The organism is Actinoplanes sp. NBC_00393, from assembly GCF_036053395.1.
Lineage (GTDB): Bacteria > Actinomycetota > Actinomycetes > Mycobacteriales > Micromonosporaceae > Actinoplanes.
This window is the reverse complement of record NZ_CP107942.1, coordinates 11,000,930-11,058,600: the sequence shown is the minus strand read 5'-3', so window position 1 is coordinate 11,058,600 and position 57,671 is coordinate 11,000,930. Positions and strand designations below refer to the sequence as shown.

Annotated in this window: 49 protein-coding genes (2 of these 49 running past the window's edge); 23 read left to right on the top strand and 26 right to left on the bottom strand. The window is 71.3% G+C overall.

Features of this window, described 5'->3' with window-relative positions; all coding sequences use genetic code 11:
- The 7 genes in view from OHA21_RS51125 to iolB are tightly spaced (at most 11 nt apart) and all read left to right on the top strand, a layout consistent with a single transcriptional unit that may run on beyond the window.
- Window positions 1-1,430, top strand: the 3' portion of a protein-coding gene (locus OHA21_RS51125) for a DUF2264 domain-containing protein (RefSeq protein WP_328468195.1). Its footprint begins 517 nt before the window's first position; 1,430 of the gene's 1,947 nt are visible here — the last part of the coding sequence; the start codon falls outside the window, past its left edge; its stop codon occupies window positions 1,428-1,430.
- Between the two features lie 2 nt (window positions 1,431-1,432).
- Window positions 1,433-2,719, top strand: coding sequence for an extracellular solute-binding protein (locus OHA21_RS51120; RefSeq protein WP_328468193.1), 1,287 nt, complete (start codon window positions 1,433-1,435; stop codon window positions 2,717-2,719).
- Complete coding sequence (locus tag OHA21_RS51115) at window positions 2,716-3,621, top strand: carbohydrate ABC transporter permease (RefSeq protein WP_328468191.1); 906 nt, start codon at window positions 2,716-2,718, stop codon at window positions 3,619-3,621. The genes OHA21_RS51120 and OHA21_RS51115 overlap by 4 nt, the downstream gene beginning before the upstream one ends.
- Window positions 3,621-4,433: a carbohydrate ABC transporter permease gene (locus tag OHA21_RS51110; protein WP_328468189.1), complete on the top strand. Its 813-nt coding sequence runs from the start codon at window positions 3,621-3,623 to the stop codon at window positions 4,431-4,433. Before OHA21_RS51115 ends, OHA21_RS51110 begins: the two co-directional genes overlap by 1 nt.
- Window position 4,434: 1 nt before the next feature.
- Complete coding sequence (locus tag OHA21_RS51105) at window positions 4,435-5,091, top strand: DUF624 domain-containing protein (protein WP_328468187.1); 657 nt, start codon at window positions 4,435-4,437, stop codon at window positions 5,089-5,091.
- On the top strand, window positions 5,088-6,212 hold the full coding sequence (locus tag OHA21_RS51100; RefSeq protein WP_328468185.1) for a glycoside hydrolase family 88 protein: 1,125 nt from the start codon (window positions 5,088-5,090) through the stop codon (window positions 6,210-6,212). Before OHA21_RS51105 ends, OHA21_RS51100 begins: the two co-directional genes overlap by 4 nt.
- A gap of 11 nt (window positions 6,213-6,223) precedes the next feature.
- Complete coding sequence (gene iolB / locus OHA21_RS51095) at window positions 6,224-7,051, top strand: 5-deoxy-glucuronate isomerase (RefSeq protein WP_328468183.1); 828 nt, start codon at window positions 6,224-6,226, stop codon at window positions 7,049-7,051.
- Between the two features lie 31 nt (window positions 7,052-7,082).
- On the opposite strand, the gene OHA21_RS51090 is transcribed toward iolB, so the two are convergent.
- The 5 genes from OHA21_RS51090 to wecB form a co-directional block, all read right to left on the bottom strand.
- Entirely contained in the window at window positions 7,083-7,379 is a 297-nt protein-coding gene (locus OHA21_RS51090; protein ID WP_328468182.1) for a helix-turn-helix domain-containing protein, read from the bottom strand.
- A 3-nt stretch (window positions 7,380-7,382) separates the two neighbouring features.
- Window positions 7,383-7,730 (bottom strand): type II toxin-antitoxin system RelE/ParE family toxin, encoded by a 348-nt coding sequence (locus OHA21_RS51085; RefSeq protein ID WP_328468181.1) that lies wholly within the window; start codon window positions 7,728-7,730, stop codon window positions 7,383-7,385.
- Between the two features lie 29 nt (window positions 7,731-7,759).
- Window positions 7,760-8,668, bottom strand: a complete 909-nt coding sequence (gene purU / locus OHA21_RS51080; protein WP_442875052.1) for a formyltetrahydrofolate deformylase — start codon at window positions 8,666-8,668, stop codon at window positions 7,760-7,762.
- A 133-nt stretch (window positions 8,669-8,801) separates the two neighbouring features.
- Window positions 8,802-9,173, bottom strand: a complete 372-nt coding sequence (locus tag OHA21_RS51075; protein WP_328468179.1) for an HPF/RaiA family ribosome-associated protein — start codon at window positions 9,171-9,173, stop codon at window positions 8,802-8,804.
- Between the two features lie 49 nt (window positions 9,174-9,222).
- Window positions 9,223-10,380, bottom strand: a complete 1,158-nt coding sequence (gene wecB / locus OHA21_RS51070) for a non-hydrolyzing UDP-N-acetylglucosamine 2-epimerase (protein ID WP_328468177.1) — start codon at window positions 10,378-10,380, stop codon at window positions 9,223-9,225.
- Window positions 10,381-10,583: 203 nt separating this feature from the next.
- On the opposite strand from wecB, the gene OHA21_RS51065 reads away from it, so the two are divergent.
- Both OHA21_RS51065 and OHA21_RS51060 read left to right on the top strand, forming a co-directional pair.
- Window positions 10,584-11,681, top strand: a complete 1,098-nt coding sequence (locus OHA21_RS51065) for a prenyltransferase/squalene oxidase repeat-containing protein (protein ID WP_328468175.1) — start codon at window positions 10,584-10,586, stop codon at window positions 11,679-11,681.
- Window positions 11,678-12,976, top strand: coding sequence for a hypothetical protein (locus tag OHA21_RS51060; RefSeq protein ID WP_328468173.1), 1,299 nt, complete (start codon window positions 11,678-11,680; stop codon window positions 12,974-12,976). Before OHA21_RS51065 ends, OHA21_RS51060 begins: the two co-directional genes overlap by 4 nt.
- A gap of 106 nt (window positions 12,977-13,082) precedes the next feature.
- Here the strand turns inward: OHA21_RS51060 and OHA21_RS51055 are convergent, their stop codons facing one another.
- From OHA21_RS51055 to OHA21_RS51035, 5 genes are all read right to left on the bottom strand, one after another.
- A complete protein-coding gene (locus OHA21_RS51055; protein WP_328468171.1) occupies window positions 13,083-14,012 on the bottom strand; it encodes a glycosyltransferase family 2 protein in 930 nt (309 codons plus the stop codon).
- On the bottom strand, window positions 14,009-14,794 hold the full coding sequence (locus tag OHA21_RS51050) for a glycosyltransferase family 2 protein (protein ID WP_328468169.1): 786 nt from the start codon (window positions 14,792-14,794) through the stop codon (window positions 14,009-14,011). The genes OHA21_RS51055 and OHA21_RS51050 overlap by 4 nt, the downstream gene beginning before the upstream one ends.
- A gap of 97 nt (window positions 14,795-14,891) precedes the next feature.
- Complete coding sequence (locus OHA21_RS51045) at window positions 14,892-16,322, bottom strand: pectate lyase family protein (protein WP_328468167.1); 1,431 nt, start codon at window positions 16,320-16,322, stop codon at window positions 14,892-14,894.
- Window positions 16,323-17,211: 889 nt separating this feature from the next.
- Window positions 17,212-19,017: a carbohydrate-binding module family 20 domain-containing protein gene (locus tag OHA21_RS51040; protein WP_328468165.1), complete on the bottom strand. Its 1,806-nt coding sequence runs from the start codon at window positions 19,015-19,017 to the stop codon at window positions 17,212-17,214.
- 158 nt (window positions 19,018-19,175) lie between these two features.
- Window positions 19,176-20,597 (bottom strand): WGR domain-containing protein, encoded by a 1,422-nt coding sequence (locus tag OHA21_RS51035; RefSeq protein WP_328468163.1) that lies wholly within the window; start codon window positions 20,595-20,597, stop codon window positions 19,176-19,178.
- Between the two features lie 116 nt (window positions 20,598-20,713).
- Here OHA21_RS51035 and OHA21_RS51030 point away from each other — a divergent pair, with 116 nt between their 5' ends.
- The 3 genes from OHA21_RS51030 to OHA21_RS51020 are packed head-to-tail and all read left to right on the top strand — an operon-like array spanning window position 20,714 to window position 25,119.
- A complete protein-coding gene (locus tag OHA21_RS51030; protein WP_328468161.1) occupies window positions 20,714-21,232 on the top strand; it encodes a flavin reductase family protein in 519 nt (172 codons plus the stop codon).
- 57 nt (window positions 21,233-21,289) lie between these two features.
- Window positions 21,290-23,578 carry a putative bifunctional diguanylate cyclase/phosphodiesterase gene (locus OHA21_RS51025; RefSeq protein WP_328468159.1) on the top strand — a complete coding sequence of 763 codons (2,289 nt, stop codon included), beginning with the start codon at window positions 21,290-21,292 and terminating at the stop codon, window positions 23,576-23,578.
- On the top strand, window positions 23,575-25,119 hold the full coding sequence (locus OHA21_RS51020) for a sensor histidine kinase (RefSeq protein ID WP_328468157.1): 1,545 nt from the start codon (window positions 23,575-23,577) through the stop codon (window positions 25,117-25,119). The genes OHA21_RS51025 and OHA21_RS51020 overlap by 4 nt, the downstream gene beginning before the upstream one ends.
- Window positions 25,120-25,945: 826 nt before the next feature.
- Here OHA21_RS51020 and OHA21_RS51015 read toward each other — a convergent pair.
- Window positions 25,946-27,313, bottom strand: a complete 1,368-nt coding sequence (locus OHA21_RS51015; RefSeq protein ID WP_328468155.1) for a sensor domain-containing phosphodiesterase — start codon at window positions 27,311-27,313, stop codon at window positions 25,946-25,948.
- A 25-nt stretch (window positions 27,314-27,338) separates the two neighbouring features.
- On the bottom strand, window positions 27,339-27,563 hold the full coding sequence (locus OHA21_RS51010; protein WP_328468153.1) for a CDGSH iron-sulfur domain-containing protein: 225 nt from the start codon (window positions 27,561-27,563) through the stop codon (window positions 27,339-27,341).
- A 75-nt stretch (window positions 27,564-27,638) separates the two neighbouring features.
- Here OHA21_RS51010 and OHA21_RS51005 point away from each other — a divergent pair, with 75 nt between their 5' ends.
- The 3 genes from OHA21_RS51005 to OHA21_RS50995 are packed head-to-tail and all read left to right on the top strand — an operon-like array spanning window position 27,639 to window position 30,666.
- Window positions 27,639-28,631 (top strand): iron-containing redox enzyme family protein, encoded by a 993-nt coding sequence (locus OHA21_RS51005; protein WP_328468151.1) that lies wholly within the window; start codon window positions 27,639-27,641, stop codon window positions 28,629-28,631.
- Window positions 28,628-29,575, top strand: coding sequence for a class I SAM-dependent methyltransferase (locus OHA21_RS51000; protein ID WP_328468149.1), 948 nt, complete (start codon window positions 28,628-28,630; stop codon window positions 29,573-29,575). The genes OHA21_RS51005 and OHA21_RS51000 overlap by 4 nt, the downstream gene beginning before the upstream one ends.
- On the top strand, window positions 29,572-30,666 hold the full coding sequence (locus tag OHA21_RS50995) for a carboxylate-amine ligase (RefSeq protein WP_328468147.1): 1,095 nt from the start codon (window positions 29,572-29,574) through the stop codon (window positions 30,664-30,666). The genes OHA21_RS51000 and OHA21_RS50995 overlap by 4 nt, the downstream gene beginning before the upstream one ends.
- Here OHA21_RS50995 and OHA21_RS50990 read toward each other — a convergent pair.
- Genes OHA21_RS50990 through OHA21_RS50980 form a run of 3 tightly spaced genes read right to left on the bottom strand, consistent with a single transcriptional unit; the run spans window position 30,635 to window position 33,293 of the window.
- Window positions 30,635-31,315 (bottom strand): cupin domain-containing protein, encoded by a 681-nt coding sequence (locus OHA21_RS50990; protein ID WP_328468145.1) that lies wholly within the window; start codon window positions 31,313-31,315, stop codon window positions 30,635-30,637. The genes OHA21_RS50995 and OHA21_RS50990 overlap by 32 nt on opposite strands.
- On the bottom strand, window positions 31,312-32,208 hold the full coding sequence (locus OHA21_RS50985; RefSeq protein ID WP_328468143.1) for a PmoA family protein: 897 nt from the start codon (window positions 32,206-32,208) through the stop codon (window positions 31,312-31,314). The genes OHA21_RS50990 and OHA21_RS50985 overlap by 4 nt, the downstream gene beginning before the upstream one ends.
- Complete coding sequence (locus tag OHA21_RS50980) at window positions 32,205-33,293, bottom strand: Gfo/Idh/MocA family protein (RefSeq protein WP_328468141.1); 1,089 nt, start codon at window positions 33,291-33,293, stop codon at window positions 32,205-32,207. The genes OHA21_RS50985 and OHA21_RS50980 overlap by 4 nt, the downstream gene beginning before the upstream one ends.
- Window positions 33,294-33,468: 175 nt before the next feature.
- On the opposite strand from OHA21_RS50980, the gene OHA21_RS50975 reads away from it, so the two are divergent.
- Window positions 33,469-34,164, top strand: coding sequence for a carbonic anhydrase (locus tag OHA21_RS50975; protein WP_328468139.1), 696 nt, complete (start codon window positions 33,469-33,471; stop codon window positions 34,162-34,164).
- Here OHA21_RS50975 and OHA21_RS50970 read toward each other — a convergent pair.
- The gene (locus tag OHA21_RS50970) at window positions 34,145-35,038 is read right to left on the bottom strand and encodes a DUF6910 family protein (RefSeq protein ID WP_328468137.1); all 894 of its coding nucleotides are present in this window, start codon (window positions 35,036-35,038) and stop codon (window positions 34,145-34,147) included. The two genes, OHA21_RS50975 and OHA21_RS50970, sit on opposite strands and share 20 nt — an antisense overlap.
- Before the next feature lie 12 nt (window positions 35,039-35,050).
- Entirely contained in the window at window positions 35,051-36,679 is a 1,629-nt protein-coding gene (locus OHA21_RS50965; protein WP_328468135.1) for a SulP family inorganic anion transporter, read from the bottom strand.
- A gap of 151 nt (window positions 36,680-36,830) precedes the next feature.
- Between OHA21_RS50965 and OHA21_RS50960 the strand changes: the two genes are divergently transcribed.
- Together OHA21_RS50960 and OHA21_RS50955 are read left to right on the top strand one after the other, a co-directional pair.
- Complete coding sequence (locus OHA21_RS50960; protein WP_328468133.1) at window positions 36,831-37,253, top strand: hypothetical protein; 423 nt, start codon at window positions 36,831-36,833, stop codon at window positions 37,251-37,253.
- A 4-nt stretch (window positions 37,254-37,257) separates the two neighbouring features.
- Window positions 37,258-37,635 (top strand): YccF domain-containing protein, encoded by a 378-nt coding sequence (locus tag OHA21_RS50955; protein WP_328479055.1) that lies wholly within the window; start codon window positions 37,258-37,260, stop codon window positions 37,633-37,635.
- On the opposite strand, the gene OHA21_RS50950 is transcribed toward OHA21_RS50955, so the two are convergent.
- Window positions 37,622-38,095, bottom strand: coding sequence for a MarR family winged helix-turn-helix transcriptional regulator (locus OHA21_RS50950; protein WP_328468131.1), 474 nt, complete (start codon window positions 38,093-38,095; stop codon window positions 37,622-37,624). The genes OHA21_RS50955 and OHA21_RS50950 overlap by 14 nt on opposite strands.
- An 18-nt stretch (window positions 38,096-38,113) precedes the next feature.
- Between OHA21_RS50950 and OHA21_RS50945 the strand changes: the two genes are divergently transcribed.
- From OHA21_RS50945 to OHA21_RS50935, 3 genes are all read left to right on the top strand, one after another.
- Entirely contained in the window at window positions 38,114-39,346 is a 1,233-nt protein-coding gene (locus tag OHA21_RS50945) for a glycosyltransferase (RefSeq protein WP_328468129.1), read from the top strand.
- A 71-nt stretch (window positions 39,347-39,417) separates the two neighbouring features.
- Window positions 39,418-40,158 carry an ABC transporter ATP-binding protein gene (locus tag OHA21_RS50940; RefSeq protein ID WP_328468127.1) on the top strand — a complete coding sequence of 247 codons (741 nt, stop codon included), beginning with the start codon at window positions 39,418-39,420 and terminating at the stop codon, window positions 40,156-40,158.
- Window position 40,159: 1 nt separating this feature from the next.
- Entirely contained in the window at window positions 40,160-42,178 is a 2,019-nt protein-coding gene (locus OHA21_RS50935; protein WP_328468125.1) for an ABC transporter permease, read from the top strand.
- 253 nt (window positions 42,179-42,431) lie between these two features.
- Here OHA21_RS50935 and OHA21_RS50930 read toward each other — a convergent pair whose 3' ends face one another.
- The gene (locus OHA21_RS50930) at window positions 42,432-42,605 is read right to left on the bottom strand and encodes a hypothetical protein (RefSeq protein ID WP_328468124.1); all 174 of its coding nucleotides are present in this window, start codon (window positions 42,603-42,605) and stop codon (window positions 42,432-42,434) included.
- A 474-nt stretch (window positions 42,606-43,079) separates the two neighbouring features.
- Here OHA21_RS50930 and OHA21_RS50925 point away from each other — a divergent pair, with 474 nt between their 5' ends.
- Window positions 43,080-44,381 (top strand): IS256 family transposase, encoded by a 1,302-nt coding sequence (locus OHA21_RS50925; RefSeq protein WP_328467659.1) that lies wholly within the window; start codon window positions 43,080-43,082, stop codon window positions 44,379-44,381.
- Between the two features lie 51 nt (window positions 44,382-44,432).
- Here the strand turns inward: OHA21_RS50925 and OHA21_RS50920 are convergent, their stop codons facing one another.
- From OHA21_RS50920 to OHA21_RS50890, 7 genes are all read right to left on the bottom strand, one after another.
- Complete coding sequence (locus OHA21_RS50920) at window positions 44,433-46,103, bottom strand: ISAzo13 family transposase (RefSeq protein ID WP_442874930.1); 1,671 nt, start codon at window positions 46,101-46,103, stop codon at window positions 44,433-44,435.
- Between the two features lie 805 nt (window positions 46,104-46,908).
- Window positions 46,909-48,927 carry a GGDEF domain-containing protein gene (locus OHA21_RS50915; RefSeq protein WP_328468122.1) on the bottom strand — a complete coding sequence of 673 codons (2,019 nt, stop codon included), beginning with the start codon at window positions 48,925-48,927 and terminating at the stop codon, window positions 46,909-46,911.
- A 30-nt stretch (window positions 48,928-48,957) separates the two neighbouring features.
- A complete protein-coding gene (locus OHA21_RS50910) occupies window positions 48,958-50,202 on the bottom strand; it encodes an SGNH/GDSL hydrolase family protein (protein WP_328468120.1) in 1,245 nt (414 codons plus the stop codon).
- Window positions 50,203-50,205: 3 nt separating this feature from the next.
- The gene (locus tag OHA21_RS50905) at window positions 50,206-53,217 is read right to left on the bottom strand and encodes a glycosyl hydrolase 115 family protein (protein WP_328468118.1); all 3,012 of its coding nucleotides are present in this window, start codon (window positions 53,215-53,217) and stop codon (window positions 50,206-50,208) included.
- 135 nt (window positions 53,218-53,352) lie between these two features.
- Complete coding sequence (locus tag OHA21_RS50900) at window positions 53,353-55,098, bottom strand: ABC transporter ATP-binding protein (RefSeq protein ID WP_328468116.1); 1,746 nt, start codon at window positions 55,096-55,098, stop codon at window positions 53,353-53,355.
- The gene (locus OHA21_RS50895) at window positions 55,095-56,693 is read right to left on the bottom strand and encodes an ABC transporter ATP-binding protein (protein ID WP_328479053.1); all 1,599 of its coding nucleotides are present in this window, start codon (window positions 56,691-56,693) and stop codon (window positions 55,095-55,097) included. The genes OHA21_RS50900 and OHA21_RS50895 overlap by 4 nt, the downstream gene beginning before the upstream one ends.
- A gap of 102 nt (window positions 56,694-56,795) precedes the next feature.
- A complete protein-coding gene (locus tag OHA21_RS50890; protein WP_328468114.1) occupies window positions 56,796-57,308 on the bottom strand; it encodes a hypothetical protein in 513 nt (170 codons plus the stop codon).
- A 76-nt stretch (window positions 57,309-57,384) separates the two neighbouring features.
- Between OHA21_RS50890 and OHA21_RS50885 the strand changes: the two genes are divergently transcribed.
- A protein-coding gene (locus OHA21_RS50885) for an arsenate reductase/protein-tyrosine-phosphatase family protein (RefSeq protein ID WP_328468112.1) crosses the window boundary here: on the top strand, window positions 57,385-57,671 show its 5' portion. 766 nt of this gene lie beyond the right edge of the window; 287 of the gene's 1,053 nt are visible here — the first part of the coding sequence; its start codon is at window positions 57,385-57,387; its stop codon lies beyond the right edge, outside the window.

Below are 57,671 nucleotides of genomic sequence, written 5' to 3'. Positions count from 1 at the left end.
AGATGGCCGAGGACCTGGCCACGCACGACACGTTCCGGCGGGCCGGCGGCTGGCTGGCCGACGGTCCCGAGCGCGCCTACGACCACTACGCCGGCTGGGCGCTGCACCTCTACCCCACGCTGTGGGCGCGGATGGCCGGCGCCGCCGACCTGGCTGCCGCCCGACGCGACCAGGACGTCGCCGAGCTCGACCGATACCTGCAGGACGCCGTGGCGCTGATCGGCGCGGACGGGTCACCGCTGATCCAGGGCCGCAGCCTGATCTACCGCTTCGCCGCCGCGGCCCCGTTCTGGATCGGCGCCCTGGCCGGGGTGCCGTCGGTGCGGCCCGGCCTGCTGCGGCACGCGGCCACCCGGGTCGTCGGCCACTTCACCAGGAACGGCGTGCCCGACCACGACGGTCTGCTCAACCTCGGCTGGCATCACCGCTGGCCGAAGCTCGCCCAGTCCTACTCGGGTCCCGGCTCGCCGTACTGGGCCGGCAAGGGTCTGCTCGGCATCGCCCTGCCGGCCGGCCATCCGGTCTGGACCGCGCAACCCGAACCCCTGCCGGTCGAGGCCGGCGACACCCTGCGCGCTCTGCGCGCCCCCGGCTGGATCCTTTCCGGTACGCGTGACGACGGCATAGTCCGCGTCCTGAACCACGGCACCGACCACGCCGTCGAAGGTTCCACCAGCGCGGACTCCCCGCTCTACGCCCGCCTCGGCTACTCCACAGCGACCGCGCCGGTGCTCACCGAGCAGGGCTGGACCGAGCCGGCCGACATGTCGGTGACCCTGGTCGACGCCGACGGCCGCCGCACCCATCGCACCGGGATGCGCACGCTCACCATCCGGACCGACGACGACGGGACACCGGTCGGCGTGGCCGGTTCGACCGGGCCGGCCCGCTGGGTCGAGCCCGGCCCGCCGCAGCCCGACCACGGCGGCGGCCGCACCGGCGAGTCCCGGCAGGCCGGTCACCTCACCGTCCTCTCGCTGGTCCGCGGCCCCTGGGAGGTGCGGCTGGCCCGCGCCGACCGGGTCGGCCCGGCCGCGGTGACGCTCCGGTTCAGCGGCTGGCCCGTCGCGGGGGCAGGCCCGTCCACCGTGCTGCCCGGCGCGGTGACCGTCACCGGCGGACGGCTCACCTCCCGGCTGGTCACCGCCGACCAGGCCGGTGACCCGGCCGCCGGGCTGGAGACGTACTCCGGCGCCGGCCCGCTCGGCGATCCGGTCCGGGTGCCGTGGCTCGATCAGCCGGTCCGCCCCGGCGTGTGGACGGCCGTGCTGGCCGAGCTCACCGGCGGCGCCACCGGTCCCGGGCCGTGCCGGGCCGAGTTCAACGGGCGCGACGCCCTGGTCACCTGGCCTGACGGCGTCCGCACCCGCACCCGCATCGACACACCGCAGCCCGGGCCCGTCCCCCGGGCACTGATAACCAAGGAGTAGGGATGAAACGTTCGACAGCCGCCGCGACAGCGCTCCTTCTCGCCCTGGCCGGATGCAGCGGCGGGGACTCCGGCGACGACTCCGGTCCGGTCACGCTCACCCTGGCCGGCTGGAGTCTGGCCACCACTCCCGAGTTCCAGACCCTGGCCGACGGCTTCCGTGCGGTGAACCCGGACGTGACCATCGAGCTCAAGGAGTACGACGCCACCAACTACGACACCCAGATGATCGCGGACCTGGCGGCCGGCAAGGCGCCGGACATCTACGTGCAGAAGAACCTGAAGAACTTCTACACGTACCAGAACGGCAAGCAGCTGCTCGACGTCTCCGATGTGGCGGGCAAGCTGGGCAGCGGGGTGGGCGGGCTGTCCGCCTATCAGGTGGACGGGAAGACGTACGCGATCCCGTACCGGCAGGACTCGTGGGTGCTGTATTACAACAAGGCGCTGTTCTCCGAGGCCGGCGTGGCTGCTCCGGACGGGTCGTGGACCTGGGACGACTACGCGACCGCGGCCGAGGACCTGACCGGCAAGCTGAAGGCGTCCGGGTCGAAGGCGCTCGGGGCGTACCAGCATGTCTGGCAGTCCACCGCGCAGGGCTTCGCGCTGGCCCAGACCGCCGGTGCCGACCTGACGAGCGGCGACTTCGGCTATCTCAAGCCGTACTACGAGCGGTCGCTGGACCTGCAGAACGCCGGGGCGCAGGTCAAGTTCGGGGACGCCACCACGAACAGCCTCACCTACCAGGCCCAGTTCGGTAAGCAGCAGGCCGCCATGATGGTGATGGGCACGTGGTACATGGCGACGCTGCGCAGCCAGCAGGAGAAGGGCGACGCCGACAAGTTCGAGTGGGGCATCGCCCCGGCGCCGCAGCTCACCGAGGCGACCACCGGCAAGTCGGCGACGCCGGTGACGTTCGCCGACCCGACCGGGCTGGGGATCAACCCGAAGATCGCCGAGGGTGAGGTCGAGGCGGCCAAGCAGTTCCTGGCGTACGCGGCCGGGGCGGACGGGGCCAAGGCGCTCGCCGGGATCGGGATCACCCCGGCCGACTCGGCGGCGGTCACCGAGACGTTCTTCCAGCTGTCCGGCGTACCGACCGACGAGCTGTCGAAGTTCACCTTCGCCACGCACGACACCAAGCCGGAGAACCCGGTGTCGAAGTACACCGCCCCGCTGCAGAACATCCTCAACGACATGCACAGCGCGGTGCTCTCCGGCAGCAAGCCGGTGGACGCCGCGATCGCCGAGGCGCAGGACCGCGCGAAGAACGAGGTCCTGAGCAAGTGACGACGACGCTTGCAGCGGGCCGGCGACGCGGCCGGCCCGCCCTGCGCAACATCGCGGTGGGATGGAGCTTCCTGCTGCCGAACTTCGCCGGCTTCGCGATCCTCACGCTGATCCCGGTCGTGCTGCTGTTCTACTACGCCTTCACCGAGTGGAACGTCTTCGGCGGCAGCACCTGGAGCGGCCTGGCCAACTTCCGCCAGATGTGGGACGACACCAGCTTCTGGACCGCGCTGCGCAACACCTTCTACTACACCGCCTTCCACATCCCGCTGACGCTCACCGTCTCGCTGGGCCTGGCACTACTGCTCAACCGGAAGCTGCGCGGGGTGGCGTTCTTCCGGACGGTCGCGTTCTTCCCATACATCACGTCGATCGTGGCCATCGCGCAGATCTGGAACATGCTGTTCAGCCCGAGCTACGGGCCGGTCAACCAGCTGCTGCGGGCGATCGGCGTGGCGAACCCGCCGGGCTGGACCACCTCGGCGGACTGGTCGATGCCGGCCGTCATCGTGGTCGGCACCTGGCGCGAGATGGGCTACTACATGCTGCTCTTCCTGGCCGGGCTGCAGACCATCCCGGCGCAGCTGCACGAGGCCGCCAAGGTCGACGGGGCGAACGCCTGGCAGCGGTTCCGCGCGGTCACCCTGCCCGGGCTGCGGCCGACCACCTTCTTCATCACGGTGATGCTGACCATCGGCAGCTTCAAGGTCTTCGACCTGATCCTGGTGATGACCGACGGCGGGCCTGGTCAGTCCACCCTGGTGCTGTCGCAGTACATCTATCAGAAGGGCTTCGAGGAAAATCAGTTCGGGTACGCGTCCGCGCTGTCCATCGTGCTGTTCGCGATCTGCTTCCTGGTGACGATCGTGCAGTTCCTGGTCAACAAGAGCAGGGACTCGTGATGGTCCGGCGCATCCTGGGCTACCTCGTGCTCGGCATCGCGGCGGTCGCCGTCCTGCTGCCGTTCTACTGGATGGTCGTGTCGTCGCTGAAGACGAACAACGACGTCTTCACCGTCCCGGTCCAGTGGCTGCCCGCCGACCCGGTCTGGAGCAACTACGCCGACATCTGGAGCAAGTCGGGGATGACCACGTGGCTGGGCAACACCGTGCTGCTCTCCGCGGTGGTCACCCTGCTCCAGGTCTTCACCGGCAGCTTCGCGGCGTACGGGTTCGCCAAGGTCCATTTCCCCGGCCGGGACGTCCTGTTCCTCGCCTACATCGGCACGCTGGCCGTGCCCTGGCAGTCGTACATGATCCCGCAGTTCATCATGATGTCGAAACTGCAGCTCACCGACAGCCTGTGGTCGATCATCGCGTTGCAGGCGTTCGGGCCGCTCGGCGTCTTCCTGATGAAGCAGTTCTACGAGTCGGTCCCGGACGAGCTGGTCGACGCGGCCCGGATCGACGGGATGAGCGAGTACGGCATCTACCGGCGGATCATGCTGCCGCTCTCGGTGCCGGCCCTGGCCAGCCTCACCCTGATCACGCTGGTCGCCACCTGGAACGACTACCTCGGCCCGCTGCTCTACCTGCGCAGCCCGGACCTGTGGACGATCCAGCTCGGTCTCAAGTCGTTCATCAACCAGTACAACGCCGAGTACGCGCTGATCATGACGGGCTCGGTGCTCTCCGTCCTCCCGATCGTCGTGATCTTCCTGGCCGGGCAGCGGTACTTCGTCGAGGGCATCGCGACCACCGGACTGAAGGGCTGACATGCGGATCCGGTACGAGACACTCAGCGCCGTACTCGACACGGCGTACGTCACCCTGATGACCAACCTGCTGCTGGCCGGCGCCTGCCTGCCGCCGCTCGCGCTGCTGCTGACCACCGACCCGGCCCGGTCCTGGCCGCTGCTCGCCCTGCTAGCGCCGATGGGCGGACCTGCGCTCTGCGCGGTGTTCGCCGTGCTCGCGGCCTGGACCGACGACCGCACCACGACCGTGATCGCCACCTTCACCCGCGCCTGGCGGGCGACGTGGCGGCGCGCCACCGGGGTGACCGCGGCCGCCACTGCGCTGACCATCGTGCTCGCCGTCGACATCGCTGCATTCTGGGGCCGTCCGGCCGGCGCGGTGGCGATCCCGGTGCTCGCCGTGGCGATCCTGCTGGTCGCGGTCACCACCCTGCTCACCCTGGCGCTGCTGGTGGAACGCCCGCGGGTGCGGCTGCGCGACGCCGCCCGGGCCTGCGCCTACCTGGCGATCCGCCGCTGGTACCTGACCGCGCTGTCGCTCGCAGTCCTGACCGTGCTGCAGGCGCTGCTGATCAGCCGGCCCGCCATCGCGGTCGGGCTGGCCGCCGCGCCACTGCTCTACGTGGTCTGGGCGAACAGCCGGAACACCCTCCGTGCGATGGAAGGAACCGCATGACGGCTACCGAAGTCCATCTCCGCGCGGCTGCTGTGGCCGCCGCCCTGCGCATCGTGGACGCCCACCTCGCCGAGTTCGATGACCGCTACCCCGGGGACACCACGGAGCAGGGCAGATACCGGTTGCGGCCGCCGGACGGTGGCAACCGGGGATGGACGACGAGTTTCTGGCCGGGCATGCTGTGGCTCGCCCACGACCTGACCGGGGACGACCGGTACCGGCAGGCGGCCGAGGGGCACGTGGCGAGCTTCGCCGATCGGATCCGGCGCGGCGTCGACCTCGACACGCATGATCTGGGCTTCCTCTACACGTTGTCGTGCGTCGTCCCGTACCGCCGCTCCGGAGATCATGAAGCGGGCCGGACCGCGCTGGCCGCGGCCGACCATCTGCTCGCTCGCGTGCTCGAACCAGCCGGGATCATCCAGGCCTGGGGTGATCTGAGCGATCCGCGGCAGCGGGGGCGCACCATCATCGACAGTCTGATGAACACGCCGCTGCTGTTCTGGGCGAGCGAGACCACCGGCGACCCGCGGTATGCGTCCGTGGCCCGCCGGCACACCGCCCAGCTGCGCGATCACATCCTGCGGCCGGACGGCACCACGTTCCACACGTTCTACTGGGATCCGGACACCGGCTCACCGCTGCGCGGCGAGACCGAGCAGGGCAACCACGACGACTCCTGCTGGGCCCGGGGTCAGGCCTGGGGGGTGTACGGGTTCGTCCGCAATTTCCGGCACACCGGTGACGAGTCGTTCCTGACGGCCGCGCGCCGCTGCGCCGACTACTTCCTCCGGCACCTGCCGCAGGATCGCGTCGCCTACTGGGACCTGGAGTTCACCGACGGCAGCGCCGAGGAGCGGGACAGCTCGGCGGCGGCCATCGCGGTGTGCGGGCTGCTCGAGCTCGCCGACCAGGTCGGATCCGAGCAGTACCGGACGGCGGCCGGCGACATCCTCGACTCGCTGATCGCCGGGTACACCGGCGAGCACGCGCTGCTGCTGCACGGCGTCTACGACAAGCCCAAAGGGGTCGGGGTGGATGAGGGGACGCTCTGGGGCGACTACTTCTACCTCGAAGCCCTCACCCGACTGACCGTTCCCGGCTGGATCTCCCCCTGGTGAAAGGCACTGCTATGGATTACCGCTACCACTGCTACATCCCGGCGCACGACGGCCGCAACGAGCTGCCGTTCAACCCGTGCACGCTGCTCGACTTCACGCTGCTGCGGCTCTCGGCCGGCGACTCCTGGTCGGGTTCGTCCGGCGACCGGGAGATCCTGGCGGTCGTGCTCGGCGGGACGGCGTCCTTCCAGGTCGGCGGGGAGAAGTTCGACGGTGTCGGCGGGCGGGCCGACGTGTTCTCCGGCAGACCGCACTCGGTCTACATCCCGGCCGGCGTCGACTTCTCGGTGCAGGCCACCGGCGGGCCGGTCGAGATCGCGCTGCCCAGCGCGCCGAGCGACTTGGCCACCGCGCCGTACGTGATCGCACCGGAGCGGGTGGCCACCGGGCGGTGGGGGGCGGCGAACTTCGGGCGTACCTATCACCAGATCCTCACCGAGATCGCCCAGCCGGACCTGCCCGCCCGGCGGCTGATCGTCGGCGAGACCTACACCCCGTCCGGCAACTGGAGCACCTATCCGCCGCACCGCCACAAGACCGACAACCTGCCGGCCGAGGCCGCCCACGAGGAGATGTACTACTTCCGGGTCGCGCCGGCCGGCGGCTTCGGCATCTGCCGGATGTACACCGACGAGGGCTACGAGGAGAACTTCACGGTCCGCGACCACGGCATGCACATGATGCCGTCGGGCTACCACACCGTGGTCAGCGCACCCGGCTACACCACGTACTACCTGTGGTTCCTGGCCGGCGAGCAGCGCACCCAGGGCGCCCACGAGGACACCGACCTGGCCTGGGTCGGCAAGAGCGTGCCAACGCTGCGCGGCCTCGGCCTGTGATCTTTGGACGACGGCTGACTGGCCCGCTGAATCACGCCGCTTGGCGGGGCTCGAAACCGACCTTCAGACTGACGCCCAGCGCCAACGCCAGACGCTCCAGAACTGCCAGGGTCGGCACCGTCCCACCAGCCTCGAAGCGGGCCACGGCCGACTGCGTCATTCCCGCCGCTTTCGCCAACTGTGTTTGGCTCCAGCCCTGGCGCTCGCGCAACTCCCGCACGGACCTGCCGAGCTCGAACGCAAGGCGGGCCGCCTCGTATGCCTCCTCGGCTCCCGGTTCCTCCATCCGGCGGTCCCGCATCTCGGCCCAGCGACTGCTGTCTCCCATGGCCTACTCCTCGTCCTCGACTCGATGTACCTCGTCGATGCACCGCGCCAACGCCCGACGTGCCCGGTCAATCTCGCGCTCGTCGTGCATCCGCGTCTTGCGAAAGACTGTCAACAGGATGATTCTCCTGTCCGGCCCGATCCAGTAGGTGACTCTGAAAGCCTGGCGGCCCAGGTAGAACCGCAACTCGCGAAGCTTCCGGTCGAGCTGCTTCGTATGGGGCTCACCGAGTAGGGGGCCCTGGTCGGCTAGCAGGTCGATGTAGAAGGCGGCACGAGCGAACAGCGCTGTCGGTAAGCTCTCCAGCCATTTCTCCACCTCCGGCTCAAGTTCCACCGTCCCCCAGGCCATAGCAAAGATGCTATACCCGCGACGCAGACCTATGGGAAGACGATGGTGTGGTTGCCGTGCCGGATGACGCGGTCCTCGGCGTGCCAGAGGACTGCGCGGGAGAGCACCGCGCGTTCCACGTCGGCGCCGCGTCGCTGCAGCTCGGTGACGGTGTGGGCGTGGCTCACGCGTACCACGTCCTGTTCGATGATCGGGCCCTCGTCCAGGTCCTCGGTGACGTAGTGGGCGGTGGCCCCGATCAGCTTGACGCCGCGCTGCTTGGCCTTGGCATAGGGCCCGGCGCCGATGAAGGCCGGCAGGAAGCTGTGGTGGATGTTGATGATCGGTACGCCCACCCGCTCGATGAAGTCCCCGCTCAGGATCTGCATGTACCGGGCCAGCACGATGAAGTCCACGTTGCCCGCCAGCAGCCGCAGGTGCTGCGCTTCGGCGGCGGACTTGTCCGGCCCGGCCGGCGACGGCACGTGGAAGAACGGGATGCCGAACGAGCGCACCTCGTCCGCGCTGTCCGCGTGGTTGGAGATCACCATGGCCACGTTGATCGGCAGCTCGCCGCGCCGGTGCCGCCACAGCAGGTCGAGCAGGCAGTGGTCGGCCTTCGAGGCGAAGATCGCCACCCGCTTCGGCACCGACAGATCGCGCAGCGTGTACTCCAGCTCGAACCCGTCGGCCAGCTGGTCCCGCAGGTCCTGCTCGATCTGCGGGAGCGCCGCCTTCAGACCGGGCTTGCCGAAGACCGTGCGCTGGAAGAACGCCCCGCCGTGCGGATTGTCCGAGTGCTGATCCAGCGACACGATGTTCGCCTCGTGCCGGCCGAGCACCGCGCTGACCGCCGCCACGATTCCGGTCCGGTCCCGGCCGTGCACGATGAGCACGGCCTGGTCGGTGCTGAGCTCGGCGGCGGCGCGGGGAGCAGGGGCCTGCTGGGTCAGGGTCACGTGCGGGCGTCCTTCCTGAAGTTCTCGCCGATGATCCTTACCGGCGAGCATGCAGGTTAGTCGGCCGGGCCGCCCCGTTCCCACAAGATTGATCATCACAGTGCCCCCGGGCAGCCCGGGGGCACTGTGATGATCACGACTCCTCGGGCTGCGGAACCTCGCGCAGGTGCCGGTTGTGCCGCGGCTCCTGCTTGGTCTTCGCGTCGTTCAGGCGGCGGCGCAGGTCGTCGCGGCAGTCCATCACGGCGGCGTGCAGGTCCTCCTCGCTGGAGGTGGTGACGACCTTGTCGCGGCCGCCGATCCAGCACTCGAGGGTGACCTTCTGACCGCGGGCGCCGCGGTCCTTCACCGAGATCTCCAACTCGGTGGCGTCAGCGTGGAACGCGGCGAGCCGGGCGTCCAGGGTGGCGCACTGCTCGGCGATCCAGGCACGGTCGCCCTGCGAGAAACCGGCGCCCACCCGCAGGCAGTCCTGGACGGTTGCGGGATTGGCGACAGCACTCATGAGACCTCCTCGATCCGGCGAACGGGACGACAGAGATGTACCCAGCAGATCATCTTCGAATCAGGTGAAGTCCGGCATCGTGCGGGGGCATCGGATCCGGCACGGGGGCCAGGCCGAGCAGGGCGGCGGCGGCCTGGGCGGTGCGCCAGGCCGCACGTCCGTCACCGTACGGGTTGACGCCGGCGACCATGGCATCCCGCCGGCTCCGGTCGTCGAGCAACGCGGAGGCCACCTTGACGATCGCCGCGGTGTCCGAGCCGACCAGTTCGGCGCAGCCGGCGTCCAGCGACTCGACGCGTTCGGTCACGTCCCGCAGGACCAGGACCGGCACCCCGTACGACGGGGCCTCCTCCTGGATCCCGCCGGAGTCGGTGAGCACCAGATAGGCCTCGGCGAGCAGGCGGGTCAGCTCCGGGTACGGCAGCGGGCCGGTGACCGTCACCCGTTCCACCCCGGCGAGGGCGGCGTCGACCTGGGCACGAACCGCCGGATTCGGGTGGCTCGGCAGGACCACCTCGACGTCCGGATACCGGGCGATCAACTGTTTGACCGCCGCGAGGATCCGGTCCAGCGGCTCACCCCACGACTCGCGCCGGTGGGCGGTCACCAGGATCAGGCGCCGGCCCCCGGTCCGCGGCGTCACTGTCCGGCGCGCGGCCATCGCCGCCGCGGCGTCCACCACGGTGTTCCCGGTGATCAGCACGTCGGCCGGGGCGACGTTGTCGCCGACCAGGTTCAGTGCGGCCAGCGGGGTCGGCGCCAGGTGCAGGGCGGCGAGCCGGGTGACCAGCCGCCGGTTGGCCTCCTCCGGGAACGGCGAGGCCGGGTCACCGGAGCGCAGGCCGGCCTCCAGGTGCACCACCGGGATGCGGCGCCAGAACGCGGCGAGCGCGCCGGCCAGGCTCGTGGTGGTGTCCCCCTGGACGATCACAGCGGCCGGGGCACGGGTCTCCCACAGCTCGTCGAGCCCGCGCACCATCTCGGCGAGCAGTTCCGCCTGCCGGCCGGTGCTCCGGTCGAAGTGGAGCGTACGGTCCGGCGCCAGGCCGAAGGCGGCGAGCGCCTGGGCGACCATGGCCGGGTGCTGACCGCTGGCCACCACGACCGGGGTGAGCAGCCGTTGCTCGCGCATCGCCAGCACGACGGGCGCCAGTTTGACGGCTTCGGGGCGGGTGCCTCCGATCAGGTGGACTTCGGGACGCGACACGTTCTCTTCTCCACAGCTCCGGGTGTCTCGGTGGCGAGAGAAGCGCACGGCTGTGCCCCACCGGCGCCGGGCCGGCGGTGGTTCCTCCCCCGTCGCGATCAAGCTACTGGCTGGTCGCAAGGCATTTAGGCTCGCGGAGGCCGTTCGATCAGCATTAAGACAGGAGACTTTCCGGATTCCGGTGATCGTGAAAAGCTCTCGCGATGCGCAAGATCGCCAACCGGATCGACGCGGGGGTCAGTTGGCTCGTCGAGTCGGGTGTGCAGCACCCCGACGGTGGCTTCGCCGCCTGGTACGACACCGAACGCCATGACCACCCGTACCTGTACGCCGAGATCACCGGCTACCTCACCACACTGTTCTGCCAGGTGTACGCCCGTACCGGCGACCCCCGGCACCGGGCCGCCGCGGTCGCCGCCGGTGACTGGCTGGAGCGGACCGCGGACGGGCCCACCGGAGCCTTCCGGTGCCTGGTCCCCCTGCACGACGGCCCCTTCGCCGCCAAGAAGGACCTGGTGTACGCCTTCGACACCGGCGTCATCGTGAACGGGCTCGCCAACCTCTACCGGATCACCGGTGACGATCGTCACCTCAAGACCGCGGTACGCGCCGCGGACTGGCTGACCGGCACGGCGCAGCGGCCCGACGGCGCGTTCCGCCCGATCTGGGACGCCGCGACCGGGACGTTCGCCCCGGAGGCCGACGACTGGTCGTGGCAGCCCGGCGGCTACCACACCAAGGTGGCCCTCGGCCTGGCCAACCTCGCCGAGCTGACCGGCCGGGCCGACTACCGGGACGCCGCGATCCGGGCCTGCGAGTACGCCTGCGCGATCCAGGCCGGCGACGGATCGATCGGGCACCCGGACGGGATCCACGTGCACCCGCACGAGTACGCCGCCGAAGGGCTCTGGGCCGTCGGCCTGCTCCTCGACCGGCCGGACTTCGTCGCCGCCTCCCGCCGCGCCACCGAGTGGCTGCTCAGCCTGCAACGTGAGGACGGCACGGTTCCCCGCTTCGTCCGGGCGGGCACACCGGTTCATGCGGAGCGGGTGGACGTACAGGCTCAGGCTCTTCGTCTGGCGAGCCTGCACGGCCTGCCGGGCCGGCTGGCCGAACTGACCGCGCACGTCGCCGGGCAGCAGGCCGAGACCGACGACGTGCGCAGCCGGGGCGGATGGTGGTTCGGGCGGCTCAGTGACGGCGAGCCGGTTCCGCACGTCAACGTGTGGGTGACCGCCTTCGCCGTCCAGGCCCTCGATCTCCGCGACGGCGGCACCCTCGAGCCGAGGTTCCTGGTATGAGCGACACGACTCTGCACGCGGTCTTCCTCGGCGCCGGGCCGGCCGGCACCGGGCCGCTGGTCAACGCGGAACAGCGGGGACTGCTGCCCCGCCTGCTGGACGCCGGTGTGGCCGTGGTCGACCAGGGCGACCGGATGGGACCCGGGACGATCGGCCGGCACCTGATCAACTCGGACACCGCCGGCGGCACGTTTCTGGAGTGCCTCGCCGCGGAAGGCGACCTGTTCGCGCCGGTCACCGACAGCGAGCCGTACCGGCGGCTCGAGCAGTACCGGCAGTCCGCGGCGCCGCTGCCGGTCGTCAGCGACTTCCTGGCCGAGATCGGCGCGGCCCTGCGCGGCGCGGTCGACGCCCATCCGGTCAGCCGGTTCCTCCCCCGGACCCGGGCCATGTCGATCCGCCGCACGGCCGACGGTGGTTTCGCGACCACGCTGGCCAGTGGGGACGACATCGTCGAGCTGCGGTCTCGGTACGTGATCAGCGCGCTCGGCGGTCATCAGGACGCCGAGCGGGCCCTGACCGATCCGATCGTTCCCGGGGTTCGCCTCGCCGACGGGTACGCGGAGCGCGTCGTGCGTACCGAGCAGGTGCTGACCGCCGGCGGCCCGGACCTGCTCGGTGACATGCTCACCGCGGCCGGCCACCACCGGGTGGTGATCGTCGGCGGCTCGCACAGCGCCTTCTCCGCGGCCTGGGTGCTGCTCAACCAGGTGGGCGGCGAGTTCGGTCCGGGCGACATCACCATCCTGCACCGCCGGCCGCCGCGGATCTTCTACCCGACCGCGGAGGACGCTCACGCCGAGGGCTACACCGAGTTCGGGCCCGACGACCTGTGCCCGCTCACCCAGCGGGTGTACCGGCTCGCCGGCCTGCGCTGGGACTCCCGGGACCTGCTGCGCGGGATCCGGTCGGGGGCCGAGGAGCGGGTCCGGCTCGTGCCGCTCGACCCGGCGGTCGACGACGGTGTCACGACCCTGCTCAAGGAGGCGGCGGTCATCATCCCGGCGTTCGGCTACCGGCCGGTGACCGTCCCGGTCTTCGACGAGGACGGTCGCCCGGTGCCACTGCACGGCACCGGGCCGGGAACGCCGCCGCTGGTCGACACCCGATGCCGGGTGCTCGACGCGGACGGCGAACCGGTGCCCGGGCTGTTCGGCATCGGCCTGGCGTCCGGGTTCATGCTGGACGGTCCGCTGGGGGGTGAGCCGAGTTTCCGCGGCCAGACCAACGGGCTCTGGCTCTACCAGAACGGCATCGGCGAGCGGATCCTGGACCAGCTTCTGGCCACGGCCTGACGCCTCGTCCAAGCGACTGCGGCCGCTTCCAGGCGGCCGCGGTCGGTTCTCAGTCGGCCGCGGTCGGTTTTGGCCGACCGCGGTCGCTATTGGGCGGCCGCGGTCGCTATTGGGCGGCCGCGCGTAAGCGTCGGAACGGGCGCGCGGCGGCCAGTTCGGTCGCCGCGCCCAGGCCGGCGAGCGTGACCCCGAACAGGATCGCGCCGGCCCGTCGCAGGTGGTCGCCGCCCCTCCCCCGGGCGGCGGCCGCCACCTCCCGGGCGAAAGCCCGCGGCAGCACCCGCCGCGCGTAGTCCCGTTCCGACGTGAGACCCTCACCCGACTTCAGGCCGGACATGGCGATCTTCCCGCGCCCCTCCTGCCAGCACCGCCGGACGAAATGCCGCAGATCGTCCCGCCCGGCCGGGACCGCATGCTCGATGACGGCCTCCGGCACGAACATCCACCGCCCGCCGGCCGCGGCCATCCGCAGGCACAGCTCGGTGTCCTCCGGCTTCATCCGGTCGCCCACCTTGCCGAACTCGGTGCGGAAGCCGCCGACCGTGAGGAACGCGTCGCGCCGCACCACCATGCCGGCCGACCAGACGTTGCGGACCGGCGCGGTGCTGGTCGGCAGCCCCGGATAGGAACCGCCGACCGCCCACAGGAACTCGTCCGGGAACCAGCGCGGCCGCGCCCGCAGCCAGTTCGGCCGGATGGCGCTGCCGGCGCCGACCACCCCCGGATCGTCGAACGCCGCGACGACCCGGTCCAGCCAGCCCGGCGCGGCGACGATGTCGTCGTCCAGGAAGGCGACCAGTTCGGTCCCCGCGTGCTCGGCTCCGGTGTTGCGTGTCCCGGAGACGCCGCGGGTGTAGCGGTTGGCGAGCACGGTCACTCCCACCGCGACCTGCAGCCGGTCGAGCAGCGCCGGGTTGTGGTCGACCACCACGATCACCTCGGCCGGCTGCTGGGCCTGAGCCGAGGCGATCGCACCGAGCAGCAGGTCCCAGCGGTCCGCGCTGTGGCAGGGAATGACGACGGCGACCGAGGTCACCGTTCGGCAGCCCGCTCCGCCAGCGCCGGCCGGACGCCGCCGGCACGCTTGCGGCGATGCCGCATGAATTCGATGGCGATCGTACGCAGAACGCGCGCGCCGTCCCGGAAGGTGTTCAGGTTGCTCTCCCCGTGCAGCCGCGGGTACTCGACGTTCGCCACCTCGGCCACCCGCGCCCCGGCCGCCGCGAGCCGGACGTTGATCAGGGTCTCCACCTCGAAGCCGTCGCCCCAGAGCTTGCCGCCGTCGGCCGGCGCGGGCAGATCCGGGTCGGGCAGGTCCATGAGCGGGACGATCCGCCGCCAGAACACGTTGTAGCCGTGGCACAGGTCGGTGTAGCGGGTGCCGTACAGCACGTTCACCAGGCCGGTGAGTCCCTTGTTGCCCAGATTGCGCAGGTGGGTGATGTCGGTGCTGTGCCCGCCGAGGGCGAACCGGGTGCCCTTCGCGTAGTCGGCGCCGGCGGTCAGCACCTTCACGAAGTTAGGGATCTCACCCGGGTCGGCCGAACCGTCCGCGTCGATCATCGCGATGACGTCGCCGGTGCACGCGGCGAAACCGCAGACGAGGGCGTTGCCCTTACCGGTACGCGTCTGCTGGATCACGGTCGCGTCCGGCCGGTGCTCGAGGGTCACCTTGATCGTGTCGTCGCTCGATCCACCGTCGACGAGCACCACCTGGGTCACCTCGGGACCCAGTTTGCCCAGTACGTGCGGAATGTTGCGGGCCTCGTTCAGCGCCGCGATCACCACACTCACCGTCGGCGAAGTGTTGTCACTCAAAGCCTTGCCCCCATGCGCGATCTTCCATACCAAAGGCGGGATCCTACGCCGGTCGCGCAAGAGCGGAAGGCCCGCCCGAGGGCGGGCCTTCCAACGGTCAGAGGCCGAGCTTGCCGGTGCCCGCGCCGGCGGTGACGACCGACTTCACCGTGCTGGCGGTGTCCAGCGTGTAGGCGTACGGAATAGCTTTGACCGTGCCGTTGGTCTGGGGTGTCCCCGAGTTGACGAAGTGGTTGTTGCGCTGCACCAGGTTGCCGTTCGGCGAGGTGCCCTGGGCCAGCGTCGTCGGCCGGGAGACGTTCTCGAAGTAGTTGCCCTCGACGAGCACGCCGGCCTCGGTCGTCGACGCGACGCCGTAGCTGGTCACGCCGTCGTAGTAGTTGTTGTAGACGTGCACCGGGTTGCCGAACCGGACCCGCGGGTGCCGCTGGTTGGTCCCGTCGAACCAGTTGTGGTGGTACGTGACGCGCAGCTTGCCGCGGTCACCGGTGTCGGTGTCGGCGGAACCGAGCAGCATGGTCTTGTCGTGGCTGCGCGTGATGTTCCACGAGACGGTCACGTAGTCGGAGCCGAGCCGCACGTCGACCAGGCCGTCCGCGGCGCTGGAGAAGGTGTTGTGGTCGATCCAGACGTTGCGCGAACCGTCCTGGACGTTGATCGCGTCGTCGCTCGAACCGGAGAAGTTCAGGTTCTGGATGATGACGTTGCTGACGCCGGAGAGGCTCAGGCCGCCGCCCTTGATGCCGGAGTTGGCCCCGACGCCCTGAATCGTCTTGTTCGAGGTCACCTTGTGCATGCCGGTCAGGGAGATCGTTCCGGAGACCTTGATGATCCGCGACCCGCTCGCCTGCAGCGCCGAGTCGAGGGCCGCCGCGGTGGTCACCGTGGTCGTCGACCCACCGGCGCCGCCGGTCACGCCGCCGTTCTGCGCGGCCCAGCCGACCACCCCGGCGGCCGGCGCCGGTGTGCTGCCGCCCCCGCCGCTGACCTGGGTGAACGCCCACTGCTTGTTCGAGTTGGCGGTGCAGGTCTCCTGGATGATCGCCGCGCCGGAAGAGGTCGAGGCGCCCTTGTCGCTGATGCACAGGCCGCTGTTCACGTTGATGATCTGGAACGTGCCGGTGCCGCTGGCGGCGAGCTTCCACTGCTGGTTGGTCTGCGCGGAGGCGCAACCCCACTGCTGGAGCTGCACGCCGGACGTCTTCGACCCGGCCGGCACGTCGATGCATTTGCCGCTGTTCGCGTTCTGCAGCAGGTAGTTCGAGCCGGCCGCGACCAGCTTGAACTGCTGCCAGGCCGCGCCGGACGTGCAGCCCCACTGCTGCAGCAGCGCGCCGTTGTCCTTGGAGGCGCTCGGCACGTCGATGCACATGCCGCTCTTGGTCACCTTGAGCTGATAGGTCGCGCCGGCCGCCGGCAGCGTCGCCGCGTTCGACGGCAGCATCGAGTAGCCCACCAGCGCGGTCGGCACAGCGAGCACCGCCGCCGCCCCGATCAGCCACCTCTTGCGGGCGTTCTTCCTGGTCACGTGCGGGTCCCTCTTTCTGCACGGGGATCCGGCCGGTGGGGTTGTGCCGGCCGCGGCGCCGCGGGCCAGAACAACCCGGGCGCTGTCCCGTAGATGCCGCAGCCCTCACGCGACAACAAAAACTTCCCCACCCCGCCCGCCCGGCCGCCGCCCGGCCGACACCGTTCCGCACGTCGACGGCCACCAGCCGCCGCCCAGCCCGGTAACCGCGCCCCCATAACCCACCCCACAGGCGGCTCGCCACACCCAGCCGCCACCCAGACACGTAACCTCGCCCTCGCAACCCGCCCCACAGGCGGCTCGCCGCATCCAGCCGCCGCCCAGACACGTAACCGCCCCCTCATAACCCGCCCCACAGGCGGCTCGCCGCATCCAGCCGCCGCCCAGACACGTAACCGCGCCCTCATAACCCGCCCCACAGGCGGCTCGCCGCACCCAGCCGCCACCCAGACACGTAACCGCCCCCTCATAACCCGCCCCACAGGCGGCTCGCCACACCCAGCCGCCACCCAGACACGTAACCGCCCCCTCGCAACCCGCCCCACAGGCGGCTCGCCACACCCCAGCCGCCGCCCAGACACGTCCCCCGGCGGTAGCCAGGGGCGGGATAACCCGCGTGGGCGACGACTCGGAGGGGAACGGAGGCCGTGGGCGTGCCGGGGCAGCGCAAAAGGCCGTTGCCGGACAGCCGAGGGGTGATGGCTGTCCGGCAACGGCCGATTACCTGTGGCGGGAGGCCGGCGACGGCCGGTTGCCCGTGCGGGAGGAGCTGGACACCCTCCGGGGTCAGGGTCCGCCAGTCCGCGATCTTGTGGACTTCACGATGGGGCACCGGAAATCAACAAGATCGCGAGTGGCCGGGCGGCAGACCCGTGACCGCGAAGCGTCTCTAGTTGCGCCAGGTGTCGCTCAGGGTGACTCTGCCGCTCGCCGGGACGGTCGCGGTGCGGTTGGCGCCGGACTCCCAGGTGACGCTGCCGTCGGTGTTCTTGCGGACGTACTTGTACTGGAAGGCGGTGCCGGCCGGCAGGTTGACCGTGCCGGTCCAGACCGGGTAGGTGGCCGCGGAGAGCGGCACCGCGTTCGCCGGGGCCCAGTTGCCGAGGGCGGCCTGGTTGCCGACGACGAAGATGTTCTGGCCGTAGCTGGTGGTGGCGTTGACCCCGAACGACGCGCCCGAGGTGGAGGCGGACGCGGACGGCGACGGGGACGCCGGCGGCGACGTGGTGGCCGAGGTGGTCGGGGCCGGGCCGCTGGCGCCGGCGTACAGGGCGATCGCGTCGCCGGCCGGGACCGTCGCGGTGAACTGGCCGGCCGCGTTGACCGCGTACGTCGTGCCCGTGCAGCCGCCACCGCTGGTCGGGTCACCGTGCTGCACGTCGCAGTAGTTGCCCGCTGGCAGCGACGTCTGGAAGGTCCGGGTCAGCGCGCTGCCCTCGTGGTTGATCGCCACGTAGCCCCGGTTGCCCCGGCCGAAGGCGATCTGGTCGGCGCCGTTGGTCCACCAGTTGGTGACCGCCGTGCCGGAGACCGCGTTGCGGAAGCCCACCATGTTGCCGATCTGCCGCCAGGCGTGCTGGCACTTCCAGCCGTCGGCGTAGCAGGCGTTCACCGTCCCGTTGTTCGGCGGACCCTGGTCGTGGCTGCTGAACTCGTAGCCGGAGTTGACGTCCGGCGCACCGTAGGGCCAGGCCAGCGTGAAGACCTGAGCGAGCGTGTACGCCGACCCGTTCTTGTAGTTGAGGGTGTCGCCGACGCGCTCGGTGTCGTGGTTGTCGACGAAGACCGCGGCCTGGTTGCTCGGCAGGTAACCCCACGAGGCCCCGAAGTTCGACAGGTACGCCAGGTTCTCGTTGAGGAACACCCGCTTCAGGTCGCGGGCGAAGCGGAACTCCTGCACATCGCCGCTACCCGTGTACTCGGTCGGCTGGACCGCCTCGCCGGCGCCGAAGATGACCTCGTGCTTCCAGTACGCCCCGGTGTTGCTCAGCTTCGACTTGATGCCCGCCAGATCGGCCGCGGACATGTGCTTGGCGGCGTCGATGCGGAACCCGTCCACGCCGAGCGAGGCCAGATCGTTCAGGTACCCGGCGATCTTGCCGCGGACGTAGTCGCTGCCGGTGTTCAGGTCGGAGAGGTTGACCAGCTCGCAGTCCTGCACGTTGGACCGGTTCGTGTAGTCGTTGATCGCCGAGCGGCAGGAGTGGAAGTCCTGGTCGGAGTAGAGGCCGGGGTAGTTGTATTTCGAGTACTGCGTGCCGGCGGTGCCGGTGCCCGAGCCGGCCGACATGTGGTTGATGACGGTGTCCACCACGACCTTCACACCGGCGGCGTGACACGTGTTCACCATGCTCGCGAACGCCGCCCGGTTACCGAGGCGGCCGCCGATCGTGTACGACACCGGCTGGTACGACGTCCACCACTGGCTGCCCTGGATGTGCTCCTGCGGCGGCGAGACCTGCACGAACCCGTACCCCAGCGGGCCGAGTTTGTTCGTGCACTCGCGGGCCACCGAGGCGAAGGTCCACTCGAACATCACGGCGGTGACGTCCTTGCTGCCGGGCGGGGCGGCGAAGGCGTCGGGCCCGGTCACGACCGAGGCGACGCCGAAGCCGCCGATGCCGACGGCGAGGGTGGTCGCCGCCAGCGCGGTCGCCAGACGGGAACGGCGTTTGGGGCGGGTGGGTTCGTCCACAACGATCTCCTGACGGGGAAGGGATCTGCGGGGCGCGGGGCCGCCATGGTGCGGGGAAGACGGCCCCGGAAATCTCTTGCTGCAACACCGATGAAACTTTCTGAAAATCTTTGCGACAAAGATAGGTACGCCCCCGTAGCCCGTCAAGAGTGTCGATGTCAAACGAGCCGGCGAATCTCCCCGTACGCCCGGTAGAAGCCGCCACGGCTCGCCTCGCGCAGCCCGGCCACCACATAGCGGGTGCCGGGCTGGCGGATGCCCTTCGGGAACTGGACCTGCCAGTCGTGGTGGTAGCCGGACGACACGACCCGGATCCGCAACCGGCCGCCGACCTCGACACACTCGACCACCACCCCGCCGGCGACGTCGTGGACGATCTCGACTGTGGTGGACGGGACCACGGCGGCCATCCGCGGCGGCGCCTTGACGTCGACCACCTCGGGGACCTCGCCGCCGACCGCCGACCGGATCGCCGCCTCGCTCGCGTCGATACAGGCCAGCGAGCCGTCCGTGGTGACGATGTAGAGGCGCTCGTCCCGGTACTGCATCGAGTAGGCCGAGCCGCAGCCGGTGGCCAGTTTCCACAGCCGGGTGCCGTTCGCGTCGAAGCAGTAGATCGACGACGCGCTGTCGCCGGCGAACACGTACCGCCCGTCCTCGGCGGTGGCGCAGGAGAACACCGGGCCGTCGCACTGATACGTCTGCCGCAGCGAGCCGTTCTTGCCCAGCTCGACGACCTGGCGGGTGGAGGTCCCCGCATACAGCGTGGCGCGCTCCTGCCAGCCGAACAGCACCGGGCCGGTCCGGGTGTGCCACAGCTCCTGCCCGGTCCGCCAGTCGTAGCTGGTGATGCCGGCCCGGTTGCCGTGGTGCACCGCGGAGGCGTCGCAGCGGACCATCCACGCGGCCGCGCCCCGGCCGGGCCGGCGCCACAGGAACTCGTCCTCGTGGTCGATCGCCGAGATCCCGCCGCTCGCGTCGGAGACACCCAGCACGCCGTCGTGGATGTCGAGCCAGTAGATGTCGATCTCGGGCGCGATCCGGTACGCCAGGCGCGGCACCTTGCCGGTCAAGTCGTACACATTCCCGTCGTCGCAGCCGGCGTAGAGCCAGTCGTCGTCGGCGACGATGCACTTGACCCCGTCCGGCAGCTGGAACTGCTGCAACACCTCGGCGCCATGGCTGAGTGTCGTGATCAGGCCGCTCTCGTTGCCGACCATGCACACGTCGTCGTCGATGAAGATGCCGAACGCCGGGCTGCCCGACGCATACCGCCAGAGGACCGGCGCGCGGGTCGCGGTCGAGCGGGTGCTCACGATCTGCCGCCGCGAGACCGACCGCTTCTGCCGCCCGCCGGGGACGGCCGGCGCGTACCCCTTGCGTACCTTCTCTCCGATCTTCTTTGCTGCCTCGCTCTTCGCCTTGTCGGCGGTGGTGAAGGAGGACTGCTTGACCTGGCCCCGATCGCCGATCCGTCCGTAGCGGACGGTCAGCTCCGTCCCGTCGACGGCCACCTCGTAGAACTTGTGGGCGCTCCCGCTGTCCTCGGAGAGCTCGAGATACGTGACGTCGGCCGGCATCGTGGCCACCTTTCCGCGTGGGGAATCGATGGCGAGGACCGTAGCGAGGGGGTCCGACATTTTCCCGGCGAAGATCATTTGACTTCAACTCAGGTTGAGGTTCTACCGTTCGGAGCGTGCTCAGCAGCGACATCGAGACCCAGATCGGCCAGCTGTTCCGGGCGGCCTTCCGCCGGTATCCGACCGGCGTCGCGATCATCTCCGCGGCGACGCCGGACGGCCCGGCCGGACTGACCGTCTCCAGCGTGGCCTCGGTGTCGGTGGCCCCGCCGGCGCTCTCCTTCTCGGTGCTGGGCAGCCGCTCGGCGCGGGCGATCCTCGCGGCGCCAAGCTTCGTGGTCAACCTCCTCGGACCCGGCCACGCCACGCTGGCGCACGACTTCGCCCGCCCCGGCCGGCCACGCTTCACCCCCGGCCAGGGGTGGGACCGGCTGCCGACGGGGGAGCCGGTCCTGGCCGGGGCCGCCGCCTCGCTGCGCGCCACCCCGCTGCACCTGCTTCCGGTCGGCGAGTCGACCGTCGTGGTGGCCGAGGTCGTCGAGGTCCTCCTCGGCCCGGACCGCGGGCGCCTCGTCTACCACGACCGGGAGTTCCACCCGACGAACGAAAAACCCGAAGATCCGAAGAAGGCCTGACATTTCTTGATTTCCGCGCGCTGGGTCCGATCTTCTGACTGGACCTAGGGAGGATGAGTGCGGAACTCGCAGCCGATGGCCCAGCTCCGGAACGATCCGGTGCTGCGCGCCCTCATCGGCCTCACCCTGCTCGGCTGCGTGCTGTTCTTCGTGCTCGCCGGGCAGCCGGAACACCAGGTGCGGGTCTTCTGGGCCGCGCAGGTGCCGCTGGACGCGGCGCTGGCGATCGGCGGGTGGCGGCTGCGGCGCATCGCGCACGTCCGCTACCGCCGGTTCTGGTCGATGATCGCCTTCGCCGGCTCGTCGTTCGTGGTCGGCGACACGTACCAGACGTTGCACACGATCTTCTCCCCCGGCGTGCCGTCGCTGAGCGGCGGCACGGTCCAGACGGTGTGCTTCGCCGTCGGGATGAGCAGCAACGTGATCGCCTGCCTGATCTTCCCGCAGGGGCTGCGTACCGCCCGGGAGAAGTTCGTCTTCTGGCTCGACGCCACCACCGTGCTGGTCGGTGGCGGCGTCGTGGCCTGGTGTTTCGCGTTCAACCCGGTGGACGGCGACCACACCGACCGGGTCAGTGCCGGCGTCACGGCGGCCCTGGTGCTGGTCGCCACCTTCTCCGCCACCAAGGTCGCGCTGATCAAGGCGCCGCCGATGGCCCGGATCGCCGCCTGGCCGATGGTCGGCGCGGCCATGGTGCAGGGCGTCACGACGGTTCTGCCCGGTGACTTCCAGGGCGTGGATCACGCGTACGTCTTCGCGATCCGCCTGTTCCCGTCGGTGCTGATCGCCGTCGGCCCGCGGATCCAGGAGGTGATCCTGCGCAACGGCGGCACCGGGCAGACCCGCAAGCGACGGCCGTACAGCCTGCTGCCGTACGGAATGATCGCCGTGACCTTCGTGGTGTTCTTCCTGATGCTGCCGGAGAAGTCCTCGTCGCAGCTGTGGGGCGCCGCCCTCGGCGTCGTGGTGATCACCTGTCTGGTGGCCGGGCGGCAGCTGGTCGCCTTCCACGACAACATGGTGCTGATCGGCCGGCTCGACGGGGCCATGGAGGAGCTGCGGGTCCGCGCCTCCTACGACAGCCTCACCGGCCTGGCCAACCGCTCGCACTTCAGCGAACTCATGCTGGCCCACCCGGGCGAGGCTGCCGTACTGCTGATCGACCTCGACGACTTCAAGACGGTCAACGACACGATGGGTCACGCGGCGGGCGACGCACTGCTGGTCACGGTGGCCGAGCGGTTGCGCGGCTCGGTCCGGGACACCGACGTGGTGGCCCGGCTCGGCGGCGACGAGTTCGCCGTGCTGTTGCCCGGCACCGACCCGGCCGGCGCCGGCCGAGTCGCCGAGCAGATGCTGCACCGGCTCGCCGATCCGATCGACGTGCAGCAGCACACCCTGGTCACCCGGGCCAGCATCGGTCTTACCGGCACCCGGACCGGCGACGACCCGTCGGTGCTGCTCAGCAACGCCGACATCGCGATGTACGAGGCGAAGCGCCGCGGCAAGGGGATGTGGGTCGCCTACACCGACGAGATGGGCGCCCGGATCAGCGCCGAGGCGGTGCTCATCCGGGAGATGACCCAGGCGCTCGAGAACGACGAGTTCTTCCTGGTCTACCAGCCGATCGTGTCGCTCGCCGACGACTCGCTGACCGGGGTGGAAGCGCTGATCCGGTGGAACCACCCGACCCGTGGGCTGGTCTCGCCGGTGGAGTTCATCCCGGTCGCCGAGCGTACCGGGCAGATCGTCGCGATCGGCCGCTGGGCGATGCGGGAGGCGTGCCGGCAGGCCGCCGACTGGCGGGCGAAGTACCCGGCTGCCGAGCGGATGACGGTCGGCGTCAACGTGGCCGGCCGCCAGCTGCGCGACCCGGCCCTGGTCGGCGAGGTCGCCGCGGTGCTGGCCGACACCGGGCTGCCCGCGTTCTGCCTCAGCGTCGAGGTCACCGAGACGGCTGTGCTCGACGACGAGGAGTCCAACGAGGCCATGCTGGCCCTGCGCGGGCTCGGCGTGAAGCTGGCCCTCGACGACTTCGGCACCGCGGCGTCCTCGCTGGGCCTGCTGCTGACCTGCCCGGTGACCACGCTGAAGCTGGACCGCTCGTTCGTCGAGTCGATCACCACGGTGGGCCGGCAGGCGGCGGTCGCCACCGCGGTCAGCCAGATGGCACGGGCGCTCGAGTTCGCCTCGGTGGCTGAGGGCATCGAGACCGAGGAGCAGCGCGATCTGATCCGCGAGCTGGGCTACCAGTACGGCCAGGGCTACCTCTGGTCACGTCCGGTGGCCGCCGACCGGGTCAGCGAGATGTGGGTCGATGCTGTCTCGCGTACCGTGCGCATGTGAGTTTGATCCTGACCGGCCGCTGGACCACGCAGCGGTGGTTCGCCTCCGTGCTGGTGGGCATGGCGGTGCTGATCGTGGGCGGTGCGGTGCTCGGCGCGCAGGCGCTGGCGCACACCACCGCGGTGTCCAACCGGCTCAGCGACCGCATCTCCCCGGCCCGCACCACCGTGGTGGAACTCGACGTGGCCCTGCTCGACCAGGCGTCCGGCGTCCGCGCGTACCTGCTCAGCGGACAGGACGAACTGCTGGAGGCGTACCCGCAGGGTGCCGCGGCGGAACGCGCGGCCGTCGACCGGCTGCGCCGCCTGCTCGCCGGCGAAGCCGCACTGCTCGCCGAGATCACCGAGGTCGAGCGCCTCGCCGCGCAGTGGCGGACCGGTAGCGCCGACCCGCTGATCGACGCCCGGCGGCGCACCGGGACAGCGCCGGCCACCAGTGACGACCAGGCCTTCGAGACGGTCCGCCGCCAGGTCGCCGCGCTGGACGACCGCCTGGTCACCGAACGCGAGGCGGGCCGGGCCGCGCTCGACCGCTCCCGGCAGATCCGCAACGCGGTCTTCCTCGGCCTGGCCGTGTTGCTGCTCGCCGCGGTCGCGTCGATCGCCGTGCTGCTGCGCGTCGTCGTGCTGCGCCCGCTCGCCCAGCTCGGCGCCGCGGTCCGCAAGGTCGCCGCCGGCGACTTCGAGCACCAGCTCTCCCCGCGCGGGCCCGCCGACGTCGCCGCACTCGGCCACGACGTCGAGGCGATGCGCGGCCGGCTGGTCGACGCGCTGGTCGAAAGCAGACAGGCACACGAGGAGCTGCGCCGTTCCAACGCCGACCTGGAGCAGTTCGCCTACGTCGCGTCGCACGACTTGCAGGAGCCACTGCGCAAGGTGGCGTCGTTCTGCCAGATGCTGCAGCGCCGCTACGCCGACGCCCTGGACGACCGCGCCCAGCAGTACATCGGCTTCGCCGTGGACGGCGCCACCCGGATGCAGCGCCTGATCAACGACCTGCTGGCGTTCTCCCGGATCGGCCGGGTCTACGACGGCAACCACCCGGTCGACCTGAACGACGTGCTCGACCAGGTCGAGCAGACCCTCGCGAACCGCATCGGGGAAACCGGCGCGCAGATCGTCCGCCCGCCGCTGCCCACCGTCCCCGGCGACGTCACGCTGCTCACCATGCTCTGGCAGAACCTGCTCGGCAACGCGATCAAATTCCGCCACCCGGACCGCCCGCCGCACGTGGAGATCACCGCCGCCGACAGCGACGGCATGTGGACGTTCACCGTCCAGGACAACGGCATCGGCATCGACCCGCAGTTCGCCGACAAGATCTTCGTGATCTTCCAGCGCCTGCACCCGCGCGACCAGTACACCGGCACCGGCATCGGCCTGGCCATCTGCAAGCGCGTCGTCGAACACCACGGCGGCACGATCTCGCTCGACGCCTCCCACACCGACGGCGCCCGCCTGACCTTCACCCTGCCGGGCCTGCCAGGCCTGCCCGCAACCGAGGCCGAAGCGCACCTCACCCGATCCGCCGCTCCAGCATGAGCCGCCGGGGTACGCCTACGCAGCTTTCCCCCACCGGCACGCGAGCCCCTGCCTGCTCCCGGCCCCAACGCGCCCGCCGGGCCCATGCAGCCGGTCCCGCTCCCACCCACCCCGCGCCCTCGTCACCCACGCCCGCCAGCCAGCCGCCACCCACGCACCCAACCCGGCCCGGATAACCCGCCCCAGCGGCGGCCCACACCCACCAGCCGCCACCCAGGCAGGTAACCCCGCCCGGAACACCGGCCTCAGCGGCGGCTCGCACCCACCAGCCGCCACCCACGCACCCAACCCCACCCCGATAACCCGCCTCAGCGGCGGCCCACACCCACCAGCCGCCACCCAGGCAGGTAACCCCGCCCGGAACACCGGCCTCAGCGGCGGCTCGCACCCACCAGCCGCCACCCACGCACCCAACCCCACCCCGATAACCCGCCCCAGCGGCGGCCCACACCCACCAGCCGCCACCCACGCACCCAACCCCACCCCGATAACCCGCCCCAGCGGCGGCTCGCTTCGGGTAGTCGGCGAGGCGGGCCCGGCAAGACGGCAAGGCCCGAGGCGGATCCGGCGGGGCGGCAAGGCCCGGGGCGGGCCCGGCGGGACGGCAGGGCCGAAAGGCGCGCTGCCCGCGGGTTGCGTCCCGCCCTCGGAACGGACGCATGGCGGCCCACTCAAGTTCGGCGGTCGGGGGCGCCGTCGACGATCCGCAGCTCGCGGGATGTCCTTGAGCAGGAACCCGCCGGCGCTTTGAGGGCTGGGCGTGGCAGGTGGTCGCTTGGTAGGCGAGGACGGGTCGGATTCGGCGGGACGGCGCGTGCCCGTACCCCTAAAGCAAGGCCGGGAGGTTGAGCGGGGCGAGGTGGTGCAGCAGCGACCGGGCCGCTTCGGCGGCCAGGCTGCGATCGTGGGTGAGGGCGAATTCGAAGCGCCGCTCGGAATCCGGGCCGGCGTCGCCGAGGTCGCGGGCCACCAGCGCGGCGGCTCGATGCGGGCCGACCACGATGACGTTCCATTCGCCGCGGAGGCGGTCGTCGCCCAGCTCGGCGCCACGAACGCCGGGCGCCGGCTCGGGTGGCAGGCCGACGCCGAGAGCGGCGACCAGCGGGCTGTGCGCGGCGACCCGGGCGAAGCGGACGGCGGTGCGGGCGGTGAAGTGCCGTGCCTCCTGGAAGCAGGCGAGCAGCACGGGTGGCTCCGGACCCGTCCCGGCCAGTGCTTCCAGGTGCCGGCTGAGCGGCATGAGCTGCGCCTTCGTGGCACGCGTGACCGGCCGCACCGCGCTGACCAGCTCGAACGGCGTCCGGTCGCCGCGGCCCGGCGGGGTGAGCAGTGGCACCGACGGACGCGCGACGGACATCGAGCCCGAGCGGGCGGCGGCCGACGCCTCCCAGCGCGAGAGCGCGGCGGTTTCCGGGCGCGAAGACGCAGCAGTCAGCGCGGCATCCCAGCGCGAAGGTGCGGCGGGTGGCAGCGGCGTGGCATCCCGGTACGGCAGTGGGGCGGGGCGGCCGAAATACCAGCCCTGGCCGATGGTCGCGCCCATCGTTCGGGCCAGCGCCAGGTGACGCTCGGTCTCGATGCCCTCGGCCAGGATCACGGCGCCGCTGGACTCCGCGTACGCCGAGACCGCCGCCACCACCCGCGCGGTGTCCGGATGGTCCGGGGCGTGCAGCAGCCCCATGTCGAGCTTCACCACGTCCGGGTGCACGAACGGCATCAACGCCAGCGACATCGGATCGGCGCCCACGTCGTCGAGCGCGACGCCCCAGCCCGCTTCCCGGCAGTTCTCGGCCGCCGACAGCAGCGCCGCCGGGTCTGCCGCGATGGCCCGCTCGGTCATCTCGGTGACCACCCGCAGCCGGCTGCGGGCCTGCTGGACGACCGGAACCAGGTCGGCCGGGCAGCCGGACCGCCACGCGGTCGGCTCCATGTTGACGAACAGCGTCAGCTCGGGCCCGAGGTTCGCCGCGAGCGCCGCCCGGTACGCGACCGCCCGGCAGATCCAGTCCAGTTCGGCTTCCCGCCCGGCGGCGCGGGCCTCGGCGAACAGCGCGAGCGGCGACTCCCAGGGTGTGCCGGCCGGGCCGCGGCTGAGCGCCTCGTATCCGACGACGTGGCCGCCGGCCAGGTCGATGAGCGGCTGGAACACCGGGGTGACCGCGCGCAGGTCGAGCAGGTCGTGAATGTGCTGCACGGCAGACCCTATCGGCAGCGAACGATCAGTCCTTACCCCGCGGGCTCGGCGTCTGGCGGCCGCTGGGCGCCTGGAAGCGGACCGCCTTGTGGGTACCGTCACAGAACGGCTTGATGGCGGAGCGGCCGCACCGGCACAGCGCGATCGTGCCGCGGCCGGGGTCGATCGGTTCGCCGTCGGGTGTGTGCAGCTCGAAGTCGCCCCGCACGATCAGCGGGCCGTCCTCGTACGGAACGATGGATGCGGTCACGGCCGTCCCAGTTCCCCCGATCACGGCTCGGAAACAGATCGTTTGCGGACCCGCGATCCGGGAAGCCAGTGCGCCATGAAGCTGCCTGCTGCCCGGGGGCCGGTGTCGGCCGCGTTGATCGACGTCCTCAGCGGGAAGAGCCGCGTTCTGCCGTCGCGCCTGGTCACGGTGGATGACGAGGACCTGCACCTGACCCTGTTCGTCTGCTACGAGCTCGCCTACCGCGGGTGGGACGGGGTGGACGACGACTGGGAGTGGGATCCCGGGGTGCTGCGCCTGCGCGCTGCCGCGGAACGGCACTTCGAGGCCATGTTGCACGAGCTGGCCGGCCCGCCGGAGCCGGTCGACCTGGAGACGGTGCCGGCCCGGCTGCGGGAGATCGCCGACGATGATGACGGGCCGTCGCTCTCCGGCTACCTGCGCGGCCGGGCCAGTCACCAGCAGTTCCGGGAGTTCGTCATGCACCGGTCCGTCTACCACCTGCGGGAGGCGGATCCGCACACCTGGGCGATCCCCCGGCTGGGCGGCGACGCGAAGGCCGCGCTCATCGAGATCCAGCTCGACGAGTACGGCAACGGCGTCACCGACCGCATGCACCAGGAGCTGTTCAAGCAGACCATGCGGTGGTTCGACCTGGATCTGACCTACGGCGCGTACGTGGATTCGGTCGGCGCGGCCACTCTCGCCACGAACAACCTGATGTCGCTGTTCGGCCTGCACCGCAGCCGCCGCGGCGCGATCATCGGCCACCTCGCCGCCTACGAGATGACCTCCACGCAGCCCAACCGCTCGTACGGCAACGGCCTGCGCCGGCTCGGCGGTGACGCCGACGCGACGGCGTTCTACGACGAGCACGTGGAGGCCGACGCGGTGCACGAGCAGATCGCCGCCCACGACCTGGCCGGGTCGTTCGCCCGCGCCGAGCCGCATCTCGCCGGCGACGTGCTGTTCGGCGCCCGGTGCGCGCTCGCCCTGGACGCCCGGTGGGCGCAGGGCCTGCTGGACGCCTGGTCGAGTGGCCGGTCGTCGCTGTACACCGAGCCGACCGTGGGGAGCCTCGCCGCATGACCGTCGACCAGACCACCACCGAAGCCGTCCTGATCGAACTCGGCCGTGAGCTGAAGGAGGCCGGCTACGCGTTCACCACGGTCACTCCGGCCACCCACGAGCGGGTCAACCGGCGGCCCGGCAACGCCCGGGCCCGCAATCTGCGCGACGTGCTGGGCTGGAGCCGCCCGTTCGGGCCGGGCGTGCTGCCGGAGCGGATCGTGACGCTGCTGGACGAGGCCGGTGTGCTGGACCGCGACGGTGACGTGTGGCGCAGCCGGGTGCGGTTCTCCAGCTACGACGGCGAGCTGTTCGTGCATTCGGCCTTCCCGACCGCCGCCGAGGACTCGGTCTTCTTCGGCCCGGACACCTACCGGATGGCGGATGCGGCCGCGGCGCACGTCGAGTCCCGGGAGCGGCCGATCCGCCGGGCGGTGGACATCGGCTGCGGCACCGGCGCCGGTGCGATCACGGTCGCCAAGCGGGCGCCGGGCGCCGAGGTGCTCGCCGTCGACATCAACCCGCAGGCACTGCGGTACGCCCGGGTCAACACCGCGCTGGCCGGGACGACCGGCGTACGGCCGTGCCACAGCGACCTGCTGTCCGGCGTCGACGGCGACTTCGACCTGATCATCTCCAACCCGCCCTTCATGATCGATCCGGCCGGGCGGGCGTACCGGCACGGCGGTTCGCAGGGCTTCGAGCTGTCCTGCGCGATCCTCGGGGCGGCCGGGCAGCGGCTGGCGCCGGGCGGTTCGCTGGTGCTGTTCAGCGGCACCGGCATCGTCGAGGGCCGGGACCCGCTGCGCGAGGCCGCCGCCGAATGCCTGGCCGGAACCGATCTGACCTGGTGGTACCGGGAGGTCGATCCGGACGTCTACGACGAGGAACTGGACGGGCCGGCGTACGCCCACGCCGAGCGGATCGCCGTGGTGGTGCTGACCGCCACCCGGCCGGCCCGGTGACCACGCCCCTGACCGTCGGTGTCGAGGAGGAGTTCCTGCTCCTCGACCCGGTCACCGGTGAGAACGTACCGGCCGGGCCCGCCGTGCTCGGCGCTCTGCCCGCGCACCTGCGTGAGCACAGCCGGGCCGAGTTCCGGCACAGCATGATCGAGATGGTCACGCCGGTCTGCACCACGCTGGCCGAGGTCGGCGAGCACCTCGGCCGGCATCGGCGGGCCGCCGCCGAGGCAGCCGAGGAGGCGGGTTGCCGCCTGGTCGCGGCCGGCGCCACCCCGGTCGGCGAACCGCGGCTGACGGTCAGCGACAATCCGCGCTACCGGGCCATCGCCGCCCATTACGGACCGATCGTGGCCGATCCCGCGGTCTGCGGCTGCCACATCCACGTCGGCGTCCCGGACCGGGAGACCGCCATCCAGGTGGGCAACCACCTGCGCGTCTGGCTTCCGGTCGTGCAGGCGCTGAGCGTCAACTCGCCGTTCGCCGCGGGCGCCGACACCGGCCACGCGAGCTGGCGGTCGATGCAGCTGGAGCGGTGGCCGACGCTGGGACCGCCGCCCCGGTTCGCCGGCAAGGAGGACTTCGATCAGATGGTCGGCCTGCTGGTCGGCTCGGGGGCGATGCTCGACGAGAGCCTGGTCCTGTGGCACTGCCGCCCGTCGTCCACGTACCCGACCGTGGAGGTACGTGTCACCGACGTCTGCCTGACCGCCGAGGACACCGTTCTGCTGACCGGCCTGGTCCGGGCGCTGGTCGCCACCGCCCTGGCCGACCTGGCCGCCGGCCTGCCCGCCCCGGACGTGCCCGGCACGGTCCTGCGGGCGGCGAGCTGGAACGCGGCCCACTCGGGACTCGACGGCACCCTGCTCGACCCGGTCGCGCTGCGTCCGCGCCCGGCCTGGGAACTGGTCGGCAACCTGCTCACGGCCGTCACCCCGGCGCTGGCACAACAGGGCGACCTCGACGCCGTCGAAACCGCGCTGGACCGGCTGCGTGCCGAGGGCACCGGCGCACGACGTCAGCGTGAGCTGTTCGCCCGCACCGGCTCCCTCCCAGGCGTGCTCACCGAGCTGGCTCACCGGACCCGCGGATGACCTCCGGACGCAGCACGTCATGCGTACGCAGCCGCCCGCACATCCCGGGACGGTCGGTGTCGCTCTGCGCTGACCCGTACAGCGCGGTTTCTCGCAGATGCCGGCCGTCGCCGCCGCTCAGGGCCGTGAGCACCGCGGCCGTGCGCCGGGTCTCGGCCTCGACCGTGGTGTGCCAGAGCTCGCGCCACCCGGCGACCGCGGGGCGGACCAGCGCCACCGCCTGGTCGTAGAACTCGTCGAGCAGCCGCGGATCGCCCGTCAGCCTCCGGAAGCCCTCGACCGCGAGGTCACGGCGCTGCGGCGCGGGCAGCGCGACCGCTTCCCGGTAGCGCTCCGGGTCGGCGAGCACCTCCGGCGGAAACGTCATGACCGCGTCCCCGGCCTCGGGCAGCCCGGCGTTCGACATCACCACGACGACGCGCAGCTCACCGTGGTTGACCGCGCGGTGGATGGTGCCCGGCCGGAACCAGACGGTGGAACCCTCCGCGAGCGGCGTCCGGTGCTCGCCGGAGACGTCCAGGGTGTGCAGTTCACCGCGCCCGCCGATGACCACGTAGGCCTCGGTCGAGGCCAGATGGACGTGCGGCGTTCCGCCGCCGTCCGGATAGACCGTCAGCCTGGTCACCGAGGTGCCACCGGGAAAGCTCACAACACACTTCTTCCAAGATCAGCGAGGGTACGCGTACCGAGCTCGCCATGATCACCGGAGGCGATCACGACCGCATACCGGAAAGCCAGACTCGCGTGCGCGTCCAACGCGAGTTCCGCACTGAAGAACGGCGCCGGGTTGAGACAGGCGAACTCCTCGCTGCGGGTGAACCACTGCGGCGGGTGCTGCGGGTTCGCGGTGTCGTCGATCATCACGACAGTCGACGCGCCGCCGGTCCCGTCGTGGCGCCCGCGGAACGCGAACCACTCGGCCCGCTTGCCGCGCAGGTCGTCGGCGCCGGTGCCGTCCGGCGACTGGACGACCCCGCCGGTGAACGAGCGCGGCCCGCGCCAGAACAGCCCGCCGTACCCGGCGTTCGCCCGGCCCTTGGTGGTCGGCGAACCGAAGTCGAGGACCCCGCCGGACACGTTCGTCATCCGGGTCGCGAAGACCAGCACCCAGCTCGTGTCGTCGATGACCCGTGCGGTGAGCGAGCGCTCTTCGGTGAGCACCGGGGCGCCCTGTTGCGAGGTCCAGTCCAGCTCGTGCGCCAGGGTGACCGCGTCACCGGAGACGGACAGGTCGGTCATCCGGCGGTGGGTGGCGCTGCCGTTGTTCTCCTTCTGCACATAGGAATGGCCGTGCACATAGGTCGGCCCGCCCCAGAAGTTGTGCTCGCCCACGTACGGCAACGACCAGGCGATGCCCTTGTGCCAGACATGGTCGTGCGGGCGGTACAGCGAGACGAGGTCGCCGGCCAGGGTCCGGATCGGGTGCAGGTACGGCTTCGGGGACTCCAGCTGTGGGGTCTGCGGGCGGTAGACGTACGTGCAGAGCTGCACGTCCCCCTCGGAGACCGTGACCGACCGGCCCAGCGCATGGTCTGCTCTCATCGGGCCCGGACCGCTTCCCAGGGCGCGCCGGTCCCGTTCATCCGGCGGGCGAACGGGCTGTCCGGGCCGATCTCGCCGGCGCGAACCGGTGCGCCGCTGAACGCCGAGGCGTAGACGGCGGCGATGAACTCCATGGTCCGTCTCGTCTCGTCGAGGGTGACCGGCGGCGCGCTGCCGGAGTCGAGGGCGTCGAGGACCGCGGCGAGCTGGCCGCCGTGGCCGCTCGACCCGGCCCCCACCGGCCAGCGGACCGTGTGGCCGGGCGCCGGGGTGACGGTCCAGTCCGCGTCGGTGTAGCCGTAGAGGTGGTCCAGCTCGACGGTGGCAAGCTCGAAGTCGAACCGCAGCCGGGACGTCTGCCGGGGCGAGACCACCGAGTTGACCACCGAGGCGACCGTGCCGTCCGCGAAGGTGACCAGGGCCATCGACACGTCCTCGGTGTCCACCCGGCGGCTGCGGCGGGCGGCGACCGCGGTGACCTGTTCCCACCGGCCGAGCACGGAGAGCAGCAGGTCGAACTGGTGGATGCCGTGTCCCATGGTCGGCCCACCGCCCTCGGTCTCCCACCGGCCGCGCCACGGCACCTCGAAGTAGGCGGCGTCGCGGTACCACTGGGTCTCGCAGGTGGCCAGCAGCGGCCGGCCGAGCTCGCCGGCCGCGGTCATCGCCCGCAACCGCACCGCCCCGGCGCCGAACCGGTGCTGGAAGACCGTGGCGACGTACGCACCGGTGGCCCGCGAGACGTCGGCGAGCTCGTCCAGCTCGGCCAGCGAGAGCGTGGGCGGCTTCTCGACCAGGACGTGCACGCCGGCCTCCAGGCACTGCCGGGCCAGCGGCGCGTGGGTCGCGGGCGGGGTGCACAGGTGCACGAGGTCGACGTCGCCGGCGGCCAGCAGGGCGGTCAGGTCCGGTGCGACGGCGGGCGCCGACCAGGCCTCGGCGAAGGTCCGGGCCCGCTCCTGGTCGAGGTCCACGACTGCGGTCAGGCGTACCCGATCGGGGTGTTCCCGGATCGCCTGAGCGTGCGCCGCGGCGATCGCGCCGGTGCCGACGACGGCCGCGCGATGTCGGGAATCCGGCCTCATCCGTCCATCCCTCCGCGTAGCGACAGGAAAGCGCTTTCCCGCATTCTGCAAGCCGTGGGCCACCCGGTCAATAGAACGATTCAACCGAGGCCGACTGTCTCGATCGCGATAGATGCCTGGGCGGGCCACGCGCGGAGGAGAAGGATTTCGCCATCAGTCGATGGTTGGAGATCCGATGCTGGAGTCCTCGCTACGCCGCCGCGCCCTGTTCGCCGCGGGCGGAGCCGTGGCCGGTTCAATCGCCCTCAGCGCCACCCCGGCCGCAGCGGCCGAGCAGCGGCCCGAGACGCCCTGGGCCGCGGTGCAGGCCCTGCTGAGGGGCAACCGCAGATTCGTCGCCGGCCACGCCCACCATCCCCGGCAGAGCCCGGAGCGGATCCGCGAGGTGGCCGCCGGCCAGGACCCGTTCGCGGTCATCCTCGGCTGCGCCGACTCGCGGGTGGCCCCCGAGCTGCTCTTCGACCAGGGCATCGGCGACCTGTTCGACAACCGGGTGGCCGGCAACCTGGTCGACGACATCCTGCTCGGCAGCATCGAGTACGCGGTGGAGGAGTTCGTGCCCCCACTGCTGGTCGTCCTCGGGCACGAACGCTGCGGCGCCGTCTCCGCCACCCTCGAGGCGATCCGCACCGGCACCACCGCGCCCGGCCACATCCAGGCGATCGTGGACGCGCTGCGCCCGATCGTCACGCCGTACGTGAACGCGCCGGACGGCGTCGAGCTGGCGGTCCGCGCCAACATCCGCGCCCAGGCCGAAGCCCTGATCGCACAGAGCGAGATCATCCGGGAGAAGGTCGAGCACGGCGAGACCGCGATCGTCGGCGCCCGCTACGACCTGGAGACCGGCGTGGTCACCGTGATTCCCACCTGACCCGCAGGTCCAGGCGGCGGGACGGGATCAGCGGGTCGTCCGCGTCGACCACGGCGAGCAGCTCGACGCCGCCGGTGGTGACGTCGCGGACGGCCAGGCCCTCGATCTTGTCGGCGGCGGGGAGTTCGGCGACGGCGAGGACCCGGGCGTCGTCGAGCAGGGCGATCGCCGCGCCCACCACCGGGCCGTCGTCGACCGCGTTCGGGGTGTCCTCGGCGGCGGCGCTGACCAGGATCCGGCCGTCGGGCAGCGCGACCGCGTCGGTGACGGCCAGGGCCACGCCGTCGATTACGCCGAGGTCGTATCCGCGTACGTCATCGGGTTTCATCTGATCGGCGCGGCCGTCGCCGCGGACCACGGCGAGCAACGCCGCGAGATCCACATCGACGCTCGCGGTGGGCACGCCGGCCGCCAGGTTGGCGCGCTGGAACCAGCGCAGCCGGTCGCCGACCAGGCACGCGCCCTCCAGGTTGAGCTGGTCCGGGCGCAGGCTCAGGGCACGGGCAACCGCGAGGTACGCCGGAGTCAGATCCGCCACCACGAAACCGGATTCAGGGGTTACCAGCGAGGCCCGCATCCGTGCCGGCGACGAACCGGAACCGAGCAGCAGCACCCCGGCCGGCGTCGGGCAGGCCGCCTCGAAGTCCGGCTTCAGTTGCTTCGTCCCGTCGGCCGAGCTGAACACCTCGTGCCCGCCGACCGGATCGACCACCCGCACCGGAGTCGTCGTGCCGGGCCGCAGCCAGGCCGCATGGGTGGCGTCGTCCTGCACCACCAGCCAGCCGTCGCCGAACGGCGCGACCGCCGAGGCCGCCCGCACCGGCGTGCCGTCGTCGAAGGTCAGGGACGCGCTGCTCGCCACTTCCACCCGCATGGGTCCACCCTGTCAGGAATCGAGCCACTGGCGGGCCGCGTGGTACGCCTTCAGGCTCGATTCGCCGACCACCTCGCCGGCCTCGAAGATCTGCACGCCGTCCACCCGTTCGACCGTACGGTTGCGCCGGATCTGCTGCACCATGGCCGGATCGACGCCGCTGAGATAGAGCCGGCCACCGGCGTCGAGCAGGCGTTCCGCGTAGTCGGCGAAGACCGCGAACGCGGTGGCGCCCAGCATCACCCGGCCGCGGAGCCGGAGCACCACGACGGGTCGTTCCGCCTGCACCGGATCGGGCAGCCGCGACTGCAGGGTGCGGGCGCCCGCGTAGAACAGGCTGCCGTAGACGTCGAGCAGCGTGACCCGGTTCGACTCCAGCCGGCGGCCGGCCGGGCGCTCGACGAAGCCGCCGCCCTCGTGCGGGACCAACTCGACCACCCGCAGGTCGAGCGCCTCCTGGTTGAGCTGCATCAGCAGGGACAGGATCAGGCCCAGCCCGACGGCCGCGGCGACCGGCAGGAACAGCGTCGCCACGAACGTCGAGATCATCGCGATCTGGGAGATCCGCCCGGTACGCAGGATGGCCCGCACCTCGCCGGGACGCAGAGACCCGATCGCCGCGTAGACGAGCACCGCGGCCAGCGTCGACATCACCACGGTCCCGACCAGGTCGGCGAAGAGCAGCAGGATCAGGCCCATCCAGATGCCGGAGAAGACGGCGGCCCACCGGCCCACCGCGCCGGCCGAGACGTTCAGGGCGGTCCGGCCGACCGAGCCGCCGACCGGCTGCCCGCGGAACAGCCCGGCGAGCAGGTTGCCGATGCCCTGGGCGATGAAGTCGCGGTTCGCGTCCGAGCGGGTGCGGTCCGGGTTCGGCGCCGACTCGCTGACCCCGGCGCCCTGCACCAGGACCACGGCGGCGACCGCGAACGCGCCGGTGAACAGGCTGAACGAGAAGTCCTCCAGACGTGGCAGGGCCGGGGTGGGCAGGCCGGTCGGGATGGCGCCGATGTCGCGGACGCGCGGCACCCCGTCGGCGTCCAGCAGGGCGACCGCGAGACTGGGCACGATCAGGGCGATCAGCGCCGAGTAGGCCGCGGCGCGGGTGCGGTGCAACGCCACGAGCAGCGCGAGGGCGGCGAACCCGGCCAGCGCGGCGGCCGGCTCGATCAGGTCCGGGTGCCGGATCAGGTCCACCGCCTTGGCCAGCGCGAACGGCCCGCTCACCTCGGCGCCGACCAGGTCCGGCAGCTGACCGAAGACGATGTTGGCGGCCACCCCGGACAGGAACCCGATCATGACCGAGTGCGGCACGAACCGCGTGTACCGCCCCAGCCGGGCGATCCCGGCCAGGACCATGAGCAGCCCGGCGATCACGGTCAGCAGGAACATCGCCCGGGGCCGGTCCGCCTCGGGCACCCCGGCCAGCGCCGAGCCGGCCGCCAGAGCGGCCGCACTGGTGGTCGTGATGACCATGAGCCGGGTGCTCGAGGTGAGACCGCCGCCGATCGGCCCGGCCATGCTCGCGTACAGGCCGTGCACCGGGTTCACTCCGGCCAGCACGCTCGCGGCCATCCCGTCCGGGACGCCACTGATCGCCCCGGGCAGCCCGGCGACGAGGTCCTTGCGGATCGACGGCATCGGGTCAGTGTGCGAACGCCCGGGTCAGGCGGCCTCATCCCGGCCAGATGACTCCCGGGCGCGCTCGGGAAGCTCATCCTGCGCGGGTGAGGCCACGCCGGCCGGGATGGCAGAGGCTGGGCGGAACCGATTTCAGGGGTGGTGGAGGATCATGTCCCGAGCAAGGTACGAAATCGATCCGAAGGTCGCCGTCATCAAAACGCGGGACGCCGTGGTGTCGGCCGGGCGGTATTCGGGCCGTAACCTCTCGGCACTGGGCACCCGGGTGGGCCGGCAAGCCGTGGTCATCGGTGCGGAGGGCGCCCGCCGCGGCGGTGGCGCCTGGACAGTGCTGCGCTACGGGCCTCCGCCGTCGCGGCGGCGCAGGCGCTCGATCCTGATCGGCGCCATCCTGCTCGCCGGGGCGGCCGGGGCGGCGACGGCACTGGCCGTGCAGCGCGGGCTCACCGCCTGGCAGCTCTCCGACCCGGATGCCAAGGTGACCGGGCGCGCCCACGTGGCGCCGGATCTGAACAGCGTGGCGCCGACGCCGGAGGCCAACGATCTGAACACTGGCGCACGTACGTCACCCTGAGATGGTGTTACGCCTCATTCTCAACGTCCTCTGGTTCATCTTCTTCGGCTGGACGCTCGGTCTCGCGTACGGGATCGCCGCGCTGATCTGCTTCATCCTGATCGTGACGATCCCGTTCGGCGTCGCCTCGCTGCGGCTGGCGGTCTATGCGATCTGGCCGTTCGGCCGGACCATCGAGAGCCGCCCGGGCGTCCACATCGCCTCCGGCATCGCCAACATCCTGTGGCTGGTGCTGGCCGGCTGGTGGATCGCCCTGGTCCACATCCTGGCCGGGATCGCCCAGTGCGTGACGATCATCGGCATCCCGTTCGGCATCGCGAACTTCAAGCTGGTCCCGGCCGCGCTCTGGCCGCTGGGCCGGGAGATCGTCACGCTGCCCTGAGCCCGGCCAGGACCCGCTCGGCCAGCCCGGCGAAGACCGCCACCTCGTCCGGGGTGAGCGCCGCGAACCAGGCCGCCACCGCCTCCTCGTCGCCCGCGTCCCGCTCGGTCCAGTACCGTGCGCCCTCCGCGGTCGCGGCGAGGAGGCGGCGGCGTTTGTCGGCCGGATCCGGCTCGGTGCGCAGCATGCCCTTGCGTTCCAGCGCGGCGACCAGCTGGGCCGCGTTCTGATGTGAGGTGCCGAGCGCCGCGGCCGCCTCGGACAGGGCCGGCCTCTCCAGCGCCCGGACCACCGTGAGCAGCGCGGCCTGCTGGGTGGTCAGACCGTCGGCGCGCAGCCGGTCGTCCATCAGATAGCGCAGCCGCTGCGCCAGCACCAGGCTGGCCCGGAAGGCCCGCACCGACGGCGTGAGCTGGGAATTCTCGCCGAGATCGAAGAGGGTCTTTTCCAGGTCCGACATCCGCAATATATTACACGTATGGTCCGCAATATATTACCTAACTCGATCTGCCTCCTGCCGCACTGCGCCTACCTGTCCCAGGTCTCCCGGATGATCGAGATCTACCGGGCCCTGCAGGCACGCGGCGTCACCCCGCGCGTCGCCACCTACGGCGGCACCTTCGAGACCGCGCTGCGCGCGGCCGGCATCGACTACGACCTGATCGGGCCGCGGATGGACGACGCGCGCTGCGCACGCTTCCTGCGCGAGCAGCCGAGCAGCGGGCCGGTCGGGCAGAGCGCCTACAGCGACGAGGAGCTGCGGGCGTACGTCACCGCAGAGGCCGATTACTTCACCCGGCACGGCATCGACACCGTCATCACCGGGTTCTCCCTGACCGCCACGCTGTCCAGCCGGCTCGCCGGGGTGCGCCTGGTCACCGAGCACTCGGCCAGCTGGGTGCCACCGGTCTTCGGGAGCCGCCCTCTCCCGCCGGCCGTCCGGCTCACCGGCGCCCTGCTGAGCCGGGTGAAGTTCTACTGCGCCGGCTTCAACCGGGTCGCCGCCAAGCTGGGCGTGCCCGGGCTGCCCAGCACCGCCGCCCTGCTGCAGGGCGACCTCACCCTGGTCACCGAGGCGCCGGACGTGCTCGGCCGGCCCGCCGAGCGGATCGAGGGGTGGCGGCCCGGCCGCGGCTACCGCCCGGAGACCCGGCTGCGGGTCACCGGCCCGCTCTTCGCCCACCTGCCGATCCCGCTCCCCGACCGAGTCGAGCAGTTCCTGGCGCGGCCCGGCCCGATCGTCTACGTGACCCTCTCCTCCAGCTCCCCCGCCCTGGTCCGCGCGACGGTCGGCGCCCTGCGCCCGCTCGGCGCCCGCATCCTGGTCGCCAGCACCGTCCACGACCTCGCCGACCTGGCCGGCGACCGGGTGCTGGTCGGCGGGGTGCTGCCCAGCCACCTGGTGATGCCCTGGGTGGATCTGGCGGTGACCACCGGCGGGCAGGGCAGTGTGCAGACCGCGATGGCCGCCGGCGTCCCGCTGCTCGGCATCCCGCTCCAGCTCGAACAGCGGCTCAACATCGCCCTGGTGCAACGCCGCGGCGCCGGGCTCGAGGTGCGGCCGCGCGACGCGGGCGGCCGGCATCTCACCGCGAGGGCGCAGGAGTTGCTCGCCGGCGACCGTTACCGCCAGGCCGCCGAGGAGATCCGCAAGATCTACGCCGACATCGACGGTCCCGGCAACGCGGCCGCGGCGATCCTCGGGCGGTAGGGTTTTCTCCCCCTCCAACCGGGGTGCAGGCATCAGCGCTTACCAGCTGATTCGTCCCTAGCGTCGAACCCATGACGACGACAGTGGAAACCAGCACCGCGGTCTCGCTGAGCGGGGTGACCCGTACCTACGGGCGCGGCGCCGCAGCGATCCGCGCGGTCGACGACGTCCACCTGGACCTGCCGCGTGGCGCCTGGACCGCGGTGATGGGCCCGTCCGGCTCGGGCAAGTCCACGTTGCTGCACCTCGCGGCCGGACTGGAACGGGCCGACTCCGGCCGGATCGTGGTGGCCGGCACCGACATCACCGCCGCCGGCGACCAGCAGCTCACCGACCTGCGGCGGACCCGGATCGGCTTCGTCTTCCAGAGCTTCAACCTGATCGGATCGCTGACCGCCGAACAGAACGTGGCCCTGCCGCTGCGCCTGGCCGGCCGTGGGCCACGCCGTTCCGAGGTGCGCGCGGTGCTCGCCTCGGTGGGACTCGCCGACCGGGTCCGGCACCGGCCGCGGGAGCTCTCCGGCGGGCAGCAGCAGCGGGTCGCGATCGCCCGGGCCATGGTGACCCGGCCGGAGGTCCTCTTCGCCGACGAACCGACCGGCGCGCTGGATTCCACGGCCGCGCGTACCGTGCTGGATCTGCTCCGTGCCATGGCCGACGCCGGCCAGAGCATCGTGATGGTGACCCACGATCCGGGCGCGGCAGCCCGCGCCGACGCGGTGGTCTTCCTCCGCGACGGACGAGTGGTCGACCGGCTGACCGGCGCGGACACGCACGCGGTCGCCGAGCGGCTCGCGGCCTGGGAGCGCTGAGATGATGCTGCGGCTGAGCCGGGCCGGGATGGCCGAGCGGTGGACTTTGTTCGTCGGCGCCGCCCTGTCGGTGTGCCTGGGTGTCGCGCTGGTGCAGTCGTCGCTGCTCCTGCTGATCACCGCGGCCACCATGGACACGCCGCCGGGCCTGTCCGCCACCGAGGAGCTGCGCTTCGACGACGGGCGTACGGCCGCGGTGTCGATGCTGGGCGTGGTGATGGGCGGCGCGGCCTTCCTGGCGATCTTCATCATCAGCTCGACCTTCGCGTTCACCGTGGACCAGCGCCGCCGGGACCTCGCGCTGCTGCGCCTGGTCGGTGGCAGCCGGGGACAGCTGCGCAGGTTGCTGCTGGGCGAGGCGGTGCTGCTCGGGACGCTCGGCGCCGGTCTGGGCATCCCGGCCGGACTCGGTGTGATGGCGGTGCACGCCTGGCTGATGCGCCGGATGGGTTTCGTGCCGGACGGATTCCACGGCGAATGGCGTACCTGGATCATCGGCGCCTCGATCGGCACCGGCCTGCTGCTGGCCGTCGCCGGCGCGATGACCGCCGCCCACCGGGCCGCGCGGGTACGCCCACTCGACGCCCTGCGCGACTCCGGCGAAGCGGCCCGGGTGATGACCGCCGGCCGGTGGATCTTCGGGCTGCTCTTCCTGGGCGGCGCGCTCGCCCTGACCATCGTGGCCCCGCACGGCGGCCCCGACGGCGGCGCGGCGATGGCAATGAACGTGCCGCTCTGCGCGGCGGTGGCGGCGGCCGCCTTCGGCCCGCTGCTGGTCCCGGCGGTGGCCCGCCTCATCCCCACCGGCATGGGCGGCCCGCTCAGCTCGCTGGCCCGCGCCAACCTGCGCGACGGCCGCCGCCGCAGCGCCGCGGTCGCCGCGCCGGTGACGGTCCTGGTCGCCCTGGTCGTCGGCCAGACCGGCGCGTCGGCCTCCTTCACCGCCTCCGGCGTCGACCAGATGCGCCGATCCACCGCGGCCGACCTGGTGGTCTCCTCACCCGGGCAAGCCACCCCCGCTCGATCCGACGCCTCGGCCGGCCCTCCTCAATCGGCCGGACCGACCAGCTCACCTCGATCCGACGGGTTGGCCGGGCCGGAAGCCTCGCCTTCATCTGATGCCTCATCCGCGCCGGTTGGTGCGCGGATCGCCGCCATGCCGGGCGTTGCGGCCGTGTCGACCGAGATCGAACTGCCCGGCCGGGCCACCACCGGGGACGCCGAGGACCGCGAGACCGACACGGTGACTGTGCTGGTGGTGGACTTCTCGGCGTACGCCCGAATGCATCCGGGCAGCGAGGCCCTGCTCGGCCTGAGCCATCGCACGGCCGCGACCGGTCCGGGTGGCGACCTCTCCGCCGGCACCGCGCGCCTCGAGCTGCCCGGTCTCGACCTGGGCGAGATTCCGGTCGCCGCCGGCGTGCCGGCCGCCGTGAGCGGCGGCGCGGATCTGCTGCTTCCGCCGGGCATGCTGCCGCCGGCTCAGCTCGCCTCGGCGCCGACCGCCACTTTCGTACGCCTCAAGCCCGGCGCCACCCCTCCCGACCTCAGCGCCTACGGGTCGGTCGCCACGGTGGACGAGTGGCTCGCCGCCGACGCGGAGAACCGCAACTCCACCAGCAGCAAGATCATGATCGTGGTGCTCGGCCTCGGCGCCCTCTACGCACTGGTCGGCGTGATCAACTCAGTGGTGATCGGCGCGGCCGCCCGGCGCCGCGAGTTCGCCGAAGCCCGCGTGACCGGCCTGTCCCGCGGCCAGGTAATCCGCACCGCGCTCGCCGAGTCCGCAGCGGTCACCCTCGCCGGCATCCTGCTCGGCCTCGTAGCCGCCGGCACCGCCTTCATCGCGGCCCTGACCACCACCGAGGCCGTCACCGGCACCGCCACCCTCGATCCACCGTGGCTGCTGCTGCTCGCCATCACCGCGTTGGTTCTGCTAGCGACCGGCGTGACCAGCGCACTCACGTCCTGGTCAGCGACCCGCGAACGGCCGGTGGCCCTGCTCGGCGCTCGAGAGTAGACGGTCACCCACCGTTAATTAACCTTGCGTTGGGTGACAGGTAACGCTGTGGTCGCCTAGGTTAACTCTCGGTTGCCGCGCGCCACCGTCCGGTGTCGCGTGTGGACGGCCCGCGCGGCCGACGGCTTCTGAGAGGGGGGCATCACCATGGCGAAGAAGTCGAAGAAGGACAAGAAGAAGGACAAGAAGAGCAAGAAGAAGTGACTCGCGAACCGGTGGCGGCCGCCTCTGCCGCCGCCACCGGTGTCCGCTGTCAGTCGGGCGCCTCGGTGGCACCGGCCTTCTCCGTCACGTCGTCGGCGCCCTGGGGCACCTCACGGTCGTCACGGTCAGGCAGCGGCAGATCCGGCACCACAAGATCCTCCTGTCCCGGCGGGGCCGGCGGATCCGGGCTGAGCGGCGGGCGCACTTCAGCTTCGTCGGTCATACCCTGTTCACTTCCCCGTTTCCGGGCCGGACAACCGTGGCGCCCCGTCCCTCGACTCCCTGCGGCCGGTTGCCCGCTTGCGGCCCCAGCGCGCCCAGGTAGGTGCTCGCGCCACCCCGCCCAGCCACAGCCGTCACTAAAGATCACCGCGGGCAGCCCATTACCTGCCCCAGCGACGGCCGGTCCCGCTCAGCCGCCGCCCACGCATGCAATCCCCGCCCCATTACCTGCCCCAGCGACGGCCGGCCCGGCTCAGCCGCCGCCCACGCATGCAATCCCCGCCCGAATACCTGCCCCAGCGACGGCCGGTCCCGCTCAGCCGCCGCCCACGCATGCAATCCCCGCCCCATTACCTGCCCCAGCGACGGCCGGCCCGGCTCAGCCGCCGCCCACGCATGCAATCCCCGCCCCATTAGGGCTCGTCGAGGGACTGTAAAAAGAACGGTGTAACTCCTGATCAAGGAGACGCACCTGATGACCATGATGACGGAGGCCGTGGATACTTCCGCGGTGGCCAAGAAGAAGGACCCGGCAGCCTTGTCTGGGAGTGTCGATGCCGAACTGGTCGGCCGGCTCGTGGAGCAGGCTCGTGCCGCGGGCCTGCAGCTGACCGGTGAGGGTGGTCTGCTGCAGCAGCTGACCAAGCGGGTGATCGAGGCGGCGATGGACGGTGAGATCACCGACCACCTCGGCTATGAGAAGCACGATCCGGCCGGCAAGGACGGCGGGAACTCCCGCAACGGGTCGAGGGCGAAGACGGTGCTCACTGATGTCGGCCCGGTCGAGATCGTCGTGCCGCGGGACCGGGACGGCTCGTTCGAGCCGCAGATCGTCAAGAAGCGGCAGCGCCGGCTGACCGGGGTCGAGGACATGGTCCTGTCGCTGTCGGCGAAGGGCCTGACCACCGGGGAGATCAGCGCTCACCTGGCCGAAGTCTATGGCGCCGAGGTGTCGCGGCAGACGATCTCCACGATCACCGACAAGGTGATGGACGGCATGGCTGAGTGGCAGAACCGGCCCCTGGACCGTGTCTATCCGGTCGTGTTCCTCGACGCGATCAACGTCAAGATCCGCGACGGGAAGGTCGCCAACCGGCCGATCTACGTCGCTTTGGCGGTCACCGCCGAGGGCACCCGCGACATCCTCGGGCTGTGGGCCGGCGACGGCGGCGAGGGCGCCAAGTTCTGGTTCAGCGTGTGCACCGAGCTCAAGAACCGCGGCGTCGAGGACGTGCTGATGGCCGTCTGCGACGGCCTCACCGGCCTGCCTGACGCGATCAACACCGTGTGGCCGCAGACGGTGGTCCAGACGTGTGTGGTTCACCTTCTGCGCAACTCGTTCAAATACGCCGGCCGGCAGCACTGGGACGCCATCGCGAAGGCGTTGAAGCCGGTCTACACCGCACCGACCGAGCAAGCCGCCGAGCAGCGGTTCCTGGAGTTCGCCGAGGTCTGGGGCGAGCGATACCCGGCGATCGTCCGGCTCTGGGAGAACGCCTGGGCCGAGTTCGTGCCGTTCCTGGCCTTCGACGCCGAGATCCGCAAGGTCGTCTGCTCGACCAACGCGATCGAGAGCGTGAACGCCCGGATCCGCCGGGCCGTGCGGGCCCGCGGGCACTTCCCGAACGAGCAGGCTGCCCTGAAATGCGTCTACCTCGCCGTGATGGCCCTGGACCCGACCGGCACCGGCCAGCGCCGCTGGACTATGCGCTGGAAACCCGCCCTCAACGCCTTCGACCTCGCCTTCGAAGGACGCCTCACCGCAGGCCGTAACTGACCTTCAACAAATCGAGTTACACCGTTTTCTTGACACTCCCCTCGTCGATTTTTAACTCGCTGTTTTGATCAAGGCGGGTGCGGTGAATCCGGCGGCGCGGGTGTGAGCGGCGAGGTCGGTGTGGTTGGTGAGGCGGATGTTGCTGGGTTCGATGGGGTGCTGGATTTGGGTGAGCAGGGTGCGGGTGTTGCGGATGGCGACGTTGATGGTGGTGCCGGCGACGCCGAACAGATCGGCGATGACCTTGCGGGGCAGTTGGTAGCGGTCGTGGAGCAAGGTGGCCAGTAGTTGGTGGCTGAGGGTGACGCGGATCTTGCGGCCGCCGCCGCGGGGCCGGGCGTGGCCGCGCAGGTTGTGCAGGAACGCTTCGTGTTGGGCTTGATGGGGAACGGTGAGCCGGCTGATCAGGTCGTTCCATGCGCTGTCGGGCATGCCGGTGATGGCCGGGTGCACCAGCGCGGCCAGGTGATGCAGCGGTGGTAGGGCTGTCGCGGGTTCGCCGGCGGGTGTGGCCGGGTCGGGGCGCAGGGTGTAGTTCCAGTCGCCGTGCCAGTCGTGACGGTCGATGGCCAGGGTGCTCATCTGCTCGTCGGTGATGACGACGCCGGTCGGGTAGTGGCCGGTGTCGAGTTCGGCGTGCACGCGCAGCCCGCTGCTGGTGGTGGTCGCGGCGATCGTGTGGACGATGGTCTCGTGGCTGGTCAGGGGTCGTGCCCGCCAGTTCATCGAGATGTGGGCGAACAAGCGATGCTCGATACGGTTCCATTTACTGGTGCCGGGCGGGAAGTGGCAGACGGTGATCGGTAGCCCGATTTCGGCGGCGAGAGCGGCCAGATCCGTTTTCCAGGCGCGAGTGCGGTAGCCGTTGGATCCGCCGGCGTCCGCGGTGATCAAGAGCCGTCCGGCGTTCGGGTAGCGGTCACGGCCGTAGCCGTCCCACCAGCGGCGCAGAGTGGCGACGGCGAACGCGGCGGTGTTGTGGTCGGTGCCGACGGCGACCCAGCCGGTGTCGGCGGCCAAGTCGTAGACCCCGTAGGGGATCACCTGTCCCAGCTGCGGATCGGCGAAGTCGTGGGTGCGGACTACGGCCGGCTCACCGGCAGGCCGCCACTCGCGGCCCTTGTTCGCGAACGCGCCGACGAGTTCCTTCTTCTTCGTATCGACGCTGACGACCGGGTCACCGCTGGACAGATAATCCTTGACCTGCTCGTTGATGTAGCCGAACTGGGCGTCGCGGTCGGGATGGCGTCTGCCTTCCAGAGTCTTGGCATTGCCCTGAAGGCTGAATCCCTCACCGTGCAGCAGAGCAGCGATCGTGTCCGGCCCGGCCTTATGACCCCGCCCGGCCAGTTCCTGCGCAAGGTGGCGCAACGACTTCGTCGTCCATCGCAGCGGCGACATCGGGTCCCCCCGCTCGTCCGGCTCGACCAGCCCCAACAACGCCGGCATCAGAGCGGGATCATGTTCGGTCACCGGCTTCCGGCCGCCACCGGCACGGCGGACCCGGCCCAGCGGCGCCACCCCGGCCTCCAACTCATCGACGCCCGCAGCCACCGTGCCCTCCCGGACCCCGGCAGCTCGCGCTACCGCCCGGATCCCGCCATGCCCCAGCACCCGAGCCTCAGCACCCAGCAGCAACCGGCGTTGCCGCTCATCCAGATGCGGCAAGATCACCTCAAACTTCGCTGCCAGCCTGCCCCGTTCCTCCTCCGATACCGCCATAACAGATCAACGCATCGAAATCCGCCAAGCAACGGCTTGTTCTTCGACGAGCCCTTACCTGCCCCAGCGACGGCCGGCCCGGCTCAGCCGCCGCCCACGCATGCAATCCCCGCCCGAATACCTGCCCCAGCGACGGCCGGCCCGGCTCAGCCGCCGCCCACGCATGCAATCCCCGCCCGAATACCTGCCCCAGCGACGGCCGGCCCCGCACAGCCGCCACCCACGCACGCGATCCGGCGGAGGAAAGTTGGCGGCCAGGTGGCGGGCGGCAGCCGCAGGTGGGCGTAGCTCGGCCAGGACCGCGCGGTAGGACGCGGCCGGCACGTGCGGGACGTTGAACCCGGCCGCCCGGGTGCGGCTGGACCGGGAGGCGAGCCCGCCAGGCGAGACCGGAAGGCGAGCCCGCCAGGCGAGACCGGAAGGCGAGCCCGCCAGGCGAGACCGGAAGGCGAGCCCGCCAGGCGAGACCGGAAGGCGAGCCCGCCAGGCGAGACCGGAAGGCGAGCCCGCCAGGCGAGACCGGAAGGCGAGCCCGCCAGGCGAGACCGGAAGGCGAGCCCGCCAGGCGAGACCGGAAGGCGAGCCCGCCAGGCGAGACCGGGAGCCGAGACCGGGAGCCGAGCCCGGCAGGCGGGACCGCGGTCGGCGAGCGGGAGGCAACGCTCGGCGTCAGCCGGTCCGTTGGGCTGACTCGCAAGTAAGTTGGGCTGACCTGCAAGTAGATAGTCCGGAACACCGAGCAACAGCCAAGCGAACCCGGCTGACGCACAGCGTCCCCGCAAGGCGGCCGAAGCAGCATCGGCCGTCAGCTGGCGGTGAGGGCGGGCGGCTGAACCGCCTTGCGGGCAGCCTTCTGCTGATAGAGGCGGGCGTCCGCAGCCGCATACAGGCTGTCGAAGTCAGCACCGTCGACGTCCAGCACCGCCACCCCGATGCTCACCCCCGTGCGCTCGGACAACGCCGCCCGGTATCGCGCCGCAGCCTCCACCGGGTCGGCATCGCAGACCAGCACCACGAACTCGTCCCCGCCCAGCCGCCCCACCACGTCCCGCCCCCGCGCCCCGGCCCGCAGCGTCGCCGCCACCCATCGCAGCAGCTCGTCCCCGGCCGCATGCCCGTACGAGTCGTTGAGCTGTTTGAACCCGTCGAGGTCGGCAACGAGCAGAGCCGCGCGGAGACGCCCGGCCGACGACACCTCGGCGGTGAAGCGTTCGGCGAATCCGCGCCGGTTCAGTACGTCGGTGAGCACGTCGACCCGGGCCAGCCGGGTCAGCATCCGGCGCTGCGCGGCCGCGGTCCGCCCTTGAAGCGCGCAGGCGATCGAGGTCGTGGCCGTACCGAGCAGGTTGGTCACCACGAACCAGTTGCTGGACGCGCCCTCGACCACGGCGAGCACCGCGTAGATCGCGCCGGCGGCCAGCGCGACCGGCGCCGCCACCCGCGTACGCATGCCGAGCATCAATAGCGGGATCGGCAACAGCATGCCCACGCCCAGCGTGCTGCTCACCCCGCCGTCGAGGGCGGCGATCACGGCGAGGCTGACGAACGAGCTCGCCGAGAACGCCAGCATCAGCGGCCGGGCGGTACGCGAGCGGCTGAGCCAGTCCGCGCCGAGCACCACCGCCAGCCCGGCAGCGAATCCCCACGCGCAGATCGCCCACATCACCCCCCGGTACGCGTGCCCGTCGGTGTAGAACGCCAGGTAGATCATCGCCACGCAGGTCTGGGCGATCGACATCCAGCCCGGGTCGGCGATCGAGTGCCGCCGGCGTTCCCGCGTGCCGACCGTGACGTCGGCGCCGGAGAGGACACCGCGGGTACGCACCCACGCCACCTCGTCCGCGGTGGGGGCACGCCGTTCCCGGGCCGCCTTGTCCGCGTAGAGCCGCCGGTCGGCGACACTGGCCAGACCGTCCGCATCCCGGGCGTCCTGCGGATAGGTCGCGTACCCGAGGCTCGACGGCGCACCGGCCCGAAGCCGTTCCCGGATGACTTCGACGATCACGGCCGCGCCCTGGTCGCAGGTGCCGGGCAGCAGCAGCGCGAACTCGTCCCCGCCGAGCCGCCCGGCGACCGCTCCGGCGGGCAGCGAGGCGCGCAGGGAGCCGCCGACCCAGGCCAGCAGTTCGTCGCCGGCGCGGTGGCCGTACGCATCGTTGACCTGCTTGAAGTGGTCCAGATCGAGGAGCACCAGGGTGACCGGCCCACCGGCCGCCAGGGCCGCCGCGGTCCGGTCGTCGAAGCCGCGGCGGTTGAGGCAGCCGGTGAGCGGGTCGATCCGTGAGCTGGCCGCCAGCCGCCGGCGCATCGAGTCCAGGGCCGCCGAGTGGCGCAGGCACAGCACCGCGGCGGCGCCGAAGCCGAGCGTGTGGACCAGCCAGTAGCCGGGTGGGGCCGGGTCGCCGTACGCGACGACCAGCCCGTACCCGATCGCGTTGAGCGTCACCACGGTCAGGAAGGCGCGGGGCAGCAGAACCGTGGCCAGCAGCACCGTCGACGTCGGGATGAACGCGCCGAGCGGCGACGCGATGCCCCCGTCGAGCAGACCGAGGGCCACGTAGCCGGCCAGGTTGACCATCGCCCCGGCGTGCTGGGGCAGCATCCACCAGCGGGATTCGACGATCCGGCTCGCCACCGCACCGGCCAGACCGGAGGCGAGCAGGATCGTCAGTACCACCGCGAGCATCGCGCCGCGGCCGGGCGCGCCCCAGGTGGCCGCCGTGTAGACGCCGGCCAGGAGCGCGGGCGAGCAGCAGTAGAGCGCTCCGGCACGGATCGCCCGTCTCCGCTGTTGGTGCAGGGCACCCGGCGTGGCACTGCTCATTCCCCGTCCATCGGCCCGGTGCCCTGCCACTTAAGAGTTTCGCTCCAGCAACCGGCGGGGCACGGCTGCGGCGAGAGCGGCGTACCCGGCCGGGTTGAGGTGCAGGTGGTCGCCGACGTTGTACGCGTCCGCGATCCGCCGTGGCTCGGCCGGATCCCGCACCGCGGCGTCGAAGTCGACGTACGCGTCGAACATCCCGCCCCGGATCGCCTGGTTGACGGTCTGCCGGGCCTGTTCACGCAGGCCCGCCGGGTCGTCGTAGATGTTCCCGCCGAACGGGGTGAGCGTCGCCCCGTACACCAGCAGGTCCTGCGCGTGCGCGCGCAGCACGATCTGCCGGTACGCGTTCAGCAGCTCGGCCACCACCTGGTTCTGCCCGGCCGTGCTCGCCTCGGCCGTGCCGATGTCGTTCACCCCCTCGAAGACCAGCAGCCAGACCGCCCCGGTGACAGCGAGCACGTCGCGGTCGAGCCGGGCCAGGGCGTTCGGCCCCAGCCCGTCGCGCAGCACCCGGTTGCCACCGGCCGCCTGGTTGAGCACCGCCACGTCGCGGCCGCGGAGCCGGGCGACCAGCTGGTCCGGCCAGCGGTCGTTGCCGTTGGTGGTGGAGCCCCGGCCGTCGGTCAGCGAGTCGCCGAGGACGACCAGGCCGGCCACCCCGGCGGCGGTCACCTCGACGCCGCTGATCAGGTACCAGTGGTCGGTCGGGGTGGCGCCGGCCAGCTCGGCCTCGGTGTGCCGGTCGCCGTTGACCAGCCAGGATGTGGTCCTCGAGCCGGGATGCGAGGTCAGGTTGGTGGTGGCCTGCCCGGCGGCCAGGTAGGTGGTGACGGTGAGGTTGGTGGCGGCCGCCACCGGCAGGTTCACCGGGTCGGAGACCATCTGCGCCCCGACCGGCACCACCACCGAGCGCTGTCCGCCGAAGGTGACCGGCACCGAGCTGCCCGGGCGGATGCCGGACACCCCGGCCTGCCCGCCCACCGGCAGTGCGACAGCCGCCGCGGTGATCGGCAGGTCGGCCCCGCCGAACGCGTTGGAGTAGCGGACCCGCAGTTGCCGCCCGCCGACCGTGGTGCGCAGGGTCTGCCGCAGCGTGGTGTCCACCAGCGTCGAGTCGGTTCCGGTGAACGGCGCCGGCGGCAGATTGTGCGGTTCGGTCAGCTGCGGCATCGCGGTCCAGGTGTGCACCCAGCGCGACCGGGCCGGCATGTTACGGCCGAGCAGGACCGCGGAGGCGGCGGCCCCGCCAGAGGCCAGAACGGTACGTCTGCGCATGGCTCAGTACCTCCGGCTCTCGGGCGGGCCAAGGTAGCTGTACTTCACGCCGCCGGTGTCGACGATCAGCCGTTGCAGGATCACCGTCGGGTCGACCGCGTGGAAGGTCAGCGTGTGCACACCGGGCTTGTCGATGGTGTGCGTGGTGGTCGTGATGTTGATGTTGTCGGAGGTGTTGCGGGCCCACTGCCGGTTCATCGCGGTGTCGTCGGCGCCGGTGGCGGCGATGATGTCGACGGTCTGCGCCGGCTGGTCGTCGATCGAGACCGCATACCGCAGGCCCGGAGTCGGCAGCACGTTGTTGCGCGGTGACAGCCACGCCGAGACCTTGACCGGCCCCGTGGTGGTCAGCGTCATCTTGTACTCGAGCTTGGCGCCCTCGCTCAGCGGTGTGAGGCCGTCGGTGCTCTTGCCGATCTTCGGCAGCAGCTGCCAGTCGCCCACCTTCCGGTGGTGGTGCGCGGCGTTGATCGCCACGTAGCCGTTCGCTTCCGCGAAGCCTTGCGGCTTCATCTCCGGGTTGCGCACCGAGGCTTGCACGACCTGGCTGCCACCCGCGCCGTCAACCGTGATCGGTACGGTCGTGACGCCCTTCGGCGCCCGCCGCCAGTCGACCGAGACCGTGGCCCGGATCTGCTTGTCCACGCGTCCCGAGCTGGGCGTGACCTTCACCCACGGCTGTCCCGCGGTGATCCGGTACCGGAACGGCGTCGTGCCCTTGTTGTAGACCTCGATGACCTGCTGCGGCTGCGACTGCCACGGGCTGAACTCGGGCAGCGTCCCGGTGACACCCATGGCCGCCGCGGCCGGCACCTCGATCCGTTTGAGGTGCGGGTAGATCTCGTCGGGCAGAGCCACATGGTTGTCGGTCTGCGGCTGCTGCCACGACGCGTTGTTGTAGCGAGCCGCGTTGCCGTACCCGATCTTGGGTTGGGTCTGCCAGCCCGCCCACTTGCCGCCGGCGAGCTCGTTGTTGTAGTAGTCGCTGAGCGCCTGGTCCTCCGCGAAGCGGGCCTCCGCCTCATCGGCCAGGTCGTTGGTGGCCGCCCGGCCCTCCGTGGCGTAGCGGATGTTGGTGAACTCGGCGCGGCGCAGCTCGTAAAGGTTGGCGCTCGCCTGCACCTGATAGTCGACGAGCTGGAAATACGCGTCCCGCAGGGCGGCCGGCACCCTGGCACGGATCCGGTCGGCGCGAGCGGCGAGAGCCTGCCACTCGGCGACCACCCGGTCCATCTCGCGGTAGTCGGTCAGCGTGAACGTGCTCTCCTGGTCGTTGTAGACGACGTTCTGCGCGTCACCGGAGATCCGCCGGTTCAGCGACTCCGGCTTGCGGCGCGACTGCAGGTAGCCGTACTGATTCAGCACCTCGGCGATCTCACCGGCCAGGGCCGGACCGAAGTTCTCCGCCGCATAGCGGCGCTCCCAATCGCCGATTCCGCGCAGCGGGATCGCGTCCGGGTTCCAGGCATAGTCCAGGAAGAACTGCGTGGGCAGCTCTTCGTTCTTCAGGTCACCCACGTTGACCACCCAGAGACGATCAACACCCTTGCTGTACGCGAGATGCAGTTGCTCCCACGTGTTGGTCAGATTGACCGTGTCGACCCACTTGTAGTTGCGGCCGTCGCCGACGTAGTCGAAGTGGTAGTACAGCCCGTAGCCTCCGCTGCGCGCCGGCAGCCCGGCGTGCGGAAGCTTGCGCATGTTGCCCCAGTTGTCGTCGCAGAAGACGACGGTCACGTCGGAAGCCGGCTGGTAGCCCTTGTCCCAGTAGCGCTGCACCTCCTTGTAGAGGGTCTGCACCTGGGGCGCCTCCAGCAGATCGAACTCGCGCAGGATCTCGCGCTGCGTGGAGATGATGTCGCTCATCAGATCGATGCCGTCGCCGTCGGGCAGGCTGACGTCGCCGTTGCCGCGCATACCGAGCGTGATGACGCCTTCGAAGCCCTGTTCCTTCATCCGCTTCGCGCCGTCCCGCCAGTACGCCACGATCGCCTCACGGTTGCGCCGGAAGCTCCACTCGCCGGTGCCGCCGTACGGGTCGCTGCCCGGGGTGACGATGGTGCCGTCGGCGTCGCGGACCGCGGCCTTGGCGTGCCGATTCCACTCCTCGATGCCGCGCATCATCGGCGCCTCGTGCGAGGTGCCCATGACCACGCCGTACCGGCTGGCGGTCGCGTGGTTGAGCGGGTCGTCCTCGGCGAACGCCCGGCCCCACACCGCCGGCCACAGGTAGTTCGCCTTGAGCCGCAGCATGGTCTCGAAGACCTTGGCGTAGTAGTCCGCGTTCAGACCACCCTCGTAGCCGGGCGCCTTGCCGGGTCCGAAGTAGCCGGGCGCCCAGGTGCCGGTCGCCGGGTTCTCGTCGTTGATGAAGAACCCGCGGAACTTCACCTTCGGCGTGCCCTGGCTGTGCCGGCCGGGCAGCACGTACCAGGCGTCGGAGTGCGGGACCGGAACGTCGTCCCAGAAGTGCCAGGGCGAGACGCCGATCTTGCGGGAGACGTCGTAGGCGCCGTAGATGGTACCGCGCTGATCGCTGCCGGCGATCACGAACGCGCGCCGCACGCCGGGCAGTGGGTTCTCGACGACCTGCTGCAGCGAGGTCTCCCAGCGGCCGGCGATGCCGCGCACGTCGAGCTTGCCGGCTTTCACCAGGCGGTCGATCAGGGTGCTGCGGCCGATCGTGCCGACGATGACCGGCTCGGCGCCGGCCGGGATCTCGCCGGCGGTGCTGACCGCGGGCCGCACACCGGTGGCGGCGTGCAGGTCGGACTGCAGGTCGCCGGCGACGCGCAGGACGCCGGCGTGATCGTTCGCCGCGGCCACGATCGGGGCGGCCTTGCCGCGGGCGACGAGGGGGAAACGGCCCGGTCCGGACCGGTTGCTCAGATAGCTGTCGCCGGACTGCCCGGATTTGCCGGACTCTTCAGCGAGGGCTGGGGTAGGGGATGTGACGGCGGGGACGAGTGTGAGCGCGACGAGGACAGCCGACGCGCTCGCGAGGAAGCTTCGCATGGGGTTACGCCTCCAGGCACCGAAAGTTTCGGGAACATTCCGATAGCGCATCCGAAACGTATAGCGATCTATCTATACCGTCAAGGCGCGCTTTTGGATTTCGGAGAAGATCGAAACTTTCGGAGCTGGACCGGTTCAGGAAATCGAGGCTCCTGAGTGCACCGTGTCGCCGCCGTGCCAGCTGTTCCACAACGCCGCGTACGAACCACCGGCCGCCACCAGCTCGTCGTGAGTACCGAGCTCGATGATCCGGCCGTCCGCCATCACGGCCACCCGGTCGGCGTCGTGCGCGGTCTGCAGCCGGTGCGCGATCGCGATGACCGTCCGCTCGTGCAGCACCGCGGCGAGCGCCCGCTCGGCAGTACGCGCCGCCGTCGGGTCGAGCAGCGCGGTCGCCTCGTCCAGGATCACCGTGTGCGGGTCGGCGAGCACCACCCGGGCCAGTGCGAGCTGCTGCGCCTGCGCGCCGTCCGGCGGGTGCTCGCCGAGATCCCGGTCCAGGTCGTCGGCCCAGTCCGCGCCGACGGCGGCGAGCGCGCGGCGCAACTGGTCGTCCGGCGCGCCGACCATCAGGTTGTCCCGCAGGGTCTCCCGGAACACGTGATGCTCCTGGGTGACCAGGACGACGTGGCGGCGCAACTCGTCCGGCGGCAGATCGGCGATCGGGACACCGCCGACGGTCACCGCGCCCGCGGACGGCCGGTCCACCCCGGCGATCAGCCGGCCCAGTGTGGACTTGCCCGCGCCGGAGAGGCCGACGATGGCCAGCCGCTCCCCCGGCCGGACCGTCAGTCCCACGTCGTGCAGCACGTCCCGCCCCTCGTCGTAGGCGTACCGCACCCCGGCCACCTCGATCACCTCGTCGCGCGGGGTGGCCGTGGTGGCGGGCGGGCCGGGCGGAATCGAGCCCAGGCCCTCGACCCGGGCGAACGACGCCAGACTGCTCTGCATCAGCTCGATCCGGATCAGGATGCTGTCCAGCGGCTCGACGAGCTGCCGCAGGTAGAGCACCGCCGCGCTGACCGTGCCGAGGCTGGCCCGGTCGTCGATGTAGAGCAGGCCACCGAGCAGCAGGGCCAGTACGGTCGGCACCGCGTACGAGGTCTCCACCAGCGGGAAGAACACGCTGCGCAGCCGGAGGGTGGTCAGCCGGGTGCGGCGCGTCTCGGCCAGCGCCACGTGCCCCGCCGCGAGCCGGCGCTCGGCCAGCCCGAACGCCTCGACCGTCCGCGCACCCGACGTCGTCGCCGACAACTCCTCGGCCAGCCGCGAGTTCACCGCGCCCTCGGCCAGGTACGCGTCCCGGGCCCGGCGCAGGTACCACAACGTCACGAACCAGATCCCGGACAGGCCGAGCACCCCGACCACGCCGAGCAGCGGGTCCAGGGCCACCACGGCGACCGCGATGAACAGCAGCTGGACGACGCCGATGAAGACATTCGGCAGGATGTCACGCAGCGTGGTGGCGACCGCGTCGACGTCGGTGGTGCCACGCGCCGCGAGGTCGCCGGCGGGCACCCGCTCGACCACCGCGGCGGGCAGGCCGAGCGCCCGCCGCAGGAAGCCCTCCCGGATCCGGGCGGCCGTGCGCTCGCCGAACCGGTAACCGATCGCCAGCGCATACCTGGCCAGCAGCATCTGCACGACAGCGCAGGCCAGCACCCCGAGAGCCAGCCGGTCCACCTGTGCGGCGCCGCCACCGGCCGTGACCGTGTCGATGATCCGGCCCAGCAGCCACGGGCCACCCAGACCGGCCAGCGCGGCCAGCGAACTCACCGTGAGCAGCCCGGCGACCGCCCGGCCGTCGGCGCGCACCAGCCGGATCGCGGCCCGCCCGACCGTACGCTGATCAGCGATGGGCAGCGCAGCGATGCCGCTCATTCGTCATCTCCGAACACCCGGGTGACCAGCGCGCGGTAGCCGGGCTCGGCGGCCAGCAACTCGCGATGCGTGCCGCTGGCGGCCACCCGGCCGGCCACCAGGTAGTGCACGAGATCCGCCCGATCCAGGAAGACCGGTGACGTCGTGGCCACGACCGTGCCCCGCCCGGCCCGCGCCTCGGCGAGCCGCTCCGCGACAGCGGTCTCGGTGTGCGCGTCCACCGCGGACGTCGGCTCCACCGCCAGCAGCAGCTCCGGATCGGTGTAGACGGCCCGGGCCAGCCGGACCCGCTGCCGCTGCCCGCCGGACAGGTTGCGCCCGCCCCACTCCACCGGCCGGTCCAGGTCGTCGGCCACGTCGTGCGCGACCGCCACCCGGATCGCCTCCCGCACCCGCTCGTCGTCGGGCTCGTGCCGCCCGGCCACCACCTCACGGAGGGTGCCGGCGAACAGGTCGGCGTCGTTGTCGGCGACCAGGACCCGCGAGCGGACCTCGGCCGGGGCGATCCGGTCCAGCCGGCGCCCGTCCCAGGTCGCGGTGGTCGGGCCGTACCGCCCGAGCCGGTCGAGCACCTCGGCGGCGTCGGCCGGGCGGGCCCCGGCCAGCGCGATCAGCCGGCCCGGCTCGACGGTCACCCCCGACTCCGGGTCGTGCAGAACGGCCGGCCCGGCCGGGGCGGGACCGCCGGACGGGTCGTCGACCGGCAACCGGAGGAAGTCGGTGACCCGCCGCGCCGCCACCAGTCCGTGCGCCATGTCGAAACCGCAGAAGATCAGCACGCTCACCGGGATGACTAGCATCGCCGTGTAGCCGTACACCGCAATCAACTCACCCACGGTGAGCTGGCCTGCGGCCGCGAGCCGTGCGGCCAGCCAGATCACCACCGCGAGAAAGACCACCGGCAGGCCCTCGCCGAGCGCGCCGATCCAGCTCGACGGCCGGCCCACCCGGTAGCCCTGCTCCCGCACCCGCGCCGACTCCCGCTCGTAGCGCTCGAGGTGCGTCTCCTTGCCGCCGAGTCCGTTGAGGACACGCAGCCCGCCGAGCACGTCGACCAGGCGCGTGTTCAGCTGACCCTGCCGCTGCCGGTACCGCGAGCCGGCCCGCTGCGTGCCCAACAGCAGCGGCCCCACGATCAGCATCAGCACGGGCACGCCGACCGGCACGATCAGGGCGAGCACCGGCTCGGTCCGGAGCAGCAGCACGGCGATCATCAGACAGGCCAGGATCGCGGCCACGCCCACACTGCCCACGTTCATCGCGCGGCCGATCGTCCACACGTCCGAGATGCCGATGGTGACCACCTCACCCGCGGTCACCCGGCGCGGCAGCGCGGCACCCAGCCGGGTCGCGTGCGACATCACCTCGTCTGCGGTCCGCAGCGCGGCGGCCAGCCGCAGCTTCGTCATGCTCCGGTGCCGCATGATGCCCAGTCCGGCGCTGGCCACACCGAGCGCCAGCACGGCCGCGGTCCAGGAGAGCAGCGCGGGCACGCTTCGCGGTCCCACACCACGGTCAACAGCTTGCGAGATGAGGTACGGCGTGAGCGCCAGCGTGAGGAACCAGGCGGAGCCGAACAGCGTCCCGAGGGCCACCCATCCTTTGCACTGTCGCGCCAGCCACCACAGGTATCGCCCCGGCCCCCGTACGTCCACGACGGCCATGCTGCCCAGCGACAGGCGTCGTTGTCGACCGATTTAGGGGCTTTGATACGGCCGGTGATTGCCGTCACCGGGCGCGGCCGGCCACGGTCCCGGCTGGTAGTGGGCGGTCGGCACCGCGGCCGGGCGCTGCTTGAAGAACCCGCGCGCGGAACCCGGCACAGTCAGCGCGAGCAGCATCAGCAGGGCCGGCGCCAGGATGGCCAGCCCGATCCGCGGGAAGTCGCCGCCGATCAGCTGGGGCAGCAACATGATCGCGCCCCACGGCAGCGCCACGGCGCACAGCGTGATGCTGGTGATCCAGGCCCACATCTGCCCGCGCCACAGGCACAGCGCAAGCACCAGGACGAACACCGAGAACAGTACGGTGAAGCCGTTCAGCACCGCGCTGACCAGCCGGCTCGAGGCCCGCCACGACTCGTCGCCGTAAATCGTCACGACGTGCACCGCGGCCCGGACCACGTTGAGCACCGCGATGACCGCGAGCAGGGCCGCTACTCCCCGTACCACCAGCGGCGCGGCCGGCTTCCCGGCAGGCTGCAACCTCATCGATTCCCCCTCGTCGATTCGACGAGATCTTATGCTCATTCTTTCCATCAAACTGATTTGATGTATTCTGGCGGTCGTGGCGTCCCACCCACCGCCTCCGGCGTTCCTCCGGCTGGCCGCCCACCCACTGCGGTGGCGGTTGCTGACCGAGCTCGCCCTCAGCGACCAGCGAGTCCGCGACCTGGTCGCGTTGACCGCCGAGCCGCAGAACCTGGTCTCCTACCACCTGCGCCTGCTCCGCGAGGCAGGCCTGCTAGCCACCACCCGCAGCACCTTCGACGGCCGGGACACCTACTACCACCTGCACCTGGACCGCTGCGCCCAGTCCCTGACCCACGCCGCCGTCACCCTGCACCCCGCTCT

Excerpts from the sequence above, each read along its gene's own strand:
- OHA21_RS51120 (WP_328468193.1), top strand. The coding sequence starts at position 1,433 with ATGAAACGTTCGACAGCCGCCGCGACAGCGCTCCTTCTCGCCCTGGCC.
- OHA21_RS51110 (WP_328468189.1), top strand. The coding sequence starts at position 3,621 with ATGGTCCGGCGCATCCTGGGCTACCTCGTGCTCGGCATCGCGGCGGTC.
- OHA21_RS51105 (WP_328468187.1), top strand. The coding sequence starts at position 4,435 with ATGCGGATCCGGTACGAGACACTCAGCGCCGTACTCGACACGGCGTAC.
- OHA21_RS51100 (WP_328468185.1), top strand. The coding sequence starts at position 5,088 with ATGACGGCTACCGAAGTCCATCTCCGCGCGGCTGCTGTGGCCGCCGCC.
- iolB (WP_328468183.1), top strand. The coding sequence starts at position 6,224 with ATGGATTACCGCTACCACTGCTACATCCCGGCGCACGACGGCCGCAAC.
- OHA21_RS51090 (WP_328468182.1), bottom strand. The coding sequence starts at position 7,379 with ATGGGAGACAGCAGTCGCTGGGCCGAGATGCGGGACCGCCGGATGGAG.
- OHA21_RS51085 (WP_328468181.1), bottom strand. The coding sequence starts at position 7,730 with ATGGCCTGGGGGACGGTGGAACTTGAGCCGGAGGTGGAGAAATGGCTG.
- OHA21_RS51075 (WP_328468179.1), bottom strand. The coding sequence starts at position 9,173 with ATGAGTGCTGTCGCCAATCCCGCAACCGTCCAGGACTGCCTGCGGGTG.
- OHA21_RS51065 (WP_328468175.1), top strand. The coding sequence starts at position 10,584 with ATGCGCAAGATCGCCAACCGGATCGACGCGGGGGTCAGTTGGCTCGTC.
- OHA21_RS51060 (WP_328468173.1), top strand. The coding sequence starts at position 11,678 with ATGAGCGACACGACTCTGCACGCGGTCTTCCTCGGCGCCGGGCCGGCC.
- OHA21_RS51035 (WP_328468163.1), bottom strand. The coding sequence starts at position 20,597 with ATGCCGGCCGACGTCACGTATCTCGAGCTCTCCGAGGACAGCGGGAGC.
- OHA21_RS51005 (WP_328468151.1), top strand. The coding sequence starts at position 27,639 with ATGAAGCTGCCTGCTGCCCGGGGGCCGGTGTCGGCCGCGTTGATCGAC.
- OHA21_RS51000 (WP_328468149.1), top strand. The coding sequence starts at position 28,628 with ATGACCGTCGACCAGACCACCACCGAAGCCGTCCTGATCGAACTCGGC.
- OHA21_RS50985 (WP_328468143.1), bottom strand. The coding sequence starts at position 32,208 with ATGAGAGCAGACCATGCGCTGGGCCGGTCGGTCACGGTCTCCGAGGGG.
- OHA21_RS50980 (WP_328468141.1), bottom strand. The coding sequence starts at position 33,293 with ATGAGGCCGGATTCCCGACATCGCGCGGCCGTCGTCGGCACCGGCGCG.
- OHA21_RS50975 (WP_328468139.1), top strand. The coding sequence starts at position 33,469 with ATGCTGGAGTCCTCGCTACGCCGCCGCGCCCTGTTCGCCGCGGGCGGA.
- OHA21_RS50970 (WP_328468137.1), bottom strand. The coding sequence starts at position 35,038 with ATGCGGGTGGAAGTGGCGAGCAGCGCGTCCCTGACCTTCGACGACGGC.
- OHA21_RS50965 (WP_328468135.1), bottom strand. The coding sequence starts at position 36,679 with ATGCCGTCGATCCGCAAGGACCTCGTCGCCGGGCTGCCCGGGGCGATC.
- OHA21_RS50960 (WP_328468133.1), top strand. The coding sequence starts at position 36,831 with ATGTCCCGAGCAAGGTACGAAATCGATCCGAAGGTCGCCGTCATCAAA.
- OHA21_RS50950 (WP_328468131.1), bottom strand. The coding sequence starts at position 38,095 with ATGTCGGACCTGGAAAAGACCCTCTTCGATCTCGGCGAGAATTCCCAG.
- OHA21_RS50945 (WP_328468129.1), top strand. The coding sequence starts at position 38,114 with ATGGTCCGCAATATATTACCTAACTCGATCTGCCTCCTGCCGCACTGC.
- OHA21_RS50940 (WP_328468127.1), top strand. The coding sequence starts at position 39,418 with ATGACGACGACAGTGGAAACCAGCACCGCGGTCTCGCTGAGCGGGGTG.
- OHA21_RS50935 (WP_328468125.1), top strand. The coding sequence starts at position 40,160 with ATGATGCTGCGGCTGAGCCGGGCCGGGATGGCCGAGCGGTGGACTTTG.
- OHA21_RS50930 (WP_328468124.1), bottom strand. The coding sequence starts at position 42,605 with ATGACCGACGAAGCTGAAGTGCGCCCGCCGCTCAGCCCGGATCCGCCG.
- OHA21_RS50925 (WP_328467659.1), top strand. The coding sequence starts at position 43,080 with ATGACCATGATGACGGAGGCCGTGGATACTTCCGCGGTGGCCAAGAAG.
- OHA21_RS50920 (WP_442874930.1), bottom strand. The coding sequence starts at position 46,103 with ATGGCGGTATCGGAGGAGGAACGGGGCAGGCTGGCAGCGAAGTTTGAG.
- OHA21_RS50915 (WP_328468122.1), bottom strand. The coding sequence starts at position 48,927 with ATGAGCAGTGCCACGCCGGGTGCCCTGCACCAACAGCGGAGACGGGCG.
- OHA21_RS50910 (WP_328468120.1), bottom strand. The coding sequence starts at position 50,202 with ATGCGCAGACGTACCGTTCTGGCCTCTGGCGGGGCCGCCGCCTCCGCG.
- OHA21_RS50905 (WP_328468118.1), bottom strand. The coding sequence starts at position 53,217 with ATGCGAAGCTTCCTCGCGAGCGCGTCGGCTGTCCTCGTCGCGCTCACA.
- OHA21_RS50900 (WP_328468116.1), bottom strand. The coding sequence starts at position 55,098 with ATGAGCGGCATCGCTGCGCTGCCCATCGCTGATCAGCGTACGGTCGGG.
- OHA21_RS50890 (WP_328468114.1), bottom strand. The coding sequence starts at position 57,308 with ATGAGGTTGCAGCCTGCCGGGAAGCCGGCCGCGCCGCTGGTGGTACGG.